We start from the raw sequence: 57,671 nt of genomic DNA on the forward strand, positions 1-57,671 counted from the left end.
TGGCCCTATGTCTGTGCTCCCCACCGCACTCGCGATTCAGCGTCTCAGCGGCGCCAACGCGACGATCGACATGTTGCGCGCGAACACCTTGCCGGTTATGGCTGCTGTATTGGGCGAATATTTCGGGAGCCCGAGCACCCGTGTTCCGACCGATGAGCTCCACGAACTCATCGACGCTGATTTACAGACCCTGCGTGAACATTTTGACCTGGGCACACAATCAGCGAAGGGTTTCTGCGATGGCTGGCGCGAAAAGAAGGTCATTATTCGACGGGCGGCCGAAGGCTCCCGCGGTGAGACGTATGAGCTCTCAGCAGCAGGCTTCGATGCGATCCGCATCATCGACCAGCTGATCACCCCGCAGTCAACGCTCACCGAGTCACGGCTGATGACGTTGGCCCAGTCACTACAATCTTTGGCGATTGATACCGACCCCGATACCTCACGAAAGCTGCGTGCACTAGAACAACAGCGGGAGCGCCTCGACGAGGAGATCACCCGGCTCCGCAGCGGAGAAGTCGAGCCCCTCGACCCGCGGGTCGCCACCGAGCGCATCACCGATATCTTGTTACAGGCGCAGGGACTCCCTGCAGATTTTGCGCGGGTACGAGCCCGATTCGAAGATCTAAACCAGGAACTTCGCGTCGCGATACTCAGTCTTGACGATCATCAAAGCAATGTGATCATGGAGATCTTTCGCGGTGTTGACCTCATCTCAGAGTCTGACGAGGGTCGCACATTTCAAGCGTTTTCAGGACTGATCCGCGACCCCGAAAGCTCTGCAGCATTTGAATCCAACGTACGCGAGATCCTGAACCGTGATTTTGCTTCCCAGCTGCCTGCTAACGCACGCCGCCAGATTCGCAACCTGTTACGCGACATGAAAATGGGGAGCCGTGATGTGCAGGGCACGCTCACCGAGTTTGCGCGCGGTTTGCGCCGCTATGTGAGGTCCCAGGACTATCAGCGTGACCGTGCGTTGCGCACGCTGATCCAGGAGGCGCTTTCAACCGCGGCCCCGGCCCGCATGGCGATCAAGCCGTTTACCGAGATCGGTATGAGTATCGACCTTCCCGTGATCTCGATGAGCAGCATCGGTGGGGTCTCGCCACATGATCCCTCAGCATTTGACGCGGGCGAGCTGCTAGGTGATGCCGAATCCGGGGAGGTTGATCTGGCACAACTCGTGTTGATCGCCCGCGAGAGTGAAATCGATTTTGCCGAACTCTCTTCAAATGTCAATAGTTACCTTGAAGTGGCTGGCACCGGATCAGTAGCCGATGTGTTACGCGAGTTTCCATCTTCTCAGGGCCTCGCAAGCGTTGTGGGGCTCCTGGCTCTCGCCACACGGCACGGCCTCGTCGACACAGACAACGCCGAGCAGCTCACCTGGACCGGCCTCGACGACGTTACTCGCACCGCAACTGTCACCCGTCACGTCTTTACCGAACGGATCGATTTATGACACAGTTTTTCGTCGACCCCCTCCTCGAAGAACACGCTGAGGGCTCGACCACGCTATCTTCGGGACTGTGGGAGGGCGACTCGGGTACGCTTGCCGACAGCTCCCGGCGTGCTCTACTCAAACTGATTCAGGGGCCCTATCTCTCGAGCAAACAGCACTCGCGGTTATGGACCGCTCTGCTCGCTGACCGTGTTCAGATTCAGTCGCGACTACACGATTTGTTTCTCGACGTCGTCATCGATGAGGTCGACGAATTAGCTTTTACCCGCAAGGTACACGCGCCCGAGTTTGATGCCCCGAGCGCACTCCGAAATGTGGCCCTCACGTACGCCGACACCATTTTGTTGTTGGTGCTGCGTCAGCAGCTACTCGCCACGGGCGGTGGGCGCCGCACCATCGTAAGCCAGACCGAGATCTTTGAGCAGCTTGCGATCTACCGCAATTCTGACACGGCCACATATGCTCGAAACCTCAACTCTGCGTGGACGCGCATGAGCAAGCAATACCGTGTCATCCACACCGTCGATGACGACCGTGTGGAGGTCTCGCCCCTCGTGAAATTCATGATCGACGAAGAACGGGTGCGCGCGCTTACCCAGGTGTACGAGAAATTGGCGGGCCTTGATCCGCAATCGCATACGACGGCCGATTTGCCAGAGCCTACCGCCGAGTCATCTGAGGAACTTTCGTGAACACAGAGGCAATGAACAATGAAGCAGTGCCCGTTGCCCCCGGGCAGTGGCGCCTCGCTGAGGTACAGGTGGCGAACTGGGGAACATTCGACGGGGCGATCTATCGCATCCCTGTGTCGCGCAAGGGTCAGCTCATCACTGGCCCATCTGGCTCAGGTAAATCATCACTTCTCGACGCCATCGCCACAGTATTAACGCCAGATCGATGGCTGCGATTCAACCTCGCCGCGCAGGGAGCGGGTACCCGAAGCGACCAGCGCAGCCTCATGAGTTACGTGCGCGGAGCTTGGGCTCGCCGCACTGACGAGTTTGAAGATCGCGTGGTCAGTGAGTATTTGCGCCCAGGTCCCACTTGGAGCGGCATTGTGATGCGCTACGAGAATGGCGTCGATCTACCGGTCACCCTGGCTCGACTGTTTTTCGCGAAGGGGAATGACACTTCACGGGAAAACCTCAGCAGCCTCTACGTGCTCGAGCGCGCTGCCCTCGACCTGCGTGACCTAGAACCGTTCGCGCGAAGCGGTCTCGAGAGCCGCAAACTCCAAGCCGCATTTCCTGATGCGCTCGTTAATTCTGGCGGCAAGAACACCCGGTTCTATCAACGACTCCGATCCATATTTGGAATCGCAGACGAGAGTGCGCTGCAGCTGCTCCATAAGACGCAGTCGGCAAAGAATCTCGACAGCCTCAACCAGCTGTTTCGTGAATCCATGTTGGAGAAGCCAGAAACATTCAAACTGGCAGAAGAAGCACGTACCCAGTTTGGTGAGCTCAACGAAGCACACGAACACGTGGTGCGACTGCGCCAACAACGCGATCTTCTGGCCGGGTTGCGTGACGCCTCTATAGAATATGACCTCGCTGAAAGCCGCGCAGCGGCCGCCAGCACTCTCGGCGCGCACGTGCTGCTGTATCAGCGCCAGCGACAGCTTGAACTAGCTTTCGCGGAACGTACCAAGATTGAGGAACACCTCATCGTGCTGCGTGCCGATAGTGAGTACGCAGCAGCCCAACTGCGCGCTGCCGAGGAATCCTACGATGTCTCGCGTCAACGCACCTTAGAACTGGGTGGCGGCGACGTCGAACAACTGCGACTCCGTGTAGAAAGCGCAGCCGCGCAGGTTGAATCCACCGAGCGGCGGTGGCAGCAGATGGCAGACCGGCTGGCGAAGCTCGGCATTGCTCCTGCCCCCGTAAATGCGTCAGAATTTGCTGAGTTGGTGGCGGAGGGGTTTCGATCAGGAGCCGCGGCGAGCGCTGAGAGCGCGAGCGGCCCCAGCATCAAAGAACACGACCAGCTTGCGGTCGCGCGACACAACGCTCAGCAGTTGGAACGCGAAATTGATGCGCTCGCGCGCAGCAAGAGCTCTGTTCCAGAGAAGCTACAAGTCGTGCGTAAAGACTTGGCCGAGCATCTGGGGGTCCCCGTCACAGCCCTCCCGTTTGCTGCAGAGCTACTTGAGGTCAATGCACAGTACGCCGCTTGGACCGGCGCATTCGAACGGGTCCTGAAGCAGTTCGCACTCACCCTGCTCGTGCGCAGCGAACATCTGATTGCTACCCGCCGATGGGTCGATGCACGGTCATTGCAACTTCTACTCGTTTACGAAGAAGTCCTGCCCCATGTCCAGCCGCCCAAGCCCGTCAGTTCGAATTCATCACTGGTGCACCGGGTCACAGTCAAGCCCGGCGCATTCGAAGCGTGGATGCACCGCACGCTCTCGGAACGGTTTGACTATGCATGCGTCGACCAGCCCGACCAGTTCGATGATCATGCACGCGCAGTGACCATTAACGGGCAGATCAAATCATCACGCACCCGGTATGTAAAGGACGACCGCGTTTCAATCGGCAACCGTGGCCGTTGGATTTTGGGGGACCATGAAGCCAAGCACGAAGCCCTCGTTGAGCTACTGGCTTCGGCCCGCGCAGAGGTGAATCGTTACGAAGACATCGTCGATGCAGCCACCCGTCAACGAGACTTCGCCCTGCTGCGCGAGGACACGTTGAACGATCTGCGCACACGGCCGTGGGCCGAGTTCGATGTGTCCAGCGCCAAAACCGATGTCGACCGATTACATAAGAACCTCGTAGAGCTGACGGGCACAAACTCTGATCTTGCAGTAGCGCAAGAGCGTCTGGACAATTCCAGGCAGGCACGCGATCTTGCCAATGGACGGGTGTCGCAGCTCGAAAGCGATCGACAAACAGCCGAGCGACGTCTCGGTGAGCTCGCCGAAATGATCGCTGAGATCGAATCACGACGAGCTGACGATGGCACCGGTCTGCACCTCACTGACGAACTCCGCACCGATCTGCAAACGCGATTTGCCGCTGTACGTCGCAGCATCACGTTGATCACCCTGGCCGAAACCGGTCAGCAGGTTTCTGAGCGTCTCTATCGAGAGCGAGACCAGGCGAAGGCGATCGCCGATAAAGCCGGTTCTGAAATTACCAGCATCGCTACTAAGTTTCGTGAGCGATGGCGTGGGGCATCAGCAGACCTCGTGGCAAACGTCGAAGGCCGACACGGGTTCATCGAACTGTATGACGGGATCGTCGCGAATGGGCTTCCCGATCATGAATCACGGTTCTTTGATCTGCTGCGCGATCGTTCACGCGACATGGTTGGCCAGCTCGTCGACGAAATCATGCATGCACCCGACGAGATTGAAGCTCGCATCGATCCCGTAAATGCGTCGCTGCGCAGGTCTGCATTTGACGAGGCCCGCTACTTACATATTGAGGTTAAGACGAAGCGGGGCGAAGCTGCCACCCGGTTTTTGCAACAGCTTCGGTCCATTTCTGAAAACAGTTGGGCTGACGACAATGCCGCTGATGCCGAGCACAGGTTTGCCACGCTTTCGGCGCTGATGCAAAGGCTCGATTCGAGTGATCCACAGGATCGAAAGTGGCGAGATCTGTGTTTAGACACCCGCCTTCACGTGACGTTCTTAGCTCACGAAATCGACGACAGCGGCAGACGTCATTCCACGTATGACTCAGGTGCGGCCATGTCGGGTGGCCAGCAGCAGAAGCTTGTGGTGTTCTGCCTCGCGGCGGCGTTGAGATACCAGCTTGCGGACCCCGATGACCCGCTGCCGCGATACGGCACGATCGTGCTTGATGAAGCATTTGATAAGGCCGACAGCAGGTACACCCGACTCGCCCTCGACGTGTTTCAAGAGTTCGGGTTTCAGATGGTGCTGGCGACGCCACACAAGCTCCTGCAAACCATCGAGCCGTATGTGGGCGGGGCGACTGAGGTGGAGAACCCGACTCGGGCCCGGTCCCACGTGTCGAGTCTCATGTGGGAGAACCCGCGAGGAGCCGCATGATGAGCGTGGCGGCTGCTCGCGTGGCCGCCCGCGAGCGCATCGCCAAGAATTTGGGGGTCTGGGCTTCTTCACTGGCTGCGGGGTCGACAGATCCTTGGTCGCTCTCAATCGCGCTCAAGCCACCGACCGAAGCTCAGGCACTCGCAGATCTCTCAGCTGCAGAAGTTTGGGCCCGCAGTTGGCGGGCCGCGATGCCCGCCGAAAGCGCCGCACTTGATTGGGAGACGCGTAACTGGCGCAGGATCGGGCGGCAAGAAGTACCGGTGCGATTGCGCTTCGCCTCCCCTGACGCCATAGCCACGTTCGTTGGTGGTACGGCGGCACATGATTGGCATCTCGTACGTGATCGCACGGCTCTCGCCGCTGCACAATTTGGTTCGAGTGAGGCTTTAGGTGCTGTGATCCGGCGCCACGTGCGCACTATTCTTGGATACGACGATGCGGAGTGGGAGCAGGTGCTTGCTGCTGCGCAGTGGCTGAGTGAGAATTCGGTAGCCGGGCTGCGACCCAGGCAGCTGCCGCTCCGAGGCGTCGACACAAAATGGTTTGCCTCCCATCGCGCGGTGGTGACCGATCTACTCGCGGCGTTAGTGCCCGGCCACGCGCTAGGCGTGGTAGAGAGTGACATGCTCTACCGGGTGCGCGTGCTAGATCAGGATCTCAGTGCGCACAGCCTTGGTGGACTCAGCGATTTTTCGGCGCCCCTCATGCAGCTCGCCGGGCTCACCCTCGAACCAAGGGTGGCATTCGTGTTTGAGAACAAGGAGTCGGTGCTTGCGATGCCTGAGTGGGCGGGTGCCATCGCGATTCACGGGAATGGCCTCGACATCGCTGCCGTCGCCGATCTTCCGTGGATGCAACGCTGCCCCATTGTGTATTGGGGTGATCTTGATTCGGCCGGGTTTGCGATTCTCAACAGGCTGAGACTTCATCATTCTCGGGTCACAACGGTCTTAATGGACGACGACACACTACTTGCCCACCGAGACCTGTGGGTCACCGACAAGAGTCCCGTTCGTGGAGAACTCACTATGCTTCTGCCGCAAGAACTTCGCACCGTGCATCGGCTACAGCTTGAGGCCGATGCTCGGCTGGAACAAGAACGAATTCCCTGGGAGACGGCTTTGGCAGCGTTGCGAAAAGCAGATCCAGACGGCGTAATCTGACCGTCTTCAATGCACCCGGCGCCTCTGCATGCCACCGAAATTCAAGAGGTCGAAGACCCACCATTGCGCGAGATTCGCCTGCTCGACAAGGTGGTCGTCGAGCTCGCGAAGGGTCGCCCGCTCGAGAAGATTTTGCGCACGCTGTAGCGCGGGTGCTGCGGGGTCGCTGCGTGCGGCTCGGGATCTACTGGCCGCCCTCGTTACTCTCATTGCTCTCGTTGGAGAAAAGCATTTCCATCGTGACCCCCAGCACAGCCAGGGTGTCCATCACCCGAAGGAGCACCGCTGACGAGCCATCTCGTTCAAATCTCGCGACCCAAGACCGGCTAACGCCAGCCCGGTCAGCAAGCTCCTGCTGCGTCAACCCAAGGTTTTCTCGGCGCTCAGCCACAAACGCGCCCATCCCTCGCGCGGAACGCATTCGGCGACGACCAACCTCACTTTGTGTCATGGATGACACAATACCCAATGTGTCATCCATGACACAACGGCGACCGATCACCGGAGCCCCGACACGCAGTCTGCCTTTCGCTGATCTCTCGCGTTACAAGCCGAGCTGCTCGAGCCGCTGCGCTGCCCGGCGAAGAGCAGGGGTGGGTTCAGCTTCTGCTTCGATCAGACTTCGCACTTGTTCCACTTCCCGTGAAGTGAGATTGAGGATCGCGTCCTCCAAAATAACACTGCGAGCTCGCGTGACCGCAGCATCCAGCATAAATGCCGTTCGATCAACGCCCTGCATTTCTGCGGCACGATCGATGACGTCACGCGCCTCTTCAGAAACGCGCAAGTTGATGCGCGCCGTAGCGATGTTCATATAGCTTGCCCCCTCGGTCCGTACATTCATTGTACGTACAGCATTCAAGCTTAGCTACGCCGGATAATCTCTTTCAAGCGTTTTCAAAGGAAGCATCAGACTGTGAGGGTGATCAACAAATCTCACAAACCCATACGACTCATAGAACTTTGCCGCAGCCTCACTCATGGCGTGCACCACGACCAGCTCAACCCCGATCTCTTTCGATACCCGCGTGCAAGACCGAAGCGCGTGCGCGAGCAAAAGCTCTCCGATTCCCTGCCCTCGAACCGACTGACATCGCGCCAGACGAGCGATCAACACACTCGGAATGGGGTACCTGGGCGTGTTCGACGAGCCAAACACGGCCGACAATTCTTCTGCATCAATTCGGTAGGAGCTTTGCGAGTAGTAACCAAGCACAGCCGAGCTCCCCTCCGCCACCAAAACACGAGTCAATGTACTTCTTCGACGGTCACTTTGAAACGCGTAACGACTTAACCATTCATTGAGGGCAGGCTCCTCGCAGCAAAAAGCAGACCTGTCATGCTTTCGCAAAAGAGTCTCAATCTGCCACATCCACCCAAACTACCCGGAGCTTGGCCAGTTTCAGGGAGCCAAAAATGTCCAGCAGACCCACCTACAGGCCTTTGCCACCTCACCCCAAACCCACATCCTTCACATCAGCGAGTGCAGCACGCACACGCCAAACGGGCCGCCCGCGATAACGCGAACGGCCCGTCGATACAGCTTTTCCTTACGCGGCGAGCAGGTCTTCCGCACCCGCACCGGGCAGCTCGAGCGTAACCTGGGTGCCCCACGGGTCGTTGAGCACGATGGAGCGGCCGGTGTCGGCGAACTGCAGGCCGCGGCCGCGCAGCCTGGTGGCGAGCGCGTCGAGATCTTCGCGGCCCGGCAGCGTAATCGCTACGTCACCCAAGCCGAGGCGTGCGGCGCGGGGGCCCGCGCCGCGGCTGTTCCAGGTGTTCATGGCGACGTGGTGGTGGTAGCCGCCAGCCGAGGCGAAGAGCGCACCGGGGTGCATCGCCAACGTCGATTCGAAGCCGAGGGCGTCGACGTAGAACTCGCGCGCCACAGCAACGTCGCCCACCTGCAGGTGCACGTGACCGATGGTGCCTCGCTGCTGGGCAGCGGCGGCGAGCACCTGCTCGTTGAGGTGGGTCGAGAGGTACGCGTTGGGGTCAAGATAGTTGGTCGCCATGTCGACCTGGCCGTTGGTGTAGGTCCAGGTGTGGCGAGGCCGATCGAGGTACAGCTCAATGCCGTTGCCCTCGGGGTCGGTGAAGTAGAAGGCTTCGCTCACGAGGTGGTCGCTTGATCCGGCGAACTGGCTGCGCGGGTCTTGCGCGGCGCGGTAGACCGTGGCGGCGAGGCTCGCGGCGTCTTCAAACAGGAACGCCGTGTGAAACAGGCCGGCATCGCTGGGGTTCACCGCGGGCAGATCCGGCATATGCACCAGCCGCATCAGCGGCACATTGCCCCGCCCCAGCACCCGGTGCACCTCGCGGCCGATGGCGCGCTCATCGAGGGGCACGAGCGCGAGGGCGTTCGCGTAGTAGTCGCTCATGGTTTCGAGGTTGCCTACCCGCAGAGTCACCGCGCTCATCGCGAGCTCGCTCGAGAGTGTGCGCTCAGAGGTTGCGGCTGTGTGCTGTTCCAATTTTCGTTCCTGTCTGGATGCGGCGATGTGCCGGGGTGAAATCACGGGGAGGGTGCGGGCCGTGAGCTACGACCGCGGCCCGGCACCATTGCGGTGCCGGGCGGTGCGTGCGCGAGGTTTTTACACCTCGCACACGGCGACAATTAGTTGTTCAGCGCGAATCCGCCGGTCCACGAGATCTTCTCGCCGGCCGCGAGGGTGAGCTGCAAGAAGCCGAGGGCCTCGAGCTCGTGGGCACGCTTGAGGCTACCGGCGTCGATGGCGCGAATGCCACCCGCGGTGACTGCTGCGACGAGATCGGCCTTGGCCGCCGCGTCTTCGCCCGCCACAAGCACGGTGGTGACGCTGTCGGTGTCGCCGACCTTGCCGGTGGCGAGGGTCGAAGCGAAGTTGGTGTTGAACGCCTTGAGCACGCGTGACTCGGGCAGCACCTTCTGAATCTCGGCGGCGGCCGAGCTGCCCTCGGGCACGACGAGGTCGTCGAAGGTTTCGAAGTTCAGGGGGTTGGTGATGTCGATGACGGTCTTGCCGGCGAGCTGCGCACCGTGGCTGGCGACGATCTCGGCGACGGCGGGGAACGGCACGGCGAGCACGACGGTGTCGCCGGTGACGGCGGCATCAGCATCGTTGTGCGAGATGTAGTCAACGCTTGCGCCACCCGCAGCGAGTACGCCACCAATTGCGTTTGCCATGTTGCCGGTTCCAAAGATTGTGAACGAAGCCATATCGGGTCTCTCCTTGCGAGGGGCTATTCGTAACCGAAAAGCGGTTGGTTGCAGGTACAACTAAATAATACGCACACTTTACTTGCGAGTGCAACTAATTTGCTAGAATGAATTTTATGACCTCCCAGCTCACTCACCCCGAACGCATCGCGGTCGCCCGCCTGCACGCCCTCCTCGAGCTGCTCCCCACCGCCCTAGATAAGCGTTTAGGGGTCGCTGGCGTCACCTCATTCGAGTACACCCTGCTCGATGCACTGTCTCAAAGCGATGCCCACCGCATGCGCCTGAGCGAGGTCGCCCGCAAGACCAACGCGACGCTCCCCCGCATATCGCGGGTGGCAACATCGCTCGAGCGCCGCGGTCTCATCGAGCGTGCCCCCTGCCCCGCCGACGGCCGCGCGACCAACGCGGTGCTCACTGCCGCCGGCGCCGCCGCGCACGAAACCGCGCGCGATCTCTATGCGCTCGCGGTGCGCGAACTGGTACTCGAGGGCCTCGCTCAGCTGCCCGGTGACGGCGTCGCCCAGCTCACCGATCTCACCTACGCGATCCTCACGAGCCTTGACCCCGAGCACCCGCGCATCATGCCCGAGGTGCCAGCGCCCTGCGCTGCTGACCCGGCGAGCGCCCCCGCAGGCCCCGGATCCCCCGCCACCGAGCCACCCACCGAAGTGGTGGGGTGTGCGGCAGACCCGGTTGCAGAGCAGATCGCCGAGCAGGCCGCATGCGCGGCAGACCTGGCACCGGAGCCGGTCCCGTGCTCCGCCGACCCCGCACCGTCACAGTGTGCGGCAGACCCTGCGGCATAGACTGGACGCATGCTCGCATTTGCCGCCATTTTGCTGATCGTCAACGCTATCTACAACGCGATCGTATGGCCGCAGTTTTGGAAGCGCGTGGCGAAGGATCCCCGCGCCACCGATAAGCAGGGTCGCGCCACCAAGTTCCTCAAGGTACACGCAGTACTCGTGGCTGTTGCCCTGATCCTCGCGGTCGCATCGGCCATCGCTGGGTTCTCGCTGCTGTTCTAAACGCTGCTTCTTATAGGCGGTCTTCCCCCCGCTTATCTATTTGCCAGCCACGGTGAGGCCTGCGCGCAAGTTTGCGACGAAGCCAAGAGTTTGCGCCTTAAGGTCCACAAAAGCCCCCGCCATGGGTTCTTCTGCTTCCAATGCAGATTGCATGTCAGCAAGGAACTTGTTCACGAGATGTTCCGCGTTGCTTAGACCCCATCCAGAGATTTCTGTCACTAGGTCTTGGACCGTCACGTCTACGTGCCGATACTTACGGTTCACCGCCAGAGCCAGCTCCCCGTCCAGGGACAAGTGTGCCTGAGGCACCACGTCATAGGCCGGGGCCAGCGTCACTTCTCCAGCCGCCGAGTGCAGCAGGCCAATATTTTTTGTATGCATGTCTAAGTTGCCGAGCCCAACAGCGAGTACGACCATACGCGCGAAACGTTTCAGATCTTCCTTGGCTGCATACCTATCCAGAGTCTCCGCAACCCTGCGCAAACTAACGACGCCGCCTATGGTTTGATATTTCTGGTTTCCTTTTGCCCCGAGAGCCTGGCTCAGGTCTTCCTGGTGCACACGACCCTCTTCGCCCCGATCGAAACGCTCAATAACAAGGGCAGCAAGGCCATCAAAATACTCGATCTCAACACCAAAATCAGCTAGCCCTAACCTCCGGGCTACACGCGCACCATATTCCTCATCAAAGATCACAGTTGCACGGTTTCCGCCAAGCTGTGGCTTCACAATATGCGTGGTCGGATACCCACCCAGGCCTTGGGCCCAACCTTCCCGAGTGCGCACAAGCACAGCTTTTGGCTGCACTCCTCCTAGCGAGGATTTACCAGCGAGACCATCATTTGCAAGGGGCGCCCCAATTGGGTCTTCTAGCAGCGCACGAATCTCAGACAAACCCACCGGCCGAAGCGATGGCGTGTGAGGCTCAGTTGGATCTTCTGGGTTCCAAATCTGCAAAGCGCCCGCAACGTCACGCCCGTATCGGGCCAAGAACGCCAGGGTATCCCCCTGCCGAATTCCACCTTGAGCCAGCATGTAGTCATACTGATTGCCTTCGGGCAACAATTCTTCAAACCAGTTTTGTCTCCGTCGAGCAAAGTCTCGTCGCTGCTTCGGCGACAGCGGCATTGCTACCGAGATCACGCCACTATTCACGCCAAACTTTGCCATGCCCGCTTTGCTGGGTGTGAAATCAAATGCGCGCGCATCGCCAGACAGCTCACCCACGACTGTCCCATATAGTTCAACTAAGAGTCGCATCGTCTTCGTCCCCCCAGCTCGCAGAAAGTTCAAGCCCCGTGGCCCGCGCAAGTTCCAACAGCTGCTTCAAATAGATCGTCGACTTTCCGCTTTCAATCTCGCTGATCGAGCTTTGTCGAATCCCTGAGTCAGCGGCCAACTGATTCTGAGTAAGTTCACGCTCCATTCGAGCTTGCTGCACCGCCAGGCCAAAGTCGGCCGGTGTGCGCAATCGGGCGGTATATCGAGGCATGTCACTTTCCTTCATCTATCGGAATTTAACGATACGTCCAGTGTATTCGAATATTCCGATAACACCACCCCTAGGTCCTTACACACCGCGCCATTCACAATGGCTCCTCGGCGCAGCAGTCACGAACTACTAGCGCGAGGGGCTCCGCGGCGCGATCCGAATCAGCTCCAGATCGCGCCGCCTCACTACTAGCTGCGACGCACCTCACCCGGATCGTAGGTGGGTTTGCCCAGCGCTGCGTGGTGCGTGCGATAGGAGCGCGGGTCGAGCCCCGCGTCGGCCAGCTCGCGTGCCCGCTCGGGGTAGTTGAACACTTCGGGCAGTTCGCCTCGTTCAAGCCGCTGCAGAGCTTCGCTCCTCACTTGCGAGCGGGGGTACATGAAGCCGTGCGGTTCAAACTGGAAGAGGTTCCAGCACCAGGCCGTAGCTTCAGCATACGAAAACCCTCGCCAGCGCCCCTCCGTAACCAATTGCTCCGCGGTGTCCGCCGCGTAGGCCGCCTCAATCTTTCTCCAGCCGAGCGCTAAGCGTTCTGCCGCCGCCCGAGATTTCTCCTCATCATGCATGTCCTTGATCGCGGCCACGTGTGCGACAACTTCTGCATAGGTCAACTGCTCGACGCTACCGTCGTCAGCCACGCGAGTGAACTGTGTCGGTTCACACGACCGAAGAAAGTTTTCAACCCGGGCCAGTTGCACGCGTTCACTCCCTGTGAGGTAAGCGCCACAGCGTTATGCGGGTGGCGCTCACCGCCGCGACCCATAGCCCCGAACGGGAATAATGGTGGCCCCGAACGGGAATAATGGGTGGCGCTCAAGCCTGCGAATACTCATCTACCCCGGGAGCGCCACGATTCCGCTCAACTCGTTCCAACGCGGCAGCAAGATTCCCCTCAGAGAAGAGTTCTTCCCACAAGTTCACTTCACTGCCCCAGACTTTCTGTCCAGCAGCCGCCGAGTCCTCGTTCCACCCAGCACGCGCAAGACCATCACGGTCAGGATCTACGCACTGCCCTGTTTCACCAGGCGATCGGTGTTCCACACGATGACCACGAGAACCACTCTCCATACCAGTCAATTCCTAACGTTCAGCCCTTCCCGACCCATATAACTTTCCCGTCGGTACTATGGCGTCTGCTGACTCCTGCCCCATCAGCCCCACCCTTAAAGCAGAACCGCTGCACCCTCACGAGTGCCGCACTGGGACAGGCCTCCCCAGATAAGAACATCCACTTTCCCCTGACCGCCACCGCATTTACACACAAGCCGTTCAATGGTGGAACGGGCTTCGACATCGTTTGCTGCCTTACCCCGACCTGCATGCCTGATGCGATTCGTGTTCCTCGGTGCCAGGATTTGCCGCCAGCTTCCTTCCCACCCCACCTCGCGATGACGCAGTTGCTCTTGGCTAAGAGTTAAACCACCTTCTCCTCCAGAGGACTTCCACCTCCAAGCAGATGCCCATGCCGGGCGTACAACAAAGTGGGGTGTCGCATACGCGACACCCCAACTTTCTGGTCTTCTATTTAACGATCGGCGAACGAAGCTACACAGTTACTGGTCGCGTCGTCGTAAGCAACATCGTCATATTTATCAAGTCCTGAGATGTACTGTTCCAGTACACCGGCTGCGTCATCGAGCCCCTGTTCTGTCGCAAGATCAATCCACATTTGCTTGCCAGACTCACCCAAATCGTCCTTCCACGCTTTCGTTGCGGCTTCAGACCAACCAGTGAGCGTAACCTTGGGCGCTTCAAGCATCGCATCGCACTGTCCTGCAGCGACTGCGTTGAATGCCTTGACACCTTCGCCTGTGTTGAGTTCCTCCGTCACCTGATCAAACTGCTTACGCAAGTCATCAGGCAATCCTGCATATGCTTCTGCATTCACCCACATACCAAACGTCGAGTACTGCCCGATCCCTGGGTCTGTCCAACTCGGCAGCAGCTCCATCAGTTTGTAGTTCACCGGGAAATCGATGGCACCTGCAGTGGTTGAGACGACTCCTCGCTCGACAGCTTCGTAGGTCTCTGGCGCTGTGATCGAAACGATATTCGCACCTTGCTCGCTAATCGCCTTTTGGATGATCGGGCCAGAGACTCGTACTTGAGAGCCGTCAAACTGCTCGATGCTCTCAATAGGATTCTGGTTGCCAATCAGCAGACGACCAACAGGCCAAGTACCAACATGGTGCAGACCGTTTCGTTCCATAATGGCCTTGGCTGGTTCGTAATCTGTGTGCAGGTCATAGATTGACTGCATGGCTGCCTGAGCATTCTGGTTCAAGAATGGAATACTCACCATACTTGTGGAGGGAAAATACTGTGGCGTGTAGTCAGGGACCGTCACACCGATTTGAGCTCGGCCGTCCCTCACGCAGTCGGCAACTTCTGCCGCTTTACATAGCGCTTCAGTTGTCGTGCGCTCAAAGTTGATCCCACCTTCAGTGACTTCCTCCACCCGGTCCATAAACCATTCCTGCACCGCTGCATTCGGGGTTCCTGCCTGCGCACCAGTCGCGAGGGTGAAGGTCACTGACTCTGCACCTTCTGCACCGGCCGCGCCCGAGCCACCAGCGTTATTCACCCCGGCACAACCAGTGATTAGTAGGCCGGCTACCGCCGCCATCCCAATTACGCCGCTAACACGTCCAACATTCTTTGTACGAGTGTGTTGTGAGAACATCATCGTCCTTTCTAAACAATCCGCATCTTTGCGAGGTAAGTCATTTCATATTCTTCAGGCAAAAGCGTCAACGTAATTGGTATTTGACGCACATGAGGCAGCAAACGGCGCAAGGATTCAGCCTGCATTCATCGCTACAAGGGAGGGCAAAAATAGCGTGATCGCTGGCACGAAGAAGAGTATTGCTGATACACCGAGATCCATCAGCATCAGCGGCAGAACACCCTTAAAGACAGTCTCTGTGGGAACACCCGCTGTGCCCGCAACGACGAAGCACGTCATGCCCACTGGTGGCGTCACCATTCCTATCGCGGTGAGCTTCACGATCATAAGACCCAACCAAATCCCACTAAAACCAAGCTCCATTGCAATGGGGTAAATAATAGGGATGGTAATAATCAGGACCGATATCTCGTCAAGGGCTGTGCCTAGCGGCAGCAGCAGTAAAAGCAATAGACCGATAGTCAGCAAAGGTGGAATTGCAAGGCTGGCCACCCAATTGGTGATGGTGTCAGGCACGTGGGCAGCAATCAAGAAGGTTGAGAAAACACTAGATCCAACGAGAATCATGAACACCATCGAAGTGGTTTGGGCAGTGTCCAGCAGTGCGCCTTTGACATTCGACCACATCGTGGTGACGCCGTCACGACGAAACTCCCACAGCAGAATCAGCAGTGCCACAAACGCGGCAATCGAAGCAGATTCCGTGGCCGTGAAAATACCCGAGAACATACCTCCCAGAACGATGAGAAAGATAATTGAGAGCCGCACGAGCCCACGCCAAGGTAGATTACGCGCTGATTTACCATAAACCTGCTTGACCGCTTCGGTGTTAGGCACCCCAGCCGACACTGGAAGGTGTGCTGGCCCATCAGCTACCGCACGTGATCCGCCTCTGGCTGCAGAGTTCCGAGGTGAGGAGACTTTTGCAGAAGCATCTGCGTATGCCACCTCAACCACATCAGCCAGCACTGTTTCTGGCCGCACAATTTGCCGGTGACCTACGACAAGAATGTAAACGATGTAGCCCACCGCCGAAAGGATGCCCGGAATAATGCCCGCGGCTAGGATCTGGCCCACTGATTCACCCGTCATAATGGCGTACAGAACCAGAAATGTACTAGGCGGAATAACGACCCCTAGGGTGCCGGCAATGGCCACGATACCTGTCGCCAACGAAGCGGGGTAACCGTAGGCTCGCATCTGGCCGACTGAGAGCTTCGACATCGTTGCTGCAGTACCGATGCTTGAGCCCGAGACCGCAGAGAAGCCCGCGCAGGCCATGACGGTAGCGATGCCCAGCCCGCCGGGAAAGCGCCCCACCACATGGTTAGCAATAGCAAATACATGCTCTGCAATGCGCGCACGCATAGCGAGCATTCCCATGAGTATAAACATTGGGATGATCGTCAAAGAGAAGCTGGCCGTAGCTGTAAAAGGGACCGATCCCAGAACATTTGTGGTGTAATTCGTGCCCTGGAGAATCCCTAGGCCGAGTGCCCCTGAAAGCGCCAGTGCCAGCGCCACCGGCATGCGGAGCATCAACAACAAGATGAGCAGGACAACCACTGTCAGCACTATGCCTGTGACGAGCATGATGCCCCCTTTACTTCCAAGTTCAATATCCCATGCGTATTACACATCGAGAACCGCCTCCTCTTCGCCGTAAATGCTCTTGCCCGTCACAGAGCGGACAAGGTTAACAACCGCGACGACAGCCCACAGCAGTAGTCCGACAGCGATCACCCAACGCATAGGCCACATCGGCCACTGCACTAGCCCAAAGCGGGTTTCGTTCATTTTTGTGGCTAGAACCGCACGAAGAAATGATGCATACGTCATCCAGATCAGCAGTGTCGCGTTCAACATCCACACCAGACTGGAGACCACTCGTGCGGCTTTTGCATTTAGCCGATCCGTCACGATGGACACAGCTACGTGCCCGCCTTGAATAGATGTCCAGGCCAGACCAAGAAATACCGAAACAACCAGCGCAGACTCCGCCAGTTCCATCATCCCTGGCACGCTTGCCCGAGATATTGCACGAACCACAACGTCGATGACGGTCGCCATCATCAAGACGACAAGCGCGCTGGCCGCGATAATGCCGAGGCCAGCGCTAACTTGCCTGAGAACTTTATCGAAAGTTGAGCTTCGTTGCTCTTCTACCGTTTCCATGGTTTCGCCTTATTGCTCTCGCCAAAATTCAAACGCTCGCGTGTGATCGACGTTTCCCAATGCATCCATCGCCGCACCCATCTGACGCGTTACTGCGTCGCAGACTGGTGCTTCATGGCCAACGGCCTGCTGCACTTTCTGGGCGATACGCACGTCTTTAGTGAAAAGCGGTAAGGCAAATCCACTAGCAAACTTTCCGTTGACGATATGTTCAGGAAGTACGTGCGTGGTGGGAAAACTCTGTCCTGTGGAAGCGTTAAAAACGTCCACCATTACGCCCAGCTCAAGCCCAAATCGTTGGCCGGCTATAAGTGCCTCCGCCGAAGCAGCAAACGCTGCAGCAGCAACTGCGTTATTAAGGGCTTTCATGGCATGACCGGTACCCAATGAGCCAGTTCGAAAAATACCCGAACTCATCGTGTTGATAACAGGTATCGCTCGCTGTGCGCCTTGTTCATCGTTCGCACCGAGCATGATCGTAAGCGTTCCTGATTCGGCACGTTCTTTTGCACCTGATACCGGCGCATCAATCATGATGTATCCAGCAGCTTCCAGCTCAGCGCCTGTCTCACGCGTTTCAGTGGGGTCGGACGAACTCATGTCCACAAACACTGTCCCTGTCCGAGCTGGAATACGAGGTTGACCCGATTCATCGAGCAACACGTCACGTACGATTGCGCTAGTGGGCAGCATCAGGACGATAATGTCGCATTCGGCAAGTCCCTCTGCATCAGCCACGGCCACAGCACCAATTTCCTGTGCGTGTTTCGTCGCTTGCTCGAAGTTCATATCGAAAAGAGTGAGGTCGAATTCACGTGACACCGCGATATTCTTCGACATTGGGGAGCCCATTACGCCAAGCCCAATAAACCCTACTTTTGTGATTTTCTTGCTCATCATTAAACCTTCATTTCTTCAGGCAAGGTATTTAGGCAGCGCTTTCGCCGTCAATGGTGAATTCGATGCCCTTCTCCACCATGACTTCTTCGAGCGCACGCATTCCTTCGACCGCGGCAGGAATTCCGCAGTAGAGCAACGAATGCACAATGACCTCGCGTAGCTCATGGATGCTCACACCGTTGGCAATCGCACCACGTGCATGGACTCGAAGCTCATGATTTTTTCCTTGAGCGATCAGCATTGCAAACGTGATCTTGCTGCGATCTGTGAGCGAAAGACCATCTCGCTGCCAAATATCCCCAAAACAGGACCTGGTAACAAACTCTTGGAGCTTGTCGTTTAAGTCTGTGGTGTGCTCAACCTGGTCTTCAGCGCCTTCTGGCCCGAACATTGCCCGCCTTTGCTTCAGGCCTGTGGCGTACAGCTCATCATTTCGAATCACACTCTGCTCCTTTACAGCTCCGTCGCTGCAGTCCGAAAGTCGCTGTCAGCTTCACCAGTATGTGTGAGCGCTGAGACAAGAACTTGTCTCTGGCCGCACGCCTGATGGGATTCCGCGCAACGACGACGACGCAGAAGAAATTTGAGCAGCAAAAACCTCTTAACAAGTTCCGGCCCTACAATCAAGGTGTTACACCGTGCAAGGAGGCATAAGTGATAACCGAAATAACTACTCAGCACCATATGGAGTCATATGAGTCATTGAGCTTTCACGATTGGATTCGTCTTGTCGGAAACCGGTTCGTGCCGCTTTCCATCTCAGCAGTTTCCCCCAAAGAGTTCTCTGGAAATTTCCGTACGAGAAATATCGGCTCAACTAGCATCACAGATATCCAAGCTTCTCCACATAGTGTGCACCGTCAAATGCACGCGATCCGTCGTGATCAAAATCACCATCTTAAATTGAGCATGCAGCTCGAAGGCTCAGGGCTAGTACTCCAGGATGGACGCAGCGCGCGACTGGAACCAGGCGACGTTGCAATCTATGACACTTCGCGTCCTTACACAATCGAATATGACGAGCCCATGCGTTCTCTTGTCATGGTTTTTCCGCATAAGATGCTCGGCATCTCAGCTCATCTCGTACAGACCATGACTGCGTCGAGATTGGCTGGTGATACAGGGATAGGACGGGTCATCTGCCCCTTCATGCAGCACATGGCCGAGAATCTAGATGAGCTCGATGGTGTGAATGGCTCCAGAATTATGAATAGCGCGTTCGAGCTCATCACAGCATTGATTTCTTCCGAGCTTCAGACGATGGCTGCTGCTTCTCCTTCAATGTTGACGATTGAGACCGTGCGACTTTTTATTGATTCGCATCTCAGTGACTATGAATTGAATACGGACTCAATTGCCAAAGCCCACTTTATTTCCGCTCGTCAGCTGCAGTACCTTTTCAAAGAAGAGGACTTGACGGTATCTAGTTACATTCGAAGCCGCCGCCTTGAGCGATGCCGGCTTGATCTGGAAGATTCGGCGCTGCACCGTCGATCCATCTTGCAAATTGCGCAGGCTTATGGGTTTAACGATTTAAGCCATTTCAGCAAGCTTTTTAAAGCAACCTACGGATGCAGCCCCAGGGAACATCGCGCGTCTAGGATTCCGGCCAACATCTAGTTGATTAGGTGAAGTCACCGCTGAGTTCATCATGGGTGAGCTGCCAGAAAGCTGTCGCACGTCTTGTGAGTTGTGCTCGTGCCAGGTGACAGAGAACGATAGCTTCCGGGGGTAGCTCTTCAGCCAGAGGTACAGCAACGATACCCAAATCGTTTGGTAGCCCTGCGCTACGTTTTCCCATTACCACGAGACTAAATCCGAGCCCTCTGCGAACTAACGCGCGCACGTGTTCTAGGCTGCGCGAACGATAGCGAATTGTCGGCGTCACCCCCACTGTTCGGAAAGCTCTAATGATGAATTCCTGGCTCGGATCAGCATCTAGAAAAATCATGGGCTCTTCGCTCAGCTCACGCAGGCTGAGCGCAGAAGCACCAGCTAGCCGGTGGTGGGTGGGAAGCAAAATATGCGGGGTCAGTTCCATCACTACGGAACGTTCCAAACCGACTTGATTAATTCCTTCAACCAGTATTGCAATTTCAATACGCCCGGTGTCTAGTTCGCGCAGAAGTTCGGCATGCGAACCTTCGATGAAGTCCAGTCGTACCTCTGGATAAAACGATTCAAACTGCTGCAGTAGTCGTGGCATTAAGGACGGCGCTAATACGTCAAAACAGCCAACGACCAGTTCGCCTTGCAACTGGTACTGGAGATTATTTGCCGCAAACTTCATCTCTTCAGCATCTGAAATCAGCTTGGCCGCTCTGGGTAGGAGTTCCCGACCACTTGCTGTCAAGCTCAACCCAATTCCTCGCTGCCTCACAAAGAGTTGCAGATCCAGCGTGCTTTCCAAATCGGAAATTGCTGCTGACATTGCAGACTGCGAGACAAACATTTCGTCAGCAGCACCCTGAGTTGTCCCGGTTTGTGCCGTGGCAACGAAATATGCAAGTTGCTTCAGAGTGAAATCGTTTCCCATGGCAACCAGATTAATCGATATGAGATAGAGGGAATAACTATTTTACAGATAGCTAGGGATCGAGGAGAGTTACGAGTATCTTAAGTCCCCCCAAGGAGCGGATCCCATGAATACCGTTTTAAACCTTGAAACACCAGATTTACAAACCTCCAGTGCCATCAGCGAGGACCAGCTTCGAGCCTCAGCACGCGAGTTTGCTGAATCCATCGCAGATGGGTATCACGCTCGGGCTACCAGCACGGAGTTTTTTTGGGATATCTACCGCGAGATGGGCAGCCGCGGATTCCTTGCACTCTCCACGCCAATTGAACAAGGCGGCTTGGCAGCTTCAGCTCTTTGCACCGGCATAGCAATGGAAGAAATCGGTCGCGCCGATTTTAATGTAGCGTTTGCACTGTTCGGTGCACTTTGCACCAATGAGCTATTGGCCAAGCATGCAACTCCGACCGTTCAGAAGGAGTGGCTCGCACCAGCGCTCAAGGGCGATACCGCCATCGGCTTTGCTCTCACGGAGCTGGTGGCAGGCTCAGACTCTCGAAACATTCAGACTCAGGCCAAGCGTACTGATGACGGTTGGGTGTTGAACGGGCACAAAACCTCCTCAGGGTTCGCAGTCGTCGCGGGCGCAGCAGTCGTATTCGCCCGGACCTCCGACGATCCACGCAACGGCATCACGCCGTTCCTTGTCCCACTCGACTCACCAGGTGTTGAACGGCGACGCATTCCCAGCCTAGGGTTCGTCCCCACTGGTCGAGGTGAATTCTCCCTCAATAATGTTGTCGTTCCTGATGCCTATGTAATCGGAGAGGTCGGACTCGGTTTCAATCTGGTCAGCGAGTCCTTCGATTACACACGCGCACTTATCGCGCTCCTAGCAGTGGGTTCAGCGGATTATGCCATCCAGCTCGCCGTTGACTGGGCTCAGGAACGTGAAACATTCGGCGCTAAACTCGCCACCCGCCAAGGAATTACGTTCCCTGTCGCAGAGCATCTCACCCGAATCGCGGCGTCTCGGCTTCTCGCCTATGACGTGCTGAAGCGCAAGGACTCGGGGCTACCCATTACTCGCGAGGCAGCCATGTCAAAGTGGTTCGCCACAGAGACAGCGGTTAATGCTGTCCATGAGGCGATAGTCATTCTCGGCCACCGCGCATATTCCGAGGATCTCCCCCTTATGCAGCTTTTCCGAGACGTGCAAGGTTTAGAAATTGCAGAAGGGCCTTCCCACATCCAGAAGATGATAATTGCGCGTGAAGTATTCGGGCGATCCAGTCTGTCACGGACTCCCGCTTCAGCTTAAGAAAGCACAGATATCAAATGATGAGAACCATTGATAATTTTGACGCCGGATTCGCGACAGCACCCAACCGCACATTTCTTCTCGACGCGGAATCAGGTGAAACGCTAACGTACGATGAGGTGTCGAAGTTCACCCATCGATTCGCTCATGCCATTCGCACGCACGGTCTTGGTAAAGAATCAAAAATTGCAGTGCTGTCACACAACAGCACGCTGATGTATCAGTGTGTGCTTGGGGTATTACGTTCCGATGCCATCTGGTTGCCTGTGAACGCGCGCTCTGGCGTCGACGAGATGGTTGATGTCTTGACTCGTTTCGAGTGCGACCTCCTCTTCTATGAGGGGAGCGCTTCAGCCGTTGCTGAGTCATTCGCTTCGTTACCGGGAAACGAAGCGAATATCGTTCTCTTAACCAAACAAACCGTCACGGACTGGATGGGGACACAGCCCGATTCTGCTTTCCAACCGGCACCCGACAATTTAGACACCGTGTACGCGATCCAAGCTACAGGTGGAACCACCGGGGTTCCTAAGGCTGTGCAATTCTCAAACCGCAATGCTCGGTCCATTGTCTCTAGTTTCATGACTGTTGCTCCGTTCCATGCTTCGGCTGGCGCCCCGCACCCTGTCTATTTGGCGACGGCGCCCCTTAGCCATGCTGCCGGCCAATTTATGCAGCTCATCATGCGCCAAGCAGGAACAGCGGTCATCCCTCATGGCGCTACCCCGGCCGACTTACTCAAACTCATTGAGGAGTACCGAGTAACGCACACGTTCCTCCCTCCAACTGTTATTTACGGGATGCTAGACGAACCCGAACTTAACGCCCATGACTATGGGAGCCTTCAGTACCTCGTTTATGGGGCTTCTCCGATGTCTCCAGTACGACTCGCTAGGGCTATCAAGGCGTTCGGTCCAGTACTTGCTCAGTTGTACGGCCAAACTGAAACAGGAGTACCAAACACGTGGTTATCACCGCAGGACCACTTCATCAACGGTGATATTGCACCTCCCGATCGCTTGTCGTCTGCGGGGCGCATCGTTCCAGGTACGCAACTTGTGATCCTCGATGAGAGTGGGAACTCCGTTCCGACGGGATCAACCGGCGAGATTGCCGTGCGCGGAGAAGGAGTGACGCCTGGATATTACAAGGATGAAGAAGCTACCGCGGCAGCTCGCCACGGACAGTACTTTCTCACTGGCGACATTGCTTATATCGATGAGAGTGGCTTCGTCCATATTGTCGATCGCAAGAAAGATGTCATTATTACCGGTGGTTTTAACGTGTATTCAGCTGAAGTCGAGCGACGGATACTCGCCTTTCCTGGCATCGCCGAATGCGCTGTACTCGGTATCCCCGACCCCAAGTGGGGCGAAAGCGTTACCGCTCTTATTGAACCAATTCCCGGCAACAATATCGTCATCGATGAGCTGCGCGCATTCTGCAGAGAGGCTTTAGGGCCAGTCAAAACTCCGAAGACTTTCATAGTCCGCGATTCTCTTCCCAGAAGCGCCGTGGGAAAAATACTCAAACGGGAACTGAGACAAGAATTTTGGTCAGCTAACGAAAGGATGGTGTCATAAATGCCCCAGGATGAGCTGCTCGTACATGAGCAAGACAGCATAATGACGGTCACCCTGAATCGACCCGATGCGCTCAACGCGTTGACTATCGGCATGATCGATACGTTCAGCACCGCGTTGGATCAAGCACTCAAAAATGACGTCAGAGTCGTAGTCATTGCCGCAGCTGGACGAGCCTTTTGCGCAGGCATGGATGTCAGCGGATTCGGCAAAGAACCCGGAGATTCTCTCCCAGCGCTTGCACACTTACAGGATTTCCTCGTACGCCTGGCAGAATTTCCCAAGCCAGTAATTGCACAGGTTAATGGCACCGCCATGGGCGGAGGCACCGAACTCATCCTTGCCGCTGATTTTGCCATAGCAGCGGAAACTGCGCGGGTAGGTGACGGTCACACAAACATAGGTGTGATTCCGGGTGGAGGCGGAGCTACTTTACTCGCCCGCCGGGTACCTGTTTCAATCGCCAAGTATGTCGTATTCACAGGGATACGACTCACAGCGAGTGAATGGCAACGCTACGGATTATTTGCAGAGGTCGTCCCTCTGGACGGGCTAGCCTCTCGTGTTGCTGAGTTGGCTACATCCATTGCAGACAAAAGCCCTTTGGGCCTTTCCACCATCAAAAGCCTCATGCTCGAGTCTGCAGCTGACACAGATCCGGCCACTTCGCTTGCACGAGAGCTTGAAGCCAACCGAACATACTCCACTAGCTATGACATGAGCGAGGGTTTACAAGCCTTTGCAAACAATCGTAAGCCGAAATTCCTGGGCCGGTAATCATGTCCATTTCAATCGCCTCTGTGCAGAGCATTCTGGCAATCGATCCTGCGACGAGGAATGCCGGCATCATGGTCGAACATGCGTCTCCTGATGAATTAGTACTGGCACTCCAGGTCACTAGCTCGCACACCAACAGTGCCGGAATATGTCATGGCGGCATCATCTTCCTATTAGCCGATTCTGCTTCAGGAATTGCCGCAAACATTGGTACTGGAGATTCCGTTTGGGTAACCACCGCGTCTCAGGTACATTATCTTGCTTCGGCACGCCCTGGAGACCGGCTATGGGCGTCCTGCCGACTCCGGTGGCCCGCCGGGTCGGGAATCGCTCACTATGAAACGATCGTGACCGATGGTAATAACGTGGTATCTGTCGTAGATGCAACAATGAAACGGGTAAGAGGAGCTGCCCGTTGAAAGCGCTCAAGGGCATTCGGATTGTTGAATTTGCAGGGCTGGGACCGCTCGAACACACCGGCATGATGCTCTCTGACCTCGGCGCTGATGTCATTCGAATAGTTCGCCCAGGTACCAGTTATCAAACGAGCCCCATTCTTCGCAATCGCACTACTCATTCGCTAGATCTCAAAGCACCTGAGGATCTTCGTACTGCACGAAACTTCATCACGCAGTCAGATGTCGTCCTCGAAGGTATGCGTCCAGGGACCATGGAACGTCTGGGGTTGGGGCCTAACGAGTTTGCTGAGGTCGCCCCTAAACTCGTGTACGCACGGATGACAGGCTGGGGACAGGCCGGACCGATGTCGCAACGAGCAGGGCACGACATCAACTACTTAGCTCTGACCGGAGCACTTTGGAGCACTCGTCGTACCGGCGACCGCCCTGTACCACCGCTTAATCTTGTCGGAGATATTGGTGGTGGTTCGATGTTTCTCATCGTGGGAATATTGGCTGCTCTGATCAACCGAGACCGCACAGGATATGGCTCCGTTATCGATGCTTCCATCGTGGATGGGGTTTCTTCACTCTTGCAGAGTGTGCATAGTCTCCGTGCGGATCAAGAGTGGTCCGATGAGCCCGGAGATAATTTGTTCGACACCGGTCGTCCCTGGTATGACGTCTATCGCTGCGCCGATGAAAAATTCATAGCGGTGGGCGCGATAGAACCCCAGTTCTATCACGAGCTTGTTGCAGGGCTCGAACTAGATATATCGTCGCTCCCCCACCGCTCAGATCCGCAGAACTGGCCAGCCCTCAAGAAACTGTTCACAGAGGTCTTTGCCACCCGAAGCCGCGACGACTGGGCTCAACGCTTTGAACAAAGTGACGCCTGCGTGACCGCAGTACTCAGCATTGCAGAGGCACCCGCTGGACACCATCTACGGTCTCGAAACACACTCTTTCCCGTTCCCGGAGGATGGTCTGCCTCGCCAGCACCAAGGTTCACGCCGCTGGTCCCTGAGTAAGCCCTGATCAGCGTAAAGCATTTTATCGATTCAGCTTCACGAGCCTTTCACCATTGGAGTATAAGCATGTCCATACAAGACGTATTGATTCGCAAGAGCGGCCGTGTGCTGCATATAACGTTGAACCGACCACGCGTCATTAACGCGCTCACCCCTGCAATGAGTATCGCGATCGAGGATGCTCTCGTTGCCGCAATCGATGATCCCGATATCGAGGGGGTGCTCCTTGACGGCGCAGGAGAACGCGGCCTTTGCGCTGGCGGCGACATCAACATGTCGGTCTCTGGGGACTACGACGGTCTGCAAAGGTTTTGGGAGCAGGAATACCGGCTGGATCTGTTCATCTCCAAATACCCGAAACCATACATTGCATTCATGGAGGGGATCACTATGGGAGGAGGGATTGGCCTCTCCGCACATGCATCGCACCGCATAGTGAGTGAACGATCACGGCTCGCACTCCCCGAGGTACGGATTGGATTCATCCCAGACGTGGGAGGCACTCACATTCTCGCGAATGCGCCTGGTGAACTTGGCACTCATCTTGGGCTTACAGCCGGGGACATGACCGCCGGTGATGCGATTGCATGCGGTTTTGCCGATTACTTCGTTTCGGAAGACCTTCTGGCTGATTTAAAACATCGCATTATCTTCGGAGAGGACTCATTCACCGAAGAAATCAAGCAGCTAGCTTCCCCTGCGCCCGATTCCAATCTACTAAAACAGCAAAAATGGATCGATGATGCATACTCGGCGAACGATATTGGCGAAGTATTGGCTAGGCTCGACGCTCGTTCGGAGCCGGAAGCTCATGAGGCTGCAACCATCATCCGACAGGTTTCCCCCACTTCTGTTGTGATCACGCTTGCTGCGCTTCGAAAGGCAAGAGAGCTCAACAATCTCGCATCAGCGTTCGATCTAGAGCTTCGTATTGGGGCAGCGTTACTCCGAACTTTTGATATGGGCGAGGGTGTACGGGCCCAGATCATCGACAAGGATCGCAATCCTCAATGGCAACCAGCTCATATTGCTGACGTTGACAAGAGCTGGGTCGCATCGCTTATCAAGGGCTAGATAACAGCATGTCAACATGGCTTTGGGCATCATATAGTTGAGCAAATTGACGCACCGCTGATTACATTTCATGCGATCACTGTGTCAGAGCGGCAATCAGACAGAGCACCTATGTATCGATTATCGGAATTTAGCGATACGCCCGTTGTATTCGAATATTCCGATAACGCCTCCCCTGGCTCCCTGCACCATGCCATTCACGAGGCTCCGCTGTGCAGCAGTCACGAGCAACTAGCGCGAGGGACTCGGCGGCGCGATCCGAATCAGCTCCAGATCGCGCCGCCTCACCACTAGCTGCGACGCACATCACTCGGATCGTAGGTGGGCTTGCCCAGTGCTTCTTGGTGCGTGCGATAGGAGCGCGGGTCGAGCCCCGCGTCGGCCAGCTCGCGTGCCCGCTCGGGATAACTGAACACTTCAGGCAGTTCGCCTCGCTTCAGCCGCTGCAGAGCCTCGCCCCTCACCTGCGAGCCCGGGTGCACGAAGCCGTGCGGTTCAAATTGGAAGAGGTTCCAGCACCAGGCCGTGGCTTCAGCATACGAAAACCCTCGCCAGCGCCCCTCCGTGACTAATTGCTCTGCGGTGTCCGCCGCGTAAGCCGCCTCGATCTTTCTCCACCCGAGCGCTAAGCGTTCTGCTGCGGCCCGAGATTTCTCGTTGTCGTGCGCGCCCTTGATCGCGGCCACGTGTGCGGCCACTTCTGCATAGGTCAACTGTTCGACGCTGCCGTCGTCAGCCACTCGAGTGAACTGTGCCGGTTCACACGACCGCAGAAAGTTTTCAACCCGGGCCAGTTTCACGCGTTCGCTTCCCGTGAGGTTCGACCCTGATTCGGTGCCCAAACCCAGCCCGGTCCACCACGGCGCACGCGCGTGCGATGCGGCGCTGCGCGACCCGAGAGCTTCAGCGGCGGTGCGGGCTCCGGCCGAGCGAATTTCGTTGAGGGTATGAGAATCAAACATGGGGCAGCGCCCCTCTCCGGGGCATTCACCCCATCGAATCTTGTAGCGCGAGAATTCGCGTTACCCGTTCTTCCCCTGGGACACCCGGGAATCGATGGATTCGGGTTGTCGCGTAACCGGCCAGGTACCTACGGTTACGACTCTTGAACGTGAAACACACGCTAGCACAGGGCAACGACAACCGGCAGAATTCCTACGCCAGATTGCTTCGGCGACCATAGACACCCCGCCCAAAATGCTATATGTTGTCATCAACTACATATCCATGTTTTGTTATCGCAAAGGAGCGATTATGGTTCAGCCCACCCGCGAGGATCGTTTTTCATTTGGCCTGTGGACCTTCGGGTGGCAGGCCCAAGATCAGTTCGGTGGCCCGACGCGTTCGGCCGTTGACACCGTCGAATCGGTGCACAAGCTCGCCGAAATGGGCGTCTGGGGCATGACGTTCCACGACGACGACCTGTTCGCATTTGAGAGCACCGACGCCGAGCGTCGCCGCGAGATCGACCGCCTCAAAACCGCGCTCGACGACACTGGCCTCGTGATCCCCATGATCACCACCAACCTCTTCAGCCACCCCGTGTTCAAGGATGGCGGCTTCACGTCCAACGACCGCTCGGTGCGCCGCTTCGCCCTGCGCAAGGTGCTGCGCAACATCGATCTCGCCGCCGAAGTAGGCGCCGAAACGTTCGTGATGTGGGGCGGCCGCGAGGGCAGCGAATACGACTCGGCCAAGGATGTGCAGGCGGCGCTCGCCCGCTACCGCGAATCGGTCAACCTGCTCACCGAGTACGTCACCGAAAAGGGCTACAACATTCGCTTCGCGATTGAGCCCAAGCCCAACGAGCCCCGCGGCGACATTCTGCTGCCCACGCTCGGCCACGCCCTCGGCTTCATTGAGACGCTCGACCGCCCCGATCTCGTCGGCATCAACCCCGAGACCGGTCACGAGCAGATGGCGGGCCTCAACTTCACGCACGGCATTGCGCAGGCCCTCGATGCCGGCAAGCTCTTCCACATCGACCTCAACGGTCAGCGCAGCATCAAGTTCGATCAAGATCTCGTGTTCGGTCACGGCGATCTGCAGAACGCGTTCTCGCTCGTCGATCTGCTCGAGTTCGGCTCCCCCACCGGCGGCCAGACCTACACCGGCCCCCGCCACTTCGACTACAAGCCCTCACGCACCGAGGATTCGAAGGGTGTCTGGGATTCAGTCAGCGCCAACATGCGCATGTACCTGCTCCTCAAGGAGCGTGCCGCGGCTTTCCGTGCCGACCCCGAGGTTCAGGAGGCACTCGAGGCCGCAAAGGTGGCCGAGCTGCGCCAGCCCACGCTCAACGAGGGTGAGACGCTGAACGAACTGCTCGCAGACCGCTCAAGCTACGAGGATTTCAACCCGGCGCCCTACTTCGACGGCCGCGGCTTCGGCTTCGTACGCCTGCAACAGCTGGCCCTCGAGCACCTCATGGGCGCTCGCTAACCACCACATCACCACTGAGCGGGGAGGGCGCAGGCCCTCCCCGCTCCCGTTGTACGCCCCCGCACCAAGGAGTCAGGCATGCTCGTCGCCGGCATTGATAGTTCTACCCAAAGCTGCAAGGTGGTCATTTGCGACGCCGGTACCGGTGAGGTGGTGCGGCAGGGCCGCGCCCCGCATCCCCCCGGCACCGAGGTCGATCCGGCCGCCTGGTGGGAGGCGCTCCAGGTCGCAATCACCGAAGCCGGTGGGTTCAATGATGTCTCGGCGATCTCGATCGGGGGCCAGCAGCACGGCATGGTGGTGCTCGACGACACGGGCCGCGTCATCAGGGATGCGCTGCTCTGGAACGATACCCGCTCTGCCCCCGCTGCCGCCCAGCTGCGCGAGGAATATGGTGAGGCCGCCCTCGCCGAGCGCACCGGGCTCGTGCCGGTGGCCTCGTTCACGATCACCAAGCTGCGCTGGTTGCGCGATACCGAACCGCAGCATGCCGCGCGCGTAGCCGCGGTCGCACTCCCCCACGACTGGCTCACCTGGCGGCTCGCGGGCTTCGGGCCTGCGAGCGAAAGCCCGAACGGCCCCGATCTTGCGGCACTCACCACCGACCGCTCCGATGCGAGCGGCACCGGGTACTGGAGCGCCCGCACGGGCGCCTACGACCGCGAGCTACTCGCGGCGGCCCTCGGGCACGACGCGATCGTACCGCGGGTGTTGGGCCCCCTCGAACTGCACGACAGCGGCACCGGATCAGGCCTCGCAAACGTTCCGGCCGGCATCCCGATTGCGGCCGGTGCTGGCGACAACGCGGCCGCTGCACTTGGGCTCGGGCTCAAGGCCGGTGATGCCGCCATCTCGATCGGCACGAGCGGCACCGCGTTTGGGGTAGCGACCGAACCGACCGCCGACGCCTCTGGCACCGTGGCCGGGTTCGCCGATGCCTCCGGGCACTATTTGCCGCTCGTCGCCACCATGAATGCGGCTCGCGTGCTCGACAGTGTCGCCGAGCTCTTAGGCGTCGATCACGACGAACTGGGTAGGCTTGCCCTCACCTCTGCCCCGGGGGCTCAGGGGCTCGTGCTGCAGCCTTATTTTGAGGGCGAACGCACCCCCAACCTGCCCGACGCCACCGCCACCCTGTTTGGCATGACGCTTGCGTCAACAAAGCGCGAGCACCTCGCCCGCGCCGCCATCGAGGGCATGCTGTGTGGGCTCGCGAGTGGGCTGAACGCACTGCAAGACACCGGGCTCACCCCGCGCTCGATCACGCTCGTGGGCGGGGCCGCCATGAACCCGGCGATTCAAGAGATCGCCGCCGAGGTGTTCGGGCTGCCCGTGCGGGTACCGAAGCCAGGCGAGTACGTGGCGCGCGGCGCAGCCCGTCAGGCGGCCTCGGCGCTGCGCGGCGCATGGCAAGACTGGCCGCTCGATCTCGTGCGCGAGCTCGCCCCCGCCCCGCAGCCCGTGATCCGCGAGCAGTACGCAGCACGCGCCCAGTAACTCGCGGGTGCGCGGCGCGCATACCCGTCTGCACTCCGAAGCTATTGAATTGCGGGCGCAGTAGCTCCGCACCAACACAAAAACGTCGCTGTGTGGGCACCTGATGGGTGCCGACACAGCGACGTTGTTGTGGTTTCGGGGCGGCCGCGAGATGGCGGCCAGCCCGGGGCCTTACGCCGAGAGCACCGCCGTGAGTGATTCGCGCACGATCTGCAGACCACGGTCGAGCTCGTCAGCCGTAATGGTGAGGGCAGGCAAGAACTTCAGCACCTCGTCGTGGGCACCCGAGGTCTCGATGACGAGCCCGCGCGTGAACGCCTCTGCCGAAACCGCACCCGCAAGGGCAGGGTTCTTGGTCGATGCGATGCCGTACATCAGGCCGCGGCCGCGCACCGTGAACTCGGCTTCGGGGAACTCCGCGGCAATCGCTTCGAGGGCGGCGCGCAGCTGCGCCTCACGCTCGGCAATCGAGTCGGTGAACGCGGTGTCAGCCCAGTAGGTTTCGAGGGCGGCGCGTGCCGAAATGAAGGCGAGGTTGTTACCGCGGAAGGTGCCGGTGTGTGCGCCGGGCTCCCACACATCGACCTCTGCGCGCAGCAGCACGAGGGCCATCGGCAGACCCGAAGCCGAGATCGACTTCGAGACGGTAACGAGGTCGGGCACGATGCCAGCGGCTTCGAAGCTGAAGAAGTCGCCACTGCGACCCACGCCAGCCTGAATCTCGTCGAGGATCAGCAGAATGCCGCGAGCCTCGGTGATTTCGCGCAAGCGACGCAACCAAGCAATGCTTGCCACGTTGATGCCGCCCTCGCCCTGAATCGCTTCGACGATCACGGCGGCGGGCAGGTCGACCCCTGATCCGGGATCATCAAGCAGGCGCTCGAGCAGATCGAGAGTGTCGACGTTGTCGCCGAGGTAGCCGTCGTAGGGCAGACGGGTGACGTCGCCGAGCGAGACACCGCCGGCCGCACGGTACTTCTTGTTGCTGGTTGCGGCGAGCGCGCCCAGGCTGAGCCCGTGGAAGGCGTTGGTGAAGGCGATGACGTTGGAGCGGCCGGTGGCCTGGCGTGCGACCTTGAGGGCGGCTTCTACAGCGTTGGCCCCGGTGGGGCCGGTGAACTGGATCTTGTAGTCGAGACCGCGCGGGGCAAGCACAATGCGCTGGAACGCTTCGATGAAGTCGCGCTTAGCGACGGTGGCCATGTCGAGGCCGTGGATGATGCCGCCGCTTTGCAGGTACTCGATGAGTGCCTGCGTGAAGATCGGGTTGTTGTGCCCGTAGTTGAGCACGCCAGCACCGGCGAAGAAGTCGAGGTATTCCTTGCCGTCTTCGGTGTGCAGGGTCGAGCCCTGCGCCTGCTCGAACACTACCGGGAACGAGCGAACGTATCCGCGTACCTCAGATTCGAAGCGGTCAAAAATTTCAAGGCCAGTCACAGATATCTCCTTGGTACGAGGGAGCGGGATCAAGCCGCTGGCTCCCCGGTTGAACAGCAACTGTTCATTGCTTGTTGCGGTGCGAAGTGTAGGGGTACACACTTCGGGCGTAAGACCCGCACGCGATCATCTACTCAGGTAGTTTACCCGCTGTACATGACAGCCGCGTTACCGCGCCCGGTTCTCGCCGAACCCAGCCGGGTTCGTGAGCACGGTCTCGAAGATGCGTTCGCCGGCACCCACGAGCACTTCGTGGGAGCCGAGGCCGCCGCGCACCAGCTCGACGTGCGCGGCCAGCTGGTGAAACGATCGCTGGGCGATGCGCTGCCGCAGGCGCTCGGGCCTGGCTTCAAACAGAGATGAGAGAAACCCGCCGAGCACGATGAGCTGCGGCGCGAATGAGCTAATGAGGGTGGCAATGCCGTCGCCGAGCCAGTCGATTTGGCGGTCGATTTCGCGGGCGAGATCTGCGTCTTGATTGTCGATGAGTGCGCGCTCGAACTCATCGGCATCGAGGGAGGGTGTGCCCATGGTTTTGAGCAGTTCGCCGCGGTTCACGAAGCGCTCGAGGCAGCCGCGTTGGCCGCAGAAGCACGGTGGCCCCGCGGGGTCGATGACGATGTGCCCAAACTCGGCGCCGTAGCCGCGGTAGCCGCGCACCGCGTGGCCGTGCACGTAGGCTCCGCCGCCGATGCCGCCGGCAGATCCGTTGAGGTAGAGCATGTGGTTGACGCCGCGGCCCGGGCCAAACTGGCGCTCGGCGATCGCCCCCAGCTGGGCGTCGTTGGCGACCACGACCGGGGTGTCGAAGCGGGCCTCGAGCATCTCACCAAAGGGCACTTCAGACCAGCCGAGGTTGGGGGCGAGGGTGACGGTGCGGGTGGGGGCCTCGACGAGCGCCGGCACCGCGGCACCTAAGCCGATAAAGCGGTAGGGGCCGGGGAACTCCGCGTGGAGATCGGTGACAACCTCGGCAATCACGTCGATGGTCTGCTCGGGGGTGTGCCCCACTTGCATGCTGCGGCGCACGCGTTTGTGCACCACCCCGCCGAGGCCAATCACGGCGACGATAATCGCGTCGACGTCGGGGTAGACGACGATGCCCACGATGTGGGTATTGATGGCCACGATGGGGCTGGGGCGCCCCACCCCGAGGCGTTCTTCGGGCAGCGCTTCAGATGCGAGACCCACATCGATCAGTTCGGCGACGAGCGCCGCGATCGTCGACCGGTAGAAGCCCGTGAGCCGCGTGAGTTCAGCACGCGACTGCGGGCCGTCGTAGTGCAGCGCACTGAGTACTCGCACGAGATTGCCGCGCCGCACCTGCTCGTTGCTGCGTTGATGCTGGTTCATGCACGCTTCCGTTATGAGGTTCTGGCTCGCGCTCCGTTGCCCGAGATCTGTACTCCTACGACGTTCTCAGTATTGGGGCCCGAAATCAAGCTCACGCGGCATGTGTAACAAGTCGGAAACGATCAGGCATATGCGTGCGGTTTTGGACTTGACACGCCCACCCCTCGCGAATAGGTTGTTAGGCACGACAAATAGCCGACACAGAAGTCGGAAATGCGTTCAGATCAGATGTTGTTCAGAGAGGAACACCCATCCCATGAAGACCAAACGCGCCCTCGCGGCTCTCGCCCTGGTGGGCACCGCCGCACTCGGGCTTTCAGCCTGCACCTCAAGCCCCGCTTCCTCGGGTGAAGCCGCAGCGGGCGGCGACGCCGCAGGCGTCGAATGCAACGTCGGCATCTCGATGCCCACGCGCAGCCTCGAGCGCTGGATCAATGACGGCGAGCAGTTGCAGGCCGCCCTCAAGGATGCCGACTGCACCACCGACCTGCAGTACGCAGACAACAAGACCGATCAGCAGATCTCGCAGATTCAGAACCAGATCGCCGGCGGCTCAAAGATTCTCGTGATCGCGGCCATCGACGGCGAAGCCCTCGCCCCCGTGCTCGCCGACGCCAAGAAGCAAGACGTCACGGTGATCGCGTACGACCGTCTCATCAACGGCAGCGAGAACGTCGACTACTACGCCACGTTCGACAACTACCAGGTGGGCCAGCTGCAGGGCGAGTACATCGTCGAGACCCTCGGCCTCGAGGGCACCAGCGAGACGTTCAACCTCGAACCGTTCGCCGGCAGCCCCGATGACAACAACGCCAAGTACTTCTTCTCGGGCGCCTGGGATGTGCTGCTGCCCTACATCGAGAGCGGCACCCTCGTGGTCCCCTCGGGCAAGTCACCTGCGACAGTCGATGACTGGGCCTCGATCGGCATTCAGGGCTGGGATTCGGCCAAGGCACAGGCCGAGATGGATAACCGCCTCTCATCGTTCTACACGGGCGACGAGAAGGTCGACGTCGTGCTCTCCCCCAACGACAGCCTCGCCATCGGCATCATCGCGTCGCTGAAGTCGGCCGGCTACAAGCCCGGCGCCGACTACCCCGTACTCACGGGGCAGGACGCCGATAAGGCAAACGTAAAGGCCATCCTCGACGGCCAGCAGTCAATGACCGTGTGGAAGGACACCCGCACCCTGGGCGACCGCGTATTCGAGATGACGCAGTCGATCGTGGCAGGCGAAGAGCCCGAGGTCAACGACACCGAAACATACGACAACGGCAAGAAGGTTGTGCCCTCCTACCTGCTGCCGCCTGAGACGGTCACCGAAGACGTTGTGCAGACGAAGCTGATTGATTCGGGCTTCATCAAGGCCAGCGACGTCGGGCTCTAACCCCCACTCGCGTGTGCCGGGCAGGAAGCTTCCTGCCCGGCACACTGCACGTTTTTCGATCTTAACTTTTCAGTAGTTCGGCCTATACCCAGGAGGTCTCATGCCCGAACCTACGATTCTTGACATGCGTGACATCGTCAAAGAATTTCCCGGCGGCGTGCGCGCGCTCGACGGCGTCTCACTGAGCGTCACGGCTGGCGAGGTGCATGCGATCTGCGGCGAGAACGGCGCAGGCAAATCCACCCTGATGAAGGTGCTCTCGGGCGTCTACCCGCACGGCAGTTACCAGGGCAGCATCAGCTTTGATGGCCACCCGGCCGAGTACCGCAACATCACCGACAGCGAAGCCGACGGCATCGTCATCATTCATCAGGAGCTCGCGCTCAGCCCCTACCTGTCGATCGCCGAGAACCTGTTCTTGGGCAACGAGCGCGCCAAGCGCGGCATCATCGATTGGAACCGCACCAACCTCGAAGCCATGGTGCTGCTCGAGCGCGTGGGCCTGTCTGAAAACCCGGCGACCCCCGTGCAGCAGTTGGGCGTGGGCAAACAGCAGCTCATCGAGATCGCTAAGGCGCTCGCCAAAGACGTAAAGTTGCTCATCCTCGACGAGCCCACCGCGGCGCTCAACGACGACGACAGCGCACACCTGCTGCAGCTCATCGACCAGCTACGCACGCAGGGCATCACCTGCATCATCATTTCCCACAAACTCAAAGAGATCCAAGAGATCGCCGACTCCGTCACCATCATTCGCGACGGCAAGACGATCGAGACCTTCTCCATGAGCGAGGAGGGCGCAAGCGAGGCCCGCATCATTCGTTCAATGGTGGGCCGCGAGCTCTCGCAGCTCTTCCCCGCGCACGTTCCCAACATCGGCGCAGAAATGCTGCGGGTGGAGGGGTGGACGGTACGACACCCGCAAGACCACGACCGCCTCGTCGTTGACGACGCCAGCTTCTCGGTGCGCGCGGGCGAGATCGTCGGGTTCGCCGGTCTCATGGGCGCGGGCCGCACCGAGCTCGCAATGAGCATCTTCGGCCACAGCTACGGCACCGTCCTCTCAGGTCACGTCTATAAAGACGGGGTCGAGATTCACACCCGCACGATTCCCGAGGCCATTTCACACCGCATCGCCTACGTCACTGAAGACCGCAAGCGCTACGGCCTCAACCTCATCGAATCGATCACCTCGAACATCACGATCGCGGGTATCGGCGCCGTCTCCAAGCGCGGCATCATCAACCCATACCGCGAGAACTCGATCGCCGAGGGTTTTCGCACCCGCATGGGCATCAAAACCCAAAGCGTCGCAACTCACACCGGCAAGCTCTCGGGCGGCAACCAGCAGAAGGTAGTGCTGTCGAAGTGGCTGCACACCGGGCCCGACGTGCTCATTCTCGATGAGCCCACCCGCGGCGTCGACGTCGGCGCGAAGCACGAGATCTACACTGTCATCAACGAGCTCGCCCAGCAGGGCAAAGCCATCGTTGTTATTTCTTCTGAGCTGCCCGAACTGCTCGGCCTCTCAGATCGCATCTACACCATTGCCGAGGGCCAGGTCACAGGTGAACTCCCCCGCGCAGAAGCCACCCAAGAAGCCTTGATGACCCTCATGACTTCACGAAAGGATCGCAGCTGATGAGCTCGCAAACGACCGCGGGGTCCAAGCCCCGCAAACCTCGCGTCAGCTTTAACGTGCGCCAGTACGGCATCTTGGTGGCACTGGTCGTCATTATTTTGCTGTTCCAGGTACTCACTGCCGGGCGCCTGCTCATGCCTGGCAACGTCAACAACCTGATTCAGCAGAACGCCTACGTGCTGATTCTCGCCATCGGCATGGTGATGGTGATTATCGCCGGGCACATTGACCTGTCGGTCGGCTCGGTCGTCGCCATGGTCGGCGCCGTCGCCGCGATAGCGATGCAAAACTGGGGGCTACCTTGGTGGCTCGCCGTCATCCTCGCCCTCGTCATCGGTGCGCTGGTGGGCGCCTGGCAAGGCTTCTGGATCGCCTACGTGGGCATTCCCGCGTTCATCGTGACGCTCGCCGGCATGCTGTTGTTCCGTGGCCTCACCCTCGTGCTGCTCACCGGCGGCACCATCAGTGGTCTCCCCGAGCCCTTCGTGGCCATCGGTGCGGGCTGGCTGCCCGGCATCTTCGGCGGCATCGCGTACCACGACACTCTCACCCTGATGCTCGGGCTGATGGCGTGCGCGTTCTACTTCGTTGATCGCCTGCGCAATATGCGCAACAGCCGCAAGCTCAACCTGCCCGTCGAGGCCGCCGGTCTCTACTGGGGCAAGTTTGTCGTCGCGTCCGCCGCGGTCATGGCACTCGCCTGGCTGCTCGCCGGCTACAACGGCACCCCGATCATTCTGGTCATTCTCGGCGGCCTGATTCTGGCCTACTCGTTCGTACTGAACCGTTCGGTGTTTGGCCGCCACATCTACGCCATCGGCGGCAACCGCTTCGCTGCTGAGATGAGCGGCGTCAACACCCGCCGTGTCGACTTCATGCTGTTCGTCAACATGGGTGTGCTCTCTGCCGTTGCCGGCATCGTCAGCACGGCCCGTGCGGGCGGCGCGGTTGCCGCGGCCGGCCAGAACTACGAGCTCGACGCCATCGCGGCCGCCTTCATCGGCGGCGCTGCGGTGCAGGGCGGCGTGGGCACCATCATCGGGGCGGTCGTCGGTGGCCTCGTGATGGGCGTGCTCAACATGGGCCTGTCGATCCTTGCGGTCGACGCGGCCTGGCAGATGGCCATCAAGGGACTCGTGCTGCTGCTCGCGGTCGCCTTCGACATCTGGAACAAGAAGCGCTCGGGCAAGTAAACGCTCTTGTAGTTTCTGTCGCTGCTGCTGAGTGGGCGGGCACCTGTTGGGTGCTCGCCCACTTTGCTGTGGGCGGTGATTGCAGCGCCGGATCGGGCCTGCGTTCGTCGTTCCGTGCTCTGTCGCAGGTCAGCACTAGGCTGAATCTGCAGAGAGTCGAGCAATGCCGTCGACGTACAAGGGAGAACGCGTGACGATTAAAGAGGTCGCCTCAACATCAGTGGGAAAGCTGTTTCTTCTTCCCCTTCGTATTCCGAGCTACCAGCGGCCTTATTCATGGGAACCCGGTACCGCGCTGCAATTGTTTGAAGATCTCTGCGACGCATTTGAGGCCTCACTCCTTACCGACAGCACCAGCGCTGACACTCAGACACCCCCGTATGTGCTCGGCACGGTTATCTTGCATGATCGCGTTGAGGACCCCACAGCATCGACGGCCGAGCAGGGTCGGGTCTACGACATCGTCGATGGGCAGCAGCGCATCCTGACACTGCGCATGTTGCTCAAGATCCTCGAGACGCCTACGCCCTCTGGCGAAACTGTCGAGACTTCCACGCCCCCTCAAGGTTTCCAGTCGTCCAGTTTCACGGGCTCAGCCCTCGCCACAGCGGAACCCGCCATTCGCATCGCCCGTGCCGCCCTATCTCGAGCTGTTCGTCAAAGGTTTGGCTCAAATCACGACGATGCCAACCGCGACCGGTTCACATGGTTCGTACGTGAGCGGTGCCAGCTCGTCAGAGTAGTGACGGATAGCGAGGACGAGGCGTTTCGAATCTTTGATTCTCAAAACTATCGAGGAAAGCCTTTGGCCCCTCACGATCTCCTCAAAGCGCATCATCTGCGGGCGATGGAAGGGGAAAGCGAAGCAACGATTCATGCGGTGATCGAGCGTTGGGAATCAGCAGGAGACGACGCGTTGAATCGCCTGTTTTCGCTTTATCTCTATCGCATCGCCCGCTGGTCCCATGGTGAGCGAGCGACTTCGTTCACGGACCGGGACATCCACATGTTTAAGGGCCTCACGCAAGAGGATGCCCAGACCCCCAGCCTGAGATACCACCTGGCCGCGCAGTCGGCGCTCCCATTGCTGAATAGTTGGTCGGGTTCCCACGCCACGCCTCAGCGCACCCAGGCATCCGATACGCACGATCGAGAACGGGAACACAGCCGTTTCCAGCTCACTGCTCCGATCCTTGCCGGTCGTGCATTCTTCGAAATGACGGCATTCATGTTGTCGGAGTTGCAACGGCTCTCAGCACGGGAGTTCCCTGTGGCCGTAGACAAGGCTTCCCCAAAAGACAACACGTTTGAATCTTGGCAACGCCGGCATCGCTACCAGAAGTCCGTAGACCTGTATCTCGCGGCCGAGCTGTTTTACGTCAACCGGTTTGGCGAGCAGCAACTTCCAGCCGCCCAAGATGCACTCTTCGTGTGGGCGTTCCAGCTTCGCACTCGCCAACTGCGCATCCAACACAAGTCGATCGACCTCCTCGCATCCGGTGCCGCGGCTCAGGGAAGCCAGCCTCAGCCCACGCCATTCAAGATGTTGAGAGAGACCCATGACGGTCGAATTGTGAATCGACTCGAACCCGAAGTCAGGCAGTACCGCGATGGCTTCGAGGCAGAGCTGTTCGCAGAACTACTCAGGAGAAGCGCATGACCCTCACCACAGATCTTCGATCCGAAGCGCTCTCGGTCGCTGGCGTATTCAGCCCAGATTCCCGGTACTCAGTCCCCGCATATCAGCGAAACTATGCGTGGGAAACACCACAGATCGAGCAGCTCATCCTTGATATCAAGGCTGCGATGCATGAACAAACCGGTGACCAAGCGCCCAAGAGTTACTTCCTGGGCAACCTCGTCGTTCAAGCCCGTCCGTTGTCCCCCGGCAGCAAGATCACCGAGTACTCGGTAATTGATGGGCAGCAAAGGCTCACTACGCTTACGCTCCTGTTGTCGTACCTTTCACGGGCGCGTAAAAACAGTCTTCAGTTACCGTCGAACCCCATCGAAAATCTGACGTATGACTCCAGGCCGCGCTCTGCCGAGACGCTTCGCCTCATTTCACATGTGACCTCAGCGGGCGAACTCCCTGAGGAAGATCGGCTCGATGCGGGGATCGTCAATGCATTTGGCATCATTTCCCAGACGCTGAAGCAGCTGGACAAAGATCTCAATTTGGATGCCTTTACCCGTTTCGTTCTAGATCAGGTCACGGTGGTTCGCGTTGAGTTGCCTTTCGGCACAGATCTCAACCGATACTTCGAGATCATGAATACACGCGGTCAACAGCTCCAACAGGTCGACATTGTCAAAGCCCGCCTCATGAGTGTGCTCCACAACGGAAACCACGACCCCGCTGCATCAGCCGTTGAGGTTGCTGCCTTTGCATGGATCTGGGATGCGTGCGCCGAGATGCACTCGTATGTTCAACAGTCGCTCACGATGGGTAACACGTCGCTGCGTTCAAAGATGTTCACGGCTGGCACCTGGGCCTGGCTGAAACCCCAAAGCTTCGCCGAGCTCGTGGAGTCTTGGACGGCGGCCCCGCCAAGTAGTGCAGACCCGTGCGACTCCAGCAGCAGTCAATCGGGCTTTCCCCGAGCAACCACGATGTCACTCGACGAGGCAATCAAGTACTACGAGGCGGTGCCCGCCGACATCGCCGAAGAAGAATCCGACGCAGAACAGTTTCGTTCGACCATCGAGTACCCGTCATTCCTCATGCATGTACTCAAGGTATTCAAGGGCCACGCCGCGGAGGCCGACGGCGGGCTTGACGACAGCCATCTCATCCGTTCGTTTGACGAAGAATTCAGCAAGCATGACGCCGAACACGTGCGCGAGTTCATCTTCCTCCTCCTACGAGCCCGTAATTTGTTCGACGCGTTTATCCTGAAGCGTGAATATCTCGCACGCTCTTCCGATGAAGGTATGTGGTCCCTGCGCCGGGTGGTGAAGCGTTCAAGCCGTGAGTCACGGCGTGGGCTTGAACGGCAGTCAATCGGATATGTTGGCACCTTTGCACCAGGCGAACATCCTGAAGACTCGGATTCAGACGTTGAGTACACAGCCTCTGAGATTCAGACCCACGTTGTAAGACCCGGGCAGTTCGTCCCTGGCGGTCTGTTGCAGCTTCAGTCCATGCTGCGCGTCACGTACACTTCCCCTCGAACCATGCATTGGATCACGCTGGTTCTGGACTTTGTTTTGCAGCAGCCAGACCCCACGAACGTAGCTGAGCGAGATCTCCTTGAGATCCTCCTCACACACACTCGATCGCGCGTTCACGATGCTTACTTCGCAGACGTGCCTCCGGTGGGGTTTAGTATTCCGCGCATCGTCTTTACATACCTAGATTTTCTCCTGCTGCGTGGTAATCATGTGCCGGGGTTTAGCAGCAGCTTCACCTTTGGATTTCGAACCTCAATTGAACATTTCTTCCCACAGCATCCCTCGGAGCAACCTGGTGAAGGCGAAGCCGTCTCAAACGAGCTACTCCATTCACTTGGCAACCTCGCGCTCGTCAGCGTGAGCAACAACTCTCGTTTCAGTAATTTGCTCCCCGGAGCTAAAGCGGAGGGGTTCAAAACAACCATCGAGACACAAAGCCCCAAACTCGCGCTCATGGCGTCCATGACTCGAGCTGCGGGGGCCTGGAATGATGCGCTCGTCAAACAGCACCACGAAGACATGGAACGCGTGCTACGAGAGGATCTCAGCAACTGGTCCTAATATTTCAACAGTCCTACCACTCTCAAGGTCGCGATGTCTGAGGCTGACGCTATGTTTCAACCATCAACCTACGACGCGGTCACTAAGCGTTGGAGCGAGCTTACGAGCAGGGAGTAACGGATGAATCAGACTCAGATCAACCAGTTCGACGAGGCCAAGTCACCTTCGCCTTCAACTAGCCGAATCACGCGTGCAGATCTCGACTGGTGGTTGAACATTGCACCAACGCTCGATTGGGCGTTTGCGGTGACGTATGCCGATAGCGCTCCGCACCATTATGTAGTCAAAGATAGAACGCCAGAGCTCACCCCGGAGGACTTCGTACGTGCTGGCCGAGTAATCCGAACGTTTGGTGAGCTCGGTAAATTCTTCAAGCGAACCAATCTCTATCTCATTTCGCCTGACGGACGATATCGATGGTGGGGCATGGATCACGACGTTGCTGACACCGGGATCATCAACCGCGCAGACGCGTCACACATCTACGGACCGCAGAATGCCCCGCGAACAGTGAACGAGAACGGGTGCGGTGTCGATTCCTCATACGATGAATTCGCGAGCTATTGGGATACTACCCATGCAGCAACAGATGAGGAACGTCGCGATTACTCACTGTTAATACGAGAACTCATTGGAAACAGACCTCAACGAGTCCTAGATATTGGGTGCGGCACTGGGCTGGCGCTAGATCTTGGCATCACCACACCTGAGCGCTACGTTGGCGTGGATCCGAGTCGAGCGATGCTGAATGAACTGGTCTTGAAGTATCCTCACACCGCCGGCATCCACCCGGTGAAGTTCGAGACGGTTCTGCAGGAGCGTTTCCTTTGCGGCACAAAATACAATGCTGTGCTCGCGCTTGGCGGATCAGCCTCGTATCTGACTCCCGAAGAGATATACGGGATTCCAGATCATGCCTCAGGCCCCATTGTGCTCGCCCATTACGCTACTGATCTGGAGCCAATCGCAAATGATCTCGACGCATCCACGCGTGCTGCTTCGTTCTCCGCCACTCAGCAACTTGTCGAAGCTCGAGGCGGCCGAAGCATCAACATTGGACGTTTCATTGTGAGCATTTTCTAGCTGACTCTTTGATTCCTCAAAACAGCCAAAGGCATAGCCTGTAGCCCAATACACCCGATCGAACGGAAGACATCATGACCAACAAATCAGAACCGATCGATCCCCTTGCGCGAGGCGCCGTTTCCTTCGAAGCTGCTTTGCACCAACGGGGCATTTCTCTGGCGAATCAATCCTTCTTAAAAAACCTCAGCGCAACGATCAACATTGCTGGATGCGTTCCAATGGAGTCCTACATCAAGGTAGAGCGAGTCGAAGGCGGCCCGGCACTGCAGGTGCACGCCGGCTATACGAACGGCTTCCGTTCCGCAGAGGAGATCCGTCACATATTTGGTGAGGTCGACCTTTGGCCGAGTCAAAGATTCGACGGCGCGTGGGGTGTGACGCACCCTGACAGCGGAATCGGGCGAGCAGACAATCGGGAGAAGAGTGCCGAGATCATTCGTAAGGTTTGCCCCACGTGCTTCATTCTTATGGCGGCGTCGGGTGTCTGTAGTTCCTGCGAATAGCGGCCCTGCTCTGCTGGAGCTGCCGTTGGCATGGGTAATTCAGCCAGCAAAGAGAACTGCGGTCGTTTCGCTGGTTAGACTTTTCAACCAATGGCGATGAGAAGATCCTTAGTGGTTTCCCGGAACCGCTAAAGAAAGGCATCATGACACAGCTTGGAGTTCCAGATTTTGAGCTTGGTGAGGCACCCGGCGGAGTCATTTCGCGCTATTCCGATGGCGTCCCCACGGTTTCTTTTGCCCTGGTCGACAAGACCGGCGCAGTGCTTCGGGAGCATGAGGCCGAGCGCACGTTCTACGTTGCCCCCGCTACAGGCGTCGGCAGGCTCGTCGCGACAGCATCCGCAGACGAAGACCGCCAAGCAGAGGTCCCCCAGCAGACCTCAGCTCTCGGGCTGGCACGACTTGCGTTTAAGCTCGGGCGAAGCGAGGCCATATCCACCGGGAGCCAGGACGGCAATTACAGCGACAGCGACACTGGAGTCGCACACGACGTCACCTTCATCGAGCTAGATGGGCAGACCCTTTGCCTGGCAGCATGCACCCGCGGATACACCGCGCCACAGGGCGCCACAGTCTTTCGTGCAATTTCACACGCACTCCTCCAGGAGACCAACGACGCCCCCGCCAGAAACCCATCGTTGTCGTACACGCTCTTAGACTCCGCGGGCAATACCACTGACGGGTACGGCGAAGAGCACGAGTACTACGCCGCCAGCACAGTCAAGCTCGCTGTCGCCGCGGCGGTGCTGCTGCGGGTCGACGCGGGTACGCTCTCGCTCGAGCACACCCTTCCGAGCACCCGCACGTATGCGAGCCGCCTCGCCGGCAGCCCTGCATTCACGATCGGCGCCGGCGAAGCCGACCCGGGGATGCCCACAGAAGGCGCACCTGTATCTCTCAGTTGGTGTCTCGAGCGCATGATCACGCACTCCTCAAACGAGACCACAAACCTACTCACGGAGTTCATCGGACTCGGCGCGGTAGACGAAGCGTGCAAACAGTTGGGTATCACCGAGGTTTCGATGACCAGACTCATCTGCGACTATGCCGCGAGTCAAGCTGATTACACGCACACGGCAACAACTCGAGGGCTCGCTCGCTTGGTCTGGGAGCTGACCTGCGGTGAACACTTCAGCATGGCGTCGCGCGAGCAAATGCTCAAGTTACTCAGAGCTCAGTACTTTCCGATCATCAGTGCCGGACTCCCCGAAGGCACGGCATGGGGTTCCAAGAGCGGATGGGATGACGGCATCAGGCATGATGTCGCCGTGATCGGAGAACCTGGCGGCTCGGACTTCCGTGTGCTTGCGGTCTGTACCGAAGGGTTCACCCCGCGAGGCGCGATCGAACTCATTACCGTACTCACGAGAGCGATTGACCCCACCCGCACGAGGCCTTAGCGGTCGGTGCCGAGATGACCTGCTGACCACCTCAGCAGATCACACCTCAAGCTGATGCTTGGAAACTAACAACCAGAATGTAAATTTCCAAGCACAACTTCCCTACCCCAGCGCCCAGGATAAGAAGTCATCGATCGCAATTACGGGATTGTATCGTTGCTGAGCCTTTTGCTTTACAAAGCTGAGGACGTAATTAACTTACAGCCGTTCGTGTTATTACGAATGGCATCGCAGCCAAAATAAACTCGTCTGCTTCGTATGCCACTGGTCCGACAAATTCGTATATGGGCGGCACGACAATAGCGCTGTCTAAATGCAAAACGGTAGATTCACCACGGTTAGCCTGTAGTTCCTTGCCCCGGACTGCTCAGCCGGGCGGTAAATGCTCGAACCAGAGCTTCCAGATCAACAGCATCGCTGACCGGAAAGGCAGGGAGAGGGCTAATGGGATATTTCGGTGATGCACTAGCAAGAGAGCACATTGTCGAACTTTCGGCACTCATGAGGTCTCTGCACGAGAGCCACGTCGTAATGGAGCGAACACCGATTGATGATGTGCTCGCCGCACAGATAGAGAAGAGCACGAAGCTGGGCGACTATTGCGGAGCTTGAGGCAAAACAAAGCCGGTCAAATGGCGCGGTAATGAGAGCCACCCACCACAGACATGTCGCTAAGCGACCAAAAGCACCGCGTCGCAAGCAGCTTTAATTATTCCGCCGAGTCAAGCTTCAGCGCCAAACAAAGCGAAGTTTCTATCGAGCGAGTCCAGATCGGGTTGACATGATTTGAATCTGCGACTCCTTGACCTCAGGCAGATGAATCAGATGACTTTCATTACTTGATTAGGGCTTTGGCGTTCCATACATTGCAGAGCGCGTCACGTTTTGCAGGCTTTGCGGAACGTTAACCACTAGTTTGGCCTGTTAGCTTCGTAGCATCCACGCCACTTCGGATCAAGTCTATGGCGAGTTTATGGCGACCGCTTCCGCGCGATCCAGCGGTCCAGCGGTCCAGCGGTCCACTCTCCGCGCCACTCCCACGATCGACCTAAGCTGGCCGTGGGTGCGCCGCTGCTCTGCCGATATCATCCTGTTATGCCCAACGCGTCGAATCCCTTAGCAGCCAATCCGATTGCGCTGCGGAGTCTGGCGCCGAGCTATGACCAACGGCAGCACGGTGTGTACGTCGATGCATTGGCCAGAGCAATCCGGGATCAGGACGGCGTTCGAAACATCGCATTGACCGGCGCATATGGCACGGGGAAGAGCAGCGTCCTGATGCGTCTGACCGAACTGGACGAGTTCAGAGATCGGGTGCTTGAGCTATCACTGTCCACGGTCGGTGTAATGGAGGAACGGCCAGTGGGCGACTCCGACACAAACCCGGCGGCGTGGATGACCACGAATCGCATCCAGAAGGAGATCGTTAAGCAAATCCTCTATCGGGACACGCCGGAGAAGACCCGGGGGTCCCGGTTTCGCCGCCTCTCACGGTTCCGCTGGCTGCCTGAGATGGGCATCGCATTCGGACTGGGCACGTTACTCTTCACAATCCTATGGATCACAGGCCTTTCCCGACAGATCGTCGGCGTCCTAGACGATGACCACGGGGTCGGCTGGTTCACGCTCGTTAACATAGTGCTGCTCGTGATGTTGGCGGGGATCGTGTATTCCCTCCGATGGCTCACGCACAACCGTGTCTTCTTAGAGAAGCTGAGCGCTGGTCCCGCCACCGTATCTCTTGCCACGACATCCTCCAGTTACTTTGACCAGTACATGGACGAGATCGTGTACTACTTCGAGCAGAGCGGTCGCGACATCGTGATCTTCGAGGACATCGATCGGTTCGAGGATGTGTACATCTTCGAAACGCTCCGTGCCCTCAACACTCTCCTAAACGGGTCCGATCAGGTTCGTCGGCGTCGACGCGTTAAGCAGTTCAAGTCGGCGAACGAGGAGTCGCGTATGGGAAAGCCTCGGAGAGCCGTTCCGTCTCCGGATGTGAAGTTCATCTATGCCCTGCGTGACAGCGTCTTCGAGAAGCTCGGCAACGAGTACGATGGCGAGGAACCTAATGAGGCGGCACCGGTGCGCGTTGAGACAGCAAGAGACGCTGGCGACAATGAAGTGAGACGGGCGAACCGCACCAAGTTCTTCGACATCGTCATCCCGATCGTCCCGTTCATTACTCACCGCAACGCGCGCGATCTGATGCTCGATGCCATGGAAGGGGCGGGTGTATCCCGTGACCTCATCAATGTCGCTGCCCGGTTTGTGGCTGACATGCGCCTGATTACCGACATGCGCAACGAGTACGACGTCTACGCCGACCGGCTGCTCGGTGGGCCTCGCCAGATGCCCGGGCTCGATCCGGACAAGCTGTTCGCGCTCATCGTCTACAAGTGTGTCCACATGGCAGACTTCGAAGCAATCCGCTCTGGTGCCAGCGACCTCGATGTACTCCACGATGTCTGGCGAGACATCGTCAAAACCGCCCTCCCCGCCGCACAGACGCGGGAGCGAGCTGCAACCAGACAGCTGTCGTTGGAGGGGGTCCTCGACGGCCGGGCAAAGTCACTCGGCGACCGCTTGGAGAGCGTCATGCACGCCCTCCCTTTCAATCAGAATCATCCGACCCACGTGCAGCTGACTGTGGGCAACCAGGCTTACAAGGGAGCGCAGTTACGCACCCGCGAACTCTGGACGCTCCTGGCGGCCGACCAGGTATCGGCCGCCGTCTCCAACAGCTATAACGGCCAGAGCATAAGCTTTTCGTTCGATCAATTGCAGACCCTAATGGGAACGCAGTTCGATCCCTCTGAATGGGTCAAAGTCGACCGACGCACCCAGATCGACAAGCGCCGCTCGGCGCTGCGGGACGTCGATTTCCTCCGGCACCACACCTGGGCCGACATCTACGCACGAGGAGAGTTCACCACCACTGCGGAAGATGGCGCCGAGCCGGAAACATTCGCGCAGGCGACGGACCGGATCTTGAAATCCCGCGTGGCTCGAGCGCTTGTCGCTGCTGGCTACATCAACGGCTACTTCGCACTCTACGTCTCCGTGTATTACGGCCAGCACCTCCGACCACGCGCACTAAACTACATCATCCATGCTCTCGACCGTGGAGTCGCCGATATCCACGCCGAGCTCGACGGAGACGATGTCGAGGCGATAATCGGTGACGAAGGCACTGACATCTTCCGGGACCGTGCCGCCTACAACGTCTCAGTCCTCGATCATCTACTGGCGAAGCGACCGGACGAGGCGCAGATGATCGTACGGCAAGTAGCTGCCTGGGATCGGGACGATCGCGACTTCGGTCTTGCATATATTCAGGCTGGGAGCGAACGAATACGGTTCGTTCGCCGCCTCGCACCGCTCCTGCCGGAGAAAATCGCGAGCATCGTAACGGATGCCCCGGAGGACGTACTCCCCCATCTGATCGAGGCCGCACTCGGGGCAGCCGGTTCTGAGATCGGCGAGCCCCCGACCAGCGAGTTTGCCGATCTCGTGATCAAGAACTACAGGCAGTTCTCTTCCATCATCACCGCCCCGCGGGGCAAAGCTAAGGTCCTCATACCCAAGGCGAAGGCCATAGACGCGATCGCCAAGCTCCGAATCCAGCTCCCCTCGACGGCACCGTTAAACAGCCTCGCTCGCAAGCGCGTCATTGAGCTGGGTGCTTACGAGCTAAATATCGCAAACATCGAGAATCTGACAGAGCAACCCTCGCTCGCTCTGGATGCCATCCGATCTGCCAGCGAACCCGTCTACAGTGCCGTACTGGGACGCGTTGGAGAGTACTTCGCACTCATAGCCGAACGCAACGGCGCCGTCACGATCGAGGATCCCGAGGAATTCCTCTCGATCCTAAACGACGCGCACGAGGTCACCATGGATCGTAAACATCTCGCTCAGCTCGTCGAAGGGGCATCCGCAGCCTGCCGTGTCGATGCTGCAGCTGACGCACCATCGTCTGTGTGGCCGACGCTCGCGGCCACGAGGCGGATGGCTCCCTCGCCGCAGAACCTTCTGGCTTATCTCGACACTATCGGCGAGCTCGACGACAACGTCGGACAGCTCCTCGCTCTCGTCGAAACGGTCGAAGGGACCGACGAGGTGCCAGACTTCGAGAGAATTCGGATCGCCGTCGCGATCCTCAACGCCAGGGAGACCATTCCCTCCGCCAGACGCCGTGTGAACCTCGCCGTCAGTCTGCATCTGCCCTCACCGATCTCTGCGGATTCCCTCACTCCGGAAAGCGGTGACATCGTCGGACTGATGATCGAGACGAAACTACTCAGCGACGACGAGACCACCTTCGCACACGCCGTGATAGCTGACTGGCCTACCCGGGAGGCCGCCCTCATCCGGTCGAAGAATGCTCCTGCAATCATCTCACCGGTTCTTGTTCCGTCAACCGACCTCGGCAGCTTCTTCAGTAGCGCGACGGTGCCGACGGAGCTGAAAGAGGCGGTTCTGTCGCAGCTCGGGATTTTTCTTCCCGGCGCAAGCCGGGACACGGTCCGCACCGTATCGAACTTCGCGGCTACCACAGACGCCGACGTCCCCTTCAATACCATCGATCAGCTAAGAATCAGTGGCGCCACCGACCACAGTATTGTGACATTGCTAACTAACTCCCAAAGCATCTCGCTGGATCAGATCCAAGCAACACTGCGAACTCTTGGTGCCCCGTATCCCTCAATTGCGGATCGCGGCAACGTCAGGCCGGTTGTCCCCGACGACTATGCCCACCAACGGTTACTAGACCGCCTCAAGTCGGCCGGCATCGTAAGCGGCCACAAGCCCGAGCGTGGCAGTCGACGAGTGTCTCTCCGAAAGCCGTAGCCAGATCAGTGAATGGCTTACAGGTTTTTTCCTCAGCTATTCATGATCTTTGGAGAGAATCTCGGTGCCGAGCATGCCGATCCATCCGCGGTGAGATCGCACCGGACATCACAATGGTTCGCGCCGCCAGCTCGCGGGTGCTGCGTCAAGGCGGCTCTCCAGCCCGGCATAACGTTGGCTAGCAGGCACTGTTTTGTCACCCTCGCGACACGACGATCCCTGACGACTCGATGAGTTTCTGGTGTTGACGTGAACACGCACGGCCTTCCGGCGCCCCCGGAACCTATGCATCTACACTGCATGCCTAGGAATTTTAGCTCAGGCGAGAAGAAAACACCGAACTCCACGTACTCGGGATCAAGACTCAGTAGCACCAAAATTGGTTTGCCGACTGTGACGCTTCACGCTTTACAAACCAGAATTGCATATATGCAATCAGGAGGGAAGCAAGTATGGATGCGGCAGCCATAGTGAAGCGTGTTCGCGCACTGCGCGGTATCACCCGCAAGGAGCTCGCTGAGCTCGCAAACCTTTCACCCTCAACGGTGGGTCGTATTGAGCGCGGCGAGGTGGATCCCACGTGGGGAACATTGTCACGCATCCTCTCCGCCACCGGGTACCAGATCAGTGGCGGCACGATTGTTTCGGCCGGAGACATCTCTGCCCTCGCAGCAGCTCGCCCATGGATCAGCGCAATATTGGATGCGCTTGAGGAGAGCACTCGGGCATACTCTCCAACGCTTGTGTCTTCTACTCAGGAGATAGCTGCGGCCGCGGCCCGTAGTAATGTCAAGCTGAACTGGCCTGAACTCTGGGGCTCGGTACTGAAGAACCTCACGGTCTCGTTGAGTCCCTTCCCGAATATGACGAATGAATGGTGGGAGCATTGGCAGCGTGCAGGCTGGCTGAAAGATGGGGCTGACACCGACGATCTGGTCGCACTCGCGGTATCAGCCGGGAACGCGGCAAAGATCAGTCGACGAAGCGGTATCCAGCGGGCGGTCGATGCGCCAGGCGGATGGCAGTCACTTGCGCGTGCGCTGAGCGATGCTGACGTCAACTACGCCGCCTCTGGCCTCGTCGCGACGCGGAACGATCGCAGTGTGGCTAACGCGAACTTGCCAGTGTTCTACGTTGAAGACCCGGTGGATCTCGGGTCCCGATTCTCGCTTTCGCCGGCAGCTCTTGGCCGGGGCGTCCTACTTATTGAGGCAAGTGACGGAGAACTTGATGACGTCGAGGCTGAAGAAGGGATTTGGTTTGTGCCGCGTTCCCAGGCCATCCTTGATGCGCTCGCGGGGTCCGGTCGCGAGCCGGACAAGGCGGAGAATGAACTTCGGAAGCTGCTGGCTGCGGCATGAATGACCAGCTTCAAAAGCCGTTCGAGTCTGGCCGTGTGCCGCTCGAACCTGAGATCGTCACTTCACGTCGCGCACTGATCGACGTAATCATCGGTCTCTCCAACCATCGTGACGCGCTGACGGTTCTCGGTGATCACGCAGTGATCGAAGTGACACAGCATATCCCCGCGCTGCCTCCGGATGACACGACTCGTGACGCTGACCTCGGAGTGATCCCGCAGTTGCTCGGCGCGGATCCAGTCCTCGAAGAGTGAAGCGCCCTGGTTTTAGTGGAGACTCAGCTCATTTGATTTCAACCAGTTCTTTGGCGCTGGCGACTCCAGCATAGAACGTCTCCTCGTACTCCGCTGGCGACACATCCCCGAGGTAGCCGTGTAGCCGTTCGGTGTTGTGCCAATGCACCCAACCAAGCGTCGCGAGCTTGAGATCATCGATGGTCCTCCAGGGCCCGTTCTTCACCGGTCCCCGCACCAATTCGACCTTGTAATACCCATTCACCGTTTCAGCGAGGGCATTGTCATAACTGTCGCCGACGGTCCCGATCGAGGGTGTCGCTCCAATCTCAGCGAGTCGTGAGTATTCGGTCTTCTGAGCAGCACCACTATTGCGGTTGAGCAGCACGTTGATGCCCTTCAATATTGCTTCGTGAGCAGCACCCAATATTTTTGTTGAGCAGCACTGTGGGACCCTCCTTCTGTCGCGCGCTGTTACCGCGCGACAGAAGGAGTCATTCTTGACAAGTAGCCCTTGATGGTACGGGTAGTCCACATACCCGGTACTCCTATTCTGGCGAGGGGGTACTGGCACCCAGTCGAAGACGCTGGATGCCAGGCCGCTCGCTCCTGCTACTCCCAGTGGTCCTCTTTCTTGCGTGCGCGTTCGGCGTGCAGGCTCCGCATATCGATAGTGCCCAGATCGATGCGGCGGGAGCCAGAGACGAGCCTGTTCACGATCGAGTCGGCCGCGACTCGGTCCGGGAGCGCTTCGAGCCAATAGCCCGGCCCCGACTGTGACGCGATAATCGTGGGCAGCCTCGTGTCTCTGTTCGCGAGGATTGTGAAGAGGTCATTCGCGGCGTCAGCATCAATACCGATGGTGAGGAAATCATCCAAAATAAGCACTTCAACGTTTGAGAGGTCGTTCAAGAGCTGCTGATGCTGGATGCTGTCACCCCTCGCGACGAGGAGGCGGCGGGCAAGGTCATCCATGCGAACGTAAGTCACCGAGTGTTCGGTGTGGCAGGCCGCGATCCCGATCGCGCACGCTAGATACGTTTTCCCGCCGCCGGTAGGTGACATGATCAGCACGTTCCTCGGGTCTTGCCGCCATGCGGCTGCCGCGTAACGTTGCATCCTGACTTTAGTGAGGCCACGCCCTTCTCGATAGTCGATCTCTGCGACTGACGCGGTCGGATGAGGGAACCCGGCCTTCTTGATGAACCCGTTGACCCGGTTCTCGCGCCGGATCCCGAGCGCTAAATCGGCGGCGGTTTGAAAGAGTTGTTCGGGGGTGAGATGGTCATTCGCCTCATCAGCGATGAGCTGCTCGAACTGGAGCGCAACGTGCGTGATCCTGAGGGTGCGGAATTTCTCGTGGTCTTCGCTGCTGAACATTAGGCTGCGCCTCCCTGCTGCCCGTTGCCTGGGGCGTAGTGAGAAGCGTCGCGCACGTACACGTCAGCAAACTCTTCGAACTTAACGGGACTCACTCGCTTTGCTTGGCCTTTCTGCGTTGACCCTGCCGGCACTCGGGGTGCAGGTTTCTTGACGTCGCTATCGATGCCCGCCATCATGCGTTTCAACACGGTGTATGTGGGTGCCGTTCCGAGGTTCAACACCTGCTGGCAGGCAGCCTCGAGTCGCTGCTTGTTCCGCCTCCCCAACCCGGTGAGAATATTCTGGCAGTCGAGGAAGCCCTGCGCCTCGATCTGCTGACGGTCAAGAACCTGCTCGATCACGGTCACGGTCGCGGGGCCGAAGCTCCGCGCGAGATCGGTGAACCATCGCCTGGTCCACAGCCCATCAATGTTGCGGTGCTGTGGCGGCACATGCGCAGGCTGGGTCGCATACTGGCCTTTACGCCCGGTGAGGCGTCGGTGTTCACAGACAAGATCGTGCCCATCGAACACTGCCACTCTCGCCGAGGTGAGTCGGGCCCGAAGGAGGCGGCCAGCGTAAGCATGGGGAACGGAGTAGTGCATGTAATTGCAGGTGACGTGGTAGTTCCGCCCCACCTTCACGTCTTTCCACTCGACTTCTTCAAACGGGTCGGCAGGCATCGGCCCAAGTTCTGCCGCTTCCTCGGTCTCGAATCGTTCCCATCTGGTGGTGTCGTCGGCGCGTAACATCACGTGATTGATCTCGTGTACCCGCTCCTCGATCGCTTCGTTCAACTCCGCAAGACTCGACCATGTTTCCTCGGCAAGATATCCGATGACACGTTTATTGACTACGTTTACCGCGTTCTCGGCAGCCGCTTTGTCGCGTGGTTTCTTGACTCTGGCGGGCACGACCGCGACTCCGTAATGGTCAGCGAACTGCCGGTAGCGTGCGTTCACTACCCGCTCCGCATCACCCTGCCGCAGCCGATGTGTCGAGGTTGTCGGGTTATCGGGCACGATCAACTTCGTCGTGCCCCCAAAGAACGAGAACGCACGCGCATGCGCGTCAATCCACGACGGTGATTTCATGTCCGTATACGCGTGGCAGAACACCGCACCCGAAAACGGGAGCGCTGCAACAAACAAGATCGCCTTGGTGATTTCCCCGGTTGCCTGGTCGACGAGGTCGAGGGTGTCGCCAGCCCAATCGACAAGTATCGCCCGACCCGGCTCATGTTTGAGCGTCGCGACGAGATCGTTCTTCCTCAGGTAGTCGCTGAAGAGATGGCAGTACTGGGCGTACCCATATTTCCTCAGCCCTCCGCTATCTTGACCGACATAGCGTGACCAGGCTTGCTGCAGCGTGAAATGCCGATTCTTCCGCATCGATGCCACCACCCGTCGGTAGTCGGGCTGTTCATAATCATCGCTCACTCGAGCGCGCCCATCGGGGAACAAACCCCGCACCTCGGCATCGGTCATGGGCTGGAACAAAGCGCGAGTAATCCCGCGCGTCGCGATCACCTTCTTCGCTGCTGCAACCTCTCGGCGAGAACATCCCACAAGCTCCGTGATCGTCGCGTAGCTGCGCTGATCGAGGAGCAGATCCATGATTTTTCGGTAATCGGCCATCACCGGCCACCTCCTGAAACTGTGTCAGCAGCACCGTATTGTGCCGCTAGTTCCAGAAAAGCGCATAACGCGCGGCAGTACCACCTGCCCAGAATAGGAGTACCGGGTAGATGGACTACCCGTACCAACTGAGGCTATGCGCCAATTCTGATGGTACGTAAGATTAAAGCCAAATTGGTACTCAGGCTGCGCGCCGAGGGACTGTCACTCAGACAAGTCGAAGCTCAAGGCATCTCTCAACACAGCGTCATCAAGACTGAGCGGGCCGCGGCCCGCGAGGGCATCACCTGGGCGACCGCAGAGCCCATGAGTGACGTCGAGGTATACGAGCGGCTTTTCCCTGACAGCGGCACACGGGAGAGCGTCTATGAACAACCTGACTGGCCCAAACTGCATCGTGAGCTCGCGAGAGTTGGGGTCACGCTGAAACTCCTCCACGACGAGTACCGTGACCTGTGCCAGGCTACTGACCGGCCAGGCATGGGGTACGACCGGTTCTGTAAAACGTACGCCGACTATGTACGCACGCAGGGCATCTCATCAAGGGTGGGACACAAAGCTGGTCAGACCGTTGAAGTCGACTGGTCAGGCCCGACGATGCAGCTCACCGACTCGGTAACGAGGGCGGCAACACGGGTGTATTTGTTTGTCGGGTGCCTCCCGTTCTCGCGCTGCGGGTTCGTCGAGCCGACGCTTGATATGCGGCAAGATACGTGGCTTTCCTGCCACGTCGCCATGTTCGACTGGTTCAACGGCTCGACCCCAAGGATCGTGCCCGACAACTTGAAAACCGGTGTACTTAAACACCCCCGCGAGGGCGAGGTGATCCTCAACGACGCTTACCGGGAACTCGCCACACACTATTCAGCAGCCGTGTTGCCGGGCAGGCCCCGCCGCCCCAAAGACAAAGCAAGCGTTGAAAACACGGTCTGGAGTGTGGCAACGTGGGTGATCGCGTCGCTCCGTCACCGTGAGTTTGCCACGCTCGCTGAACTCCGGGGAGCGATCTATGAGCAGATGGCTGCGTTCAATCGGGAACCGTTCCAGAAACGTGCCGGCTCGAGGCAGAGCGTGTTCGAGAACGAAGAACAGCCCCGGCTGCGGCCGCTGCCCGTCGTCCCCTACGAGATCAGCCGCTGGGTGTATGGCCGGCGCGTCGGACGAGACGGACACGTGGTGTGGGAGAAGAACCACTACTCGGCCCCTTACCCGCATGTAGGCGAACTGGTTGACGTGCGCGTCACCGCCCGCATTATCGAGATCTATCAAGGCGGCGACCGGCTCGCTTCCCACGTACTCGCCCCGGCGGGTGTCACCGGCGAATACTGCACGAGAGATGGCGATCTCCCCGACGGGCCCAAATATCGGGAATGGGATGCGCTGCGCGTGCGTGAATGGGCGGCAAGAATCGGCGAGCACACCACGACAGTGGTGGCACGCATCTTCGCGTCAGTTCCCATCGAGGAACAAGGGTTGAACGCGGCGTTGGCAGTGTTACGGCTCACCCGACGCTATTCGAGTAGCAGAGTGGAACGAGCATGCGAGATCGCGTTGGCCAGCAGAGTCAGGTCTCCTCGTTACGCGCACTTGCGCCCCATCCTCGAGACCAGGCAAGACGAGACCGGGAAACGGCATCCCAGGTTCAGTGATGCGGGGGCTGCCAGCGACACCGCGGCTCCGACTGGATATGTGCGCGGGGCTGCCTACTACGGAGGGAACACAAAGTGACGATCATTGACACCGACACCAAACACAAGCTCCGTGAAATGGGGGCCACCGCGTTAGTTGACGCGTTGACCGGGCAAGACGACACCCTCACTCTCGGAATGCCTTTCGCCGAGCGCATCAAGCTCGCTGTCGATGACGCCCACTCATCGTTTTCGCAGCAGAAAATCGAGGGCCTGATTCGGCGGGCAGCGCTGCGTTACCCCGATGCTGAACTCAGACGCCTCGATCTCCTCGAGGAACGTCATATCGACCGGGGTGTGATCGCGCAGCTGGGGACCTGCGCGTTCGTGAGCCGCGGCGAGAACGTCGTGTTCCAGGGATTCACCGGGTCAGGGAAAACCTATCTGGGGTCAGCGCTCACCAGGGCCGCTTGCCAGCACCAGTATCGGGCACTCTACATTCGGATGCCTGACCTCGAGGAAGCGTGGCATGCGGCGGCGGACAAACCTGGAGGGAAAGAAAAGTTCCTCCGCAAGTATGCCGCCTATCAGCTGCTCACCATCGATGAGTGGTTGCTCGATCCACCAAGTGGCAGTCTGCGAGGGATGCTCCTTGAGCTTCTCGAGCGCCGATACGACACCGTCTCGACCGTGTTCTGCACCCAATACCAGAAGCAGGACTGGCATGACCGGCTCGGCGGTGATGTTCACGCCGATGCCATCATGGATCGTATTGTGCACCGCACGATCTGGGTAGAGACGGGAGAGACAAACATGCGCGAGCACACCGCTCGCGGATAGCCCGCCAGCTGGTGGGCTACAGCCAGACCGGTTGCTGCCCACCAGTACTACTCGGTGCTGCTCAACCGCAATAATGAGTGCTGCTCAACTACAATATTGGTGCTGCTCAAGCCATCGAATACTCAGTCGCTCTCCGTAACGCACAGACGTGAAGCGAGACCCCGCATCGCTATGGCAGCGAACATCAGGAAGCCGACGGCCGTGCGACCAGCATGCCATCTCGATCGAGTCAAATATCGTCTCGGTCTTCATGTTCGATGCACACCGCCAGCCCACGATCATGCGGCTAAACGCATCAATGATGAAACAGACGTAAGCGACGCCCTGCCAAGTCGGCACGAACGTCAAATCCGTCACCCACAATGGTTAGGCGCGTGCGCTGAAAATACCCGATTCACGAGGTCTGGGTGCCGCGCCGCCCGAGACTCAGGCTTCGTCGTCTTCACGCGCTTCTCGCGACGTATGCCCTCAACCTCGAGGACTTTCATGAGCCTTGCGACCTGATCGCAGCCAATATCGATGCCGGCACGTTTCGTGGCCTTCCAGAGCTTGCGCACCCCATAGACAGAGTAGTTCGACTCCAGATTTCGAGGAGCTGCGGCGCTACCTCTGCATCCCGATTTTGCCGAGCCGAGACTGGTCTGCCGTTTGCTGCGTACTACGTTGACGGGGCCACCAGCAGCACGCTGCAGATGCGCTCGACCCCGAGCCTGCGACCAGCAACAACATCGTCTTTGTTGCGGTTGATGAAGGCCACTAATTCTTGTATTGGCGGTCGAGCTCCGCCCCGAAGAAAGACGCGGCACGCTTCAAGATTTCATTCGCGCGCTTGAGCTCACGCACTTCTTGCTCAAGCTCACGCATGCGAGCTTGTTCATCGGTTGTGACACCAGCTTTTACGCCGTCATCAATGTCGGCCTGGCGCACCCATGACTGCAATGATTCGGCCCCGTAGCCGAGTGATCGGCGACGCGTTGCACAGTTCCCTGTGATGTTCCGAGCTCTGCCCGGAGAGTACGGACCATCCGGATCGCGGCGGCTTTCTCTTCACCGGAGTATCGGCGCCCTTGTTCAAGTGTTGTTGTATGCTTCCATTCTCCTTCCAAAGCCAGGAGCCTCCAACAGAACCAGGGCGCTTCAGTTCGTCCTACACGCACTCCTGAGTGGCCCGGCTGAACGCTAACACTTCTAAACTCTTACGAATGCGATCGACACCATTCCCAAAGCGGGCTATC

General features: G+C 58.6%; 49 protein-coding genes, 2 pseudogenes, 1 riboswitch and 1 other annotated feature (1 of these 53 cut by a window edge). Of the genes and pseudogenes, 29 read left to right on the plus strand and 22 right to left on the minus strand.

Annotated elements, in window-relative coordinates; translation table 11 throughout:
- Nucleotides 1-7 precede the first annotated feature (7 nt).
- The 5 genes from JOF28_RS05225 to JOF28_RS05245 are packed head-to-tail and all read left to right on the plus strand — an operon-like array spanning nucleotide 8 to nucleotide 6,808.
- A complete protein-coding gene (locus tag JOF28_RS05225) occupies nucleotides 8-1,465 on the plus strand; it encodes a DUF3375 domain-containing protein (protein WP_209704811.1) in 1,458 nt (485 codons plus the stop codon).
- Nucleotides 1,462-2,157, plus strand: a complete 696-nt coding sequence (locus JOF28_RS05230) for a DUF4194 domain-containing protein (protein ID WP_209704812.1) — start codon at nucleotides 1,462-1,464, stop codon at nucleotides 2,155-2,157. Before JOF28_RS05225 ends, JOF28_RS05230 begins: the two co-directional genes overlap by 4 nt.
- An 11-nt stretch (nucleotides 2,158-2,168) precedes the next feature.
- The gene (locus JOF28_RS05235; RefSeq protein WP_209704813.1) at nucleotides 2,169-5,495 is read left to right on the plus strand and encodes an ATP-binding protein; all 3,327 of its coding nucleotides are present in this window, start codon (nucleotides 2,169-2,171) and stop codon (nucleotides 5,493-5,495) included.
- The gene (locus tag JOF28_RS05240) at nucleotides 5,492-6,661 is read left to right on the plus strand and encodes a Wadjet anti-phage system protein JetD domain-containing protein (protein ID WP_209704814.1); all 1,170 of its coding nucleotides are present in this window, start codon (nucleotides 5,492-5,494) and stop codon (nucleotides 6,659-6,661) included. The genes JOF28_RS05235 and JOF28_RS05240 overlap by 4 nt, the downstream gene beginning before the upstream one ends.
- A gap of 9 nt (nucleotides 6,662-6,670) precedes the next feature.
- Entirely contained in the window at nucleotides 6,671-6,808 is a 138-nt protein-coding gene (locus JOF28_RS05245; RefSeq protein ID WP_209704815.1) for a DUF2200 family protein, read from the plus strand.
- A 37-nt stretch (nucleotides 6,809-6,845) separates the two neighbouring features.
- Here JOF28_RS05245 and JOF28_RS14900 read toward each other — a convergent pair whose 3' ends face one another.
- From JOF28_RS14900 to JOF28_RS05270, 5 genes are all read right to left on the minus strand, one after another.
- Complete coding sequence (locus JOF28_RS14900) at nucleotides 6,846-7,142, minus strand: helix-turn-helix transcriptional regulator (protein ID WP_425342474.1); 297 nt, start codon at nucleotides 7,140-7,142, stop codon at nucleotides 6,846-6,848.
- 63 nt (nucleotides 7,143-7,205) lie between these two features.
- Nucleotides 7,206-7,475: a type II toxin-antitoxin system TacA family antitoxin gene (locus JOF28_RS05255; RefSeq protein ID WP_209704817.1), complete on the minus strand. Its 270-nt coding sequence runs from the start codon at nucleotides 7,473-7,475 to the stop codon at nucleotides 7,206-7,208.
- 54 nt (nucleotides 7,476-7,529) lie between these two features.
- Nucleotides 7,530-8,033 (minus strand): GNAT family N-acetyltransferase, encoded by a 504-nt coding sequence (locus JOF28_RS14905; RefSeq protein WP_425342475.1) that lies wholly within the window; start codon nucleotides 8,031-8,033, stop codon nucleotides 7,530-7,532.
- A 178-nt stretch (nucleotides 8,034-8,211) separates the two neighbouring features.
- Entirely contained in the window at nucleotides 8,212-9,081 is an 870-nt protein-coding gene (locus JOF28_RS05265) for a VOC family protein (protein ID WP_209706809.1), read from the minus strand.
- Nucleotides 9,082-9,278: 197 nt separating this feature from the next.
- Entirely contained in the window at nucleotides 9,279-9,860 is a 582-nt protein-coding gene (locus JOF28_RS05270; protein WP_209704819.1) for an NADPH-dependent F420 reductase, read from the minus strand.
- 116 nt (nucleotides 9,861-9,976) lie between these two features.
- Here JOF28_RS05270 and JOF28_RS05275 point away from each other — a divergent pair, with 116 nt between their 5' ends.
- Nucleotides 9,977-10,669 carry a MarR family winged helix-turn-helix transcriptional regulator gene (locus JOF28_RS05275; RefSeq protein ID WP_209704820.1) on the plus strand — a complete coding sequence of 231 codons (693 nt, stop codon included), beginning with the start codon at nucleotides 9,977-9,979 and terminating at the stop codon, nucleotides 10,667-10,669.
- 9 nt (nucleotides 10,670-10,678) lie between these two features.
- Nucleotides 10,679-10,891 (plus strand): SCO4848 family membrane protein, encoded by a 213-nt coding sequence (locus JOF28_RS05280; RefSeq protein WP_209704821.1) that lies wholly within the window; start codon nucleotides 10,679-10,681, stop codon nucleotides 10,889-10,891.
- Between the two features lie 36 nt (nucleotides 10,892-10,927).
- On the opposite strand, the gene JOF28_RS05285 is transcribed toward JOF28_RS05280, so the two are convergent.
- The 8 genes from JOF28_RS05285 to JOF28_RS05320 all read right to left on the minus strand — a co-directional run bounded on the left by JOF28_RS05285 (nucleotide 10,928) and on the right by JOF28_RS05320 (nucleotide 18,586).
- Complete coding sequence (locus JOF28_RS05285) at nucleotides 10,928-12,118, minus strand: type II toxin-antitoxin system HipA family toxin (RefSeq protein WP_342452089.1); 1,191 nt, start codon at nucleotides 12,116-12,118, stop codon at nucleotides 10,928-10,930.
- 16 nt (nucleotides 12,119-12,134) lie between these two features.
- Nucleotides 12,135-12,383, minus strand: a complete 249-nt coding sequence (locus JOF28_RS05290) for a helix-turn-helix domain-containing protein (protein WP_209704823.1) — start codon at nucleotides 12,381-12,383, stop codon at nucleotides 12,135-12,137.
- A gap of 188 nt (nucleotides 12,384-12,571) precedes the next feature.
- Entirely contained in the window at nucleotides 12,572-13,021 is a 450-nt protein-coding gene (locus JOF28_RS05295) for a hypothetical protein (RefSeq protein ID WP_209704824.1), read from the minus strand.
- Between the two features lie 887 nt (nucleotides 13,022-13,908).
- Complete coding sequence (gene dctP, locus JOF28_RS05300; protein WP_209704825.1) at nucleotides 13,909-14,916, minus strand: TRAP transporter substrate-binding protein DctP; 1,008 nt, start codon at nucleotides 14,914-14,916, stop codon at nucleotides 13,909-13,911.
- Between the two features lie 267 nt (nucleotides 14,917-15,183).
- On the minus strand, nucleotides 15,184-16,662 hold the full coding sequence (locus tag JOF28_RS05305) for a TRAP transporter large permease (RefSeq protein WP_209704826.1): 1,479 nt from the start codon (nucleotides 16,660-16,662) through the stop codon (nucleotides 15,184-15,186).
- A gap of 39 nt (nucleotides 16,663-16,701) precedes the next feature.
- Complete coding sequence (locus JOF28_RS05310) at nucleotides 16,702-17,244, minus strand: TRAP transporter small permease (RefSeq protein WP_209704827.1); 543 nt, start codon at nucleotides 17,242-17,244, stop codon at nucleotides 16,702-16,704.
- 9 nt (nucleotides 17,245-17,253) lie between these two features.
- A complete protein-coding gene (locus JOF28_RS05315) occupies nucleotides 17,254-18,141 on the minus strand; it encodes an NAD(P)-dependent oxidoreductase (protein WP_209704828.1) in 888 nt (295 codons plus the stop codon).
- A 31-nt stretch (nucleotides 18,142-18,172) separates the two neighbouring features.
- Complete coding sequence (locus JOF28_RS05320; RefSeq protein WP_342452090.1) at nucleotides 18,173-18,586, minus strand: carboxymuconolactone decarboxylase family protein; 414 nt, start codon at nucleotides 18,584-18,586, stop codon at nucleotides 18,173-18,175.
- A 242-nt stretch (nucleotides 18,587-18,828) separates the two neighbouring features.
- On the opposite strand from JOF28_RS05320, the gene JOF28_RS05325 reads away from it, so the two are divergent.
- Nucleotides 18,829-19,764, plus strand: a complete 936-nt coding sequence (locus JOF28_RS05325; protein WP_209704829.1) for an AraC-like ligand-binding domain-containing protein — start codon at nucleotides 18,829-18,831, stop codon at nucleotides 19,762-19,764.
- 4 nt (nucleotides 19,765-19,768) lie between these two features.
- Here the strand turns inward: JOF28_RS05325 and JOF28_RS05330 are convergent, their stop codons facing one another.
- Nucleotides 19,769-20,680 carry a LysR substrate-binding domain-containing protein gene (locus JOF28_RS05330; RefSeq protein ID WP_209704830.1) on the minus strand — a complete coding sequence of 304 codons (912 nt, stop codon included), beginning with the start codon at nucleotides 20,678-20,680 and terminating at the stop codon, nucleotides 19,769-19,771.
- 106 nt (nucleotides 20,681-20,786) lie between these two features.
- Here JOF28_RS05330 and JOF28_RS05335 point away from each other — a divergent pair, with 106 nt between their 5' ends.
- The 6 genes from JOF28_RS05335 (at nucleotide 20,787) to JOF28_RS05360 (ending at nucleotide 26,843) form a co-directional block, all read left to right on the plus strand.
- Complete coding sequence (locus JOF28_RS05335; protein WP_209704831.1) at nucleotides 20,787-21,980, plus strand: acyl-CoA dehydrogenase family protein; 1,194 nt, start codon at nucleotides 20,787-20,789, stop codon at nucleotides 21,978-21,980.
- A gap of 17 nt (nucleotides 21,981-21,997) precedes the next feature.
- A complete protein-coding gene (locus JOF28_RS05340) occupies nucleotides 21,998-23,563 on the plus strand; it encodes a class I adenylate-forming enzyme family protein (protein WP_209704832.1) in 1,566 nt (521 codons plus the stop codon).
- Complete coding sequence (locus tag JOF28_RS05345) at nucleotides 23,564-24,340, plus strand: enoyl-CoA hydratase/isomerase family protein (RefSeq protein ID WP_209704833.1); 777 nt, start codon at nucleotides 23,564-23,566, stop codon at nucleotides 24,338-24,340.
- Between the two features lie 2 nt (nucleotides 24,341-24,342).
- Nucleotides 24,343-24,759, plus strand: a complete 417-nt coding sequence (locus JOF28_RS14910) for a PaaI family thioesterase (RefSeq protein ID WP_209704834.1) — start codon at nucleotides 24,343-24,345, stop codon at nucleotides 24,757-24,759.
- The gene (locus tag JOF28_RS05355) at nucleotides 24,756-25,769 is read left to right on the plus strand and encodes a CaiB/BaiF CoA transferase family protein (RefSeq protein ID WP_209704835.1); all 1,014 of its coding nucleotides are present in this window, start codon (nucleotides 24,756-24,758) and stop codon (nucleotides 25,767-25,769) included. The genes JOF28_RS14910 and JOF28_RS05355 overlap by 4 nt, the downstream gene beginning before the upstream one ends.
- Nucleotides 25,770-25,835: 66 nt before the next feature.
- Entirely contained in the window at nucleotides 25,836-26,843 is a 1,008-nt protein-coding gene (locus JOF28_RS05360; RefSeq protein ID WP_209704836.1) for an enoyl-CoA hydratase/isomerase family protein, read from the plus strand.
- 290 nt (nucleotides 26,844-27,133) lie between these two features.
- On the opposite strand, the gene JOF28_RS05365 is transcribed toward JOF28_RS05360, so the two are convergent.
- The gene (locus JOF28_RS05365; RefSeq protein ID WP_209704837.1) at nucleotides 27,134-27,805 is read right to left on the minus strand and encodes a hypothetical protein; all 672 of its coding nucleotides are present in this window, start codon (nucleotides 27,803-27,805) and stop codon (nucleotides 27,134-27,136) included.
- Nucleotides 27,806-27,836: 31 nt separating this feature from the next.
- Nucleotides 27,837-27,954, minus strand: a riboswitch (SAM riboswitch).
- A 143-nt stretch (nucleotides 27,955-28,097) separates the two neighbouring features.
- On the opposite strand from JOF28_RS05365, the gene xylA reads away from it, so the two are divergent.
- Together xylA and xylB are read left to right on the plus strand one after the other, a co-directional pair.
- Entirely contained in the window at nucleotides 28,098-29,285 is a 1,188-nt protein-coding gene (gene xylA / locus JOF28_RS05370; RefSeq protein ID WP_209704838.1) for a xylose isomerase, read from the plus strand.
- A gap of 78 nt (nucleotides 29,286-29,363) precedes the next feature.
- The gene (gene xylB / locus JOF28_RS05375) at nucleotides 29,364-30,782 is read left to right on the plus strand and encodes a xylulokinase (protein WP_209704839.1); all 1,419 of its coding nucleotides are present in this window, start codon (nucleotides 29,364-29,366) and stop codon (nucleotides 30,780-30,782) included.
- Nucleotides 30,783-30,953: 171 nt separating this feature from the next.
- Here the strand turns inward: xylB and ectB are convergent, their stop codons facing one another.
- Both ectB and JOF28_RS05385 read right to left on the minus strand, forming a co-directional pair.
- Nucleotides 30,954-32,219, minus strand: a complete 1,266-nt coding sequence (gene ectB, locus JOF28_RS05380) for a diaminobutyrate--2-oxoglutarate transaminase (RefSeq protein WP_209704840.1) — start codon at nucleotides 32,217-32,219, stop codon at nucleotides 30,954-30,956.
- Nucleotides 32,220-32,387: 168 nt separating this feature from the next.
- Nucleotides 32,388-33,572, minus strand: a complete 1,185-nt coding sequence (locus JOF28_RS05385; protein ID WP_209704841.1) for an ROK family protein — start codon at nucleotides 33,570-33,572, stop codon at nucleotides 32,388-32,390.
- A 256-nt stretch (nucleotides 33,573-33,828) separates the two neighbouring features.
- Between JOF28_RS05385 and chvE the strand changes: the two genes are divergently transcribed.
- From chvE to JOF28_RS05440, 11 genes are all read left to right on the plus strand, one after another.
- On the plus strand, nucleotides 33,829-34,959 hold the full coding sequence (gene chvE, locus JOF28_RS05390; RefSeq protein ID WP_209704842.1) for a multiple monosaccharide ABC transporter substrate-binding protein: 1,131 nt from the start codon (nucleotides 33,829-33,831) through the stop codon (nucleotides 34,957-34,959).
- Nucleotides 34,960-35,059: 100 nt separating this feature from the next.
- A complete protein-coding gene (mmsA, locus tag JOF28_RS05395) occupies nucleotides 35,060-36,601 on the plus strand; it encodes a multiple monosaccharide ABC transporter ATP-binding protein (protein ID WP_209704843.1) in 1,542 nt (513 codons plus the stop codon).
- Nucleotides 36,601-37,794 (plus strand): multiple monosaccharide ABC transporter permease, encoded by a 1,194-nt coding sequence (mmsB, locus tag JOF28_RS05400; RefSeq protein WP_209704844.1) that lies wholly within the window; start codon nucleotides 36,601-36,603, stop codon nucleotides 37,792-37,794. The genes mmsA and mmsB overlap by 1 nt, the downstream gene beginning before the upstream one ends.
- A gap of 190 nt (nucleotides 37,795-37,984) precedes the next feature.
- Nucleotides 37,985-39,454, plus strand: a complete 1,470-nt coding sequence (locus tag JOF28_RS05405) for a DUF262 domain-containing protein (protein WP_209704845.1) — start codon at nucleotides 37,985-37,987, stop codon at nucleotides 39,452-39,454.
- The gene (locus tag JOF28_RS05410) at nucleotides 39,451-41,529 is read left to right on the plus strand and encodes a DUF262 domain-containing protein (RefSeq protein ID WP_209704846.1); all 2,079 of its coding nucleotides are present in this window, start codon (nucleotides 39,451-39,453) and stop codon (nucleotides 41,527-41,529) included. The genes JOF28_RS05405 and JOF28_RS05410 overlap by 4 nt, the downstream gene beginning before the upstream one ends.
- Nucleotides 41,530-41,649: 120 nt before the next feature.
- On the plus strand, nucleotides 41,650-42,612 hold the full coding sequence (locus JOF28_RS05415) for a class I SAM-dependent methyltransferase (protein WP_209704847.1): 963 nt from the start codon (nucleotides 41,650-41,652) through the stop codon (nucleotides 42,610-42,612).
- 74 nt (nucleotides 42,613-42,686) lie between these two features.
- On the plus strand, nucleotides 42,687-43,118 hold the full coding sequence (locus JOF28_RS05420; protein ID WP_209704848.1) for a hypothetical protein: 432 nt from the start codon (nucleotides 42,687-42,689) through the stop codon (nucleotides 43,116-43,118).
- A gap of 143 nt (nucleotides 43,119-43,261) precedes the next feature.
- Nucleotides 43,262-44,518 carry a serine hydrolase gene (locus JOF28_RS05425; protein ID WP_209704849.1) on the plus strand — a complete coding sequence of 419 codons (1,257 nt, stop codon included), beginning with the start codon at nucleotides 43,262-43,264 and terminating at the stop codon, nucleotides 44,516-44,518.
- Between the two features lie 1,095 nt (nucleotides 44,519-45,613).
- Nucleotides 45,614-49,375, plus strand: a complete 3,762-nt coding sequence (locus JOF28_RS05430; protein WP_209704850.1) for a YobI family P-loop NTPase — start codon at nucleotides 45,614-45,616, stop codon at nucleotides 49,373-49,375.
- Nucleotides 49,376-49,827: 452 nt separating this feature from the next.
- Nucleotides 49,828-50,736 (plus strand): helix-turn-helix domain-containing protein, encoded by a 909-nt coding sequence (locus JOF28_RS05435; RefSeq protein WP_209704851.1) that lies wholly within the window; start codon nucleotides 49,828-49,830, stop codon nucleotides 50,734-50,736.
- Entirely contained in the window at nucleotides 50,733-50,990 is a 258-nt protein-coding gene (locus JOF28_RS05440) for a hypothetical protein (RefSeq protein ID WP_209704852.1), read from the plus strand. Before JOF28_RS05435 ends, JOF28_RS05440 begins: the two co-directional genes overlap by 4 nt.
- A gap of 28 nt (nucleotides 50,991-51,018) precedes the next feature.
- On the opposite strand, the pseudogene JOF28_RS05445 reads toward JOF28_RS05440, so the two are convergent.
- The 3 genes and pseudogenes from JOF28_RS05445 to istA (JOF28_RS05455) all read right to left on the minus strand — a co-directional run.
- Nucleotides 51,019-51,309: pseudogene (locus JOF28_RS05445) on the minus strand (integrase core domain-containing protein); the annotation flags it as partial.
- A gap of 272 nt (nucleotides 51,310-51,581) precedes the next feature.
- Nucleotides 51,582-52,349, minus strand: a complete 768-nt coding sequence (locus JOF28_RS05450; RefSeq protein ID WP_209704120.1) for an ATP-binding protein — start codon at nucleotides 52,347-52,349, stop codon at nucleotides 51,582-51,584.
- Complete coding sequence (istA, locus tag JOF28_RS05455; protein WP_245189823.1) at nucleotides 52,349-53,968, minus strand: IS21 family transposase; 1,620 nt, start codon at nucleotides 53,966-53,968, stop codon at nucleotides 52,349-52,351. The genes JOF28_RS05450 and istA (JOF28_RS05455) overlap by 1 nt, the downstream gene beginning before the upstream one ends.
- A gap of 150 nt (nucleotides 53,969-54,118) precedes the next feature.
- Here istA (JOF28_RS05455) and istA (JOF28_RS05460) point away from each other — a divergent pair, with 150 nt between their 5' ends.
- On the plus strand, nucleotides 54,119-55,696 hold the full coding sequence (istA, locus tag JOF28_RS05460; RefSeq protein ID WP_209704853.1) for an IS21 family transposase: 1,578 nt from the start codon (nucleotides 54,119-54,121) through the stop codon (nucleotides 55,694-55,696).
- Nucleotides 55,693-56,436 carry an ATP-binding protein gene (locus tag JOF28_RS05465; RefSeq protein WP_342452091.1) on the plus strand — a complete coding sequence of 248 codons (744 nt, stop codon included), beginning with the start codon at nucleotides 55,693-55,695 and terminating at the stop codon, nucleotides 56,434-56,436. The genes istA (JOF28_RS05460) and JOF28_RS05465 overlap by 4 nt, the downstream gene beginning before the upstream one ends.
- Nucleotides 56,437-56,556: 120 nt before the next feature.
- On the opposite strand, the pseudogene JOF28_RS05470 reads toward JOF28_RS05465, so the two are convergent.
- Together JOF28_RS05470 and JOF28_RS05475 are read right to left on the minus strand one after the other, a co-directional pair.
- A pseudogene (locus JOF28_RS05470) lies at nucleotides 56,557-57,542 on the minus strand (IS3 family transposase); the annotation flags it as partial.
- Nucleotides 57,104-57,238: a sequence feature (AL1L pseudoknot), on the minus strand. It overlaps the preceding pseudogene by 135 nt.
- A 128-nt stretch (nucleotides 57,543-57,670) precedes the next feature.
- Nucleotide 57,671, minus strand: partial view of a DUF2075 domain-containing protein gene (locus tag JOF28_RS05475; protein WP_209704854.1) — a 1-nt sliver only. It continues 1,718 nt past the right edge of the window; a 1-nt sliver of its 1,719-nt coding sequence is all that appears in the window; the start codon falls outside the window, past its right edge; the stop codon is cut by the window's right edge — 1 of its three bases falls inside, at nucleotide 57,671.

It is taken from the genome of Leucobacter exalbidus (genome assembly GCF_017834145.1).
In the GTDB taxonomy this organism is placed as follows: domain Bacteria; phylum Actinomycetota; class Actinomycetes; order Actinomycetales; family Microbacteriaceae; genus Leucobacter; species Leucobacter exalbidus.

Excerpts from the sequence above, each read along its gene's own strand:
- JOF28_RS05330 (WP_209704830.1), bottom strand. The coding sequence starts at position 20,680 with ATGGGAAACGATTTCACTCTGAAGCAACTTGCATATTTCGTTGCCACG.
- JOF28_RS05410 (WP_209704846.1), top strand. The coding sequence starts at position 39,451 with ATGACCCTCACCACAGATCTTCGATCCGAAGCGCTCTCGGTCGCTGGC.
- JOF28_RS05240 (WP_209704814.1), top strand. The coding sequence starts at position 5,492 with ATGATGAGCGTGGCGGCTGCTCGCGTGGCCGCCCGCGAGCGCATCGCC.
- xylB (WP_209704839.1), top strand. The coding sequence starts at position 29,364 with ATGCTCGTCGCCGGCATTGATAGTTCTACCCAAAGCTGCAAGGTGGTC.
- JOF28_RS05245 (WP_209704815.1), top strand. The coding sequence starts at position 6,671 with ATGCACCCGGCGCCTCTGCATGCCACCGAAATTCAAGAGGTCGAAGAC.
- JOF28_RS14900 (WP_425342474.1), bottom strand. The coding sequence starts at position 7,142 with ATGGATGACACATTGGGTATTGTGTCATCCATGACACAAAGTGAGGTT.
- JOF28_RS05360 (WP_209704836.1), top strand. The coding sequence starts at position 25,836 with ATGTCCATACAAGACGTATTGATTCGCAAGAGCGGCCGTGTGCTGCAT.
- JOF28_RS05225 (WP_209704811.1), top strand. The coding sequence starts at position 8 with ATGTCTGTGCTCCCCACCGCACTCGCGATTCAGCGTCTCAGCGGCGCC.
- JOF28_RS14905 (WP_425342475.1), bottom strand. The coding sequence starts at position 8,033 with ATGTGGCAGATTGAGACTCTTTTGCGAAAGCATGACAGGTCTGCTTTT.
- JOF28_RS05365 (WP_209704837.1), bottom strand. The coding sequence starts at position 27,805 with ATGTTTGATTCTCATACCCTCAACGAAATTCGCTCGGCCGGAGCCCGC.
- JOF28_RS05450 (WP_209704120.1), bottom strand. The coding sequence starts at position 52,349 with ATGTTCAGCAGCGAAGACCACGAGAAATTCCGCACCCTCAGGATCACG.
- JOF28_RS05335 (WP_209704831.1), top strand. The coding sequence starts at position 20,787 with ATGAATACCGTTTTAAACCTTGAAACACCAGATTTACAAACCTCCAGT.
- JOF28_RS05435 (WP_209704851.1), top strand. The coding sequence starts at position 49,828 with ATGGATGCGGCAGCCATAGTGAAGCGTGTTCGCGCACTGCGCGGTATC.
- JOF28_RS05270 (WP_209704819.1), bottom strand. The coding sequence starts at position 9,860 with ATGGCTTCGTTCACAATCTTTGGAACCGGCAACATGGCAAACGCAATT.
- JOF28_RS05310 (WP_209704827.1), bottom strand. The coding sequence starts at position 17,244 with ATGGAAACGGTAGAAGAGCAACGAAGCTCAACTTTCGATAAAGTTCTC.
- JOF28_RS05305 (WP_209704826.1), bottom strand. The coding sequence starts at position 16,662 with ATGCTCGTCACAGGCATAGTGCTGACAGTGGTTGTCCTGCTCATCTTG.
- JOF28_RS05290 (WP_209704823.1), bottom strand. The coding sequence starts at position 12,383 with ATGCCTCGATATACCGCCCGATTGCGCACACCGGCCGACTTTGGCCTG.
- JOF28_RS05385 (WP_209704841.1), bottom strand. The coding sequence starts at position 33,572 with ATGAACCAGCATCAACGCAGCAACGAGCAGGTGCGGCGCGGCAATCTC.
- JOF28_RS05315 (WP_209704828.1), bottom strand. The coding sequence starts at position 18,141 with ATGAGCAAGAAAATCACAAAAGTAGGGTTTATTGGGCTTGGCGTAATG.
- JOF28_RS05425 (WP_209704849.1), top strand. The coding sequence starts at position 43,262 with ATGACACAGCTTGGAGTTCCAGATTTTGAGCTTGGTGAGGCACCCGGC.
- JOF28_RS14910 (WP_209704834.1), top strand. The coding sequence starts at position 24,343 with ATGTCCATTTCAATCGCCTCTGTGCAGAGCATTCTGGCAATCGATCCT.
- chvE (WP_209704842.1), top strand. The coding sequence starts at position 33,829 with ATGAAGACCAAACGCGCCCTCGCGGCTCTCGCCCTGGTGGGCACCGCC.
- xylA (WP_209704838.1), top strand. The coding sequence starts at position 28,098 with ATGGTTCAGCCCACCCGCGAGGATCGTTTTTCATTTGGCCTGTGGACC.
- JOF28_RS05415 (WP_209704847.1), top strand. The coding sequence starts at position 41,650 with ATGAATCAGACTCAGATCAACCAGTTCGACGAGGCCAAGTCACCTTCG.
- JOF28_RS05235 (WP_209704813.1), top strand. The coding sequence starts at position 2,169 with ATGAACAATGAAGCAGTGCCCGTTGCCCCCGGGCAGTGGCGCCTCGCT.
- JOF28_RS05265 (WP_209706809.1), bottom strand. The coding sequence starts at position 9,081 with ATGAGCGCGGTGACTCTGCGGGTAGGCAACCTCGAAACCATGAGCGAC.
- mmsB (WP_209704844.1), top strand. The coding sequence starts at position 36,601 with ATGAGCTCGCAAACGACCGCGGGGTCCAAGCCCCGCAAACCTCGCGTC.
- JOF28_RS05440 (WP_209704852.1), top strand. The coding sequence starts at position 50,733 with ATGAATGACCAGCTTCAAAAGCCGTTCGAGTCTGGCCGTGTGCCGCTC.
- JOF28_RS05280 (WP_209704821.1), top strand. The coding sequence starts at position 10,679 with ATGCTCGCATTTGCCGCCATTTTGCTGATCGTCAACGCTATCTACAAC.
- JOF28_RS05345 (WP_209704833.1), top strand. The coding sequence starts at position 23,564 with ATGCCCCAGGATGAGCTGCTCGTACATGAGCAAGACAGCATAATGACG.
- JOF28_RS05420 (WP_209704848.1), top strand. The coding sequence starts at position 42,687 with ATGACCAACAAATCAGAACCGATCGATCCCCTTGCGCGAGGCGCCGTT.
- JOF28_RS05230 (WP_209704812.1), top strand. The coding sequence starts at position 1,462 with ATGACACAGTTTTTCGTCGACCCCCTCCTCGAAGAACACGCTGAGGGC.
- JOF28_RS05255 (WP_209704817.1), bottom strand. The coding sequence starts at position 7,475 with ATGAACATCGCTACGGCGCGCATCAACTTGCGCGTTTCTGAAGAGGCG.
- JOF28_RS05340 (WP_209704832.1), top strand. The coding sequence starts at position 21,998 with ATGATGAGAACCATTGATAATTTTGACGCCGGATTCGCGACAGCACCC.
- JOF28_RS05275 (WP_209704820.1), top strand. The coding sequence starts at position 9,977 with ATGACCTCCCAGCTCACTCACCCCGAACGCATCGCGGTCGCCCGCCTG.
- istA (WP_245189823.1), bottom strand. The coding sequence starts at position 53,968 with ATGGCCGATTACCGAAAAATCATGGATCTGCTCCTCGATCAGCGCAGC.
- JOF28_RS05430 (WP_209704850.1), top strand. The coding sequence starts at position 45,614 with ATGCCCAACGCGTCGAATCCCTTAGCAGCCAATCCGATTGCGCTGCGG.
- istA (WP_209704853.1), top strand. The coding sequence starts at position 54,119 with ATGGTACGTAAGATTAAAGCCAAATTGGTACTCAGGCTGCGCGCCGAG.
- JOF28_RS05325 (WP_209704829.1), top strand. The coding sequence starts at position 18,829 with ATGGAGTCATATGAGTCATTGAGCTTTCACGATTGGATTCGTCTTGTC.
- mmsA (WP_209704843.1), top strand. The coding sequence starts at position 35,060 with ATGCCCGAACCTACGATTCTTGACATGCGTGACATCGTCAAAGAATTT.